The sequence below is a fragment of the Tuberibacillus sp. Marseille-P3662 genome, assembly GCF_900178005.1.
Classification (GTDB): domain Bacteria; phylum Bacillota; class Bacilli; order Bacillales; family Sporolactobacillaceae; genus Marseille-P3662.
Genome location: NZ_FXBS01000006.1, coordinates 1,843,441 through 1,901,111 on the forward strand (window position 1 = coordinate 1,843,441; position 57,671 = coordinate 1,901,111).

Consider the following 57,671-nt stretch of genomic DNA (forward strand, 5'->3'; position numbering starts at 1 on the left):
AAATCAGTCATCGTTTCCCTTGTTCATGTCCATTCATCTTACAACTTTAGTGTATTAGCTTTTTATTGAGCAGATATAATGATGAAGTAAAAATTCCGTTAAGATCCTCAAAATAAAAAACCTCGCTAAGCGAGGCTGGGTCCAATCTATCGTTATGAGGGGCCTATATAAGCAGCCATTTCATTAGTGCCCGCCGTAAAAATTAAAAAAAGGGACATGATTCATGCCCCGTATCACTTGACCCTCTATTATCTCTACTTATAATGGACGCATCACAAAGTCTAAGGAAGCTTCTTTATGATCGCCTTTGTCTTCAAGTTTTGTTAATAGTTCATCTCGAACACCTTCGGCGACGTCGGTTTCAAGCCATTCATCGCCTTCGAAGAAGACTTGCGTAATGAGGGTTTCGTGCCCCTCAGCTTGAAACATTATATGAAGATGAGCAGGACGCATCGAATGTTGATCCATGTATTCAAGAAATTCTCCCGTTGGTCCATCGGTTGGGATAGAATAGGGAATCGGTACAATGGTTTTAACCTCAAAATCACCGTTTTCATCCGTGTAGAAATGTCCTCTTAAATTAAAATCCGGAGCATCGGAATCAAAATTGGAGTATTTCGCCGAGTTGTCGTTATGCCACATTTCTACGTGAGTGTTGGCAAGCGGTTGGCCATCAATATTACTGACATTGCCTTTAAAATACAAGACTTCACCAGGTTCATCCGGTCGCTTGGGCAGCACCAACGGTTGACCCGGTTCACTTTCCACTAAAGGCGAACCTTCAACAAAATAAGGTCCTAAGAGGGAAGGCTGGGTTCCGGGCATTTTCGAATACATCGCTTGCAGGACATGCGTTTCTAAGAAAACGTCAGCATACAGGGGCAGTTCGCCTTTTTTACCCAAACGATCAGCCCAATCAACAAAATTGGTATACTCTTCGTGGTTCAATTTGGCTTCCTGTAAGAATGATTTCATGTGCTTGATGAACAAGTCAAAGACTTCTTCGACACGTTGATTTTTTTTCTTAGCTTGCTGTTGCTGCATGATATCTCGACCTCACTTTTAAATTTTTTATTCACCTACATCCGAGAGACGGCTGTTTTGACTGACGCATGATTCAAGTAATCTCGGCCCAGAAGTTGATTGACTTGCCCGCATTCCTCTTTCTTAAGCAAATTTCTAATCCTGGTGGACGATATAATTTCTCCATCTTCACAAGTGACAAGCGGTTGAACATTGACATGAAAGTGCTCAGCGAGTAATTTAACATCGCCCTCTTTCCCTTTACCAAAGGTGAAGTTAGGTCCTACCCATAACTCCTTGGGTCCAAGATGACGAAGTTCTTCTATAAATGCTGAAGCGGGGCGGGAGGCATACTGTTTGTTAAAATTCGCGATCACAAGATAATCAATGTCAAATGCCTTGATCAGGTCAACCTTTTCTTCCACCGTTGTTAATATGAGGTTATTTTGAAAAAAAGTGCGGGGAGGAGGATTAAATGTATAAACAACCGATGGCACATTGAATGCCCGCGCTCGATTGGCTGCTTTTTTTATCAATGTTTGATGTCCGCGATGCAGCCCATCAAACGCTCCAATCGAAACAATGGAAGATGATAAATCCAGTTCGCCGTTATGGTAGATGTGCACGATGATCCCCTCCTCTTAAAATAAGTACATCAGTTTTTGAAGTAATTCACATCATCTGGATTGATCCAAGTGTCGTTAACCCATCCATTAAGGTCATAATCACTCATGCACTGCTCAGCAAACTGTACATACTTATCTGCTTCACCCGAATCTTGAGCGGATGTTAAGTTCTCCAGTCGAATATTTTCATGGTTGCCGGAATAGTTGCGTTCATAAAGTTCATGTCTGCCTGCGTATTCCGTGCCGACGACATCCCAAAGCAACTTAATGAGTTTTATTTTTTCCAAAGCTTGAATATCATTGGAGCCTCGATAAATGCGATCAATCAGTGAACGCAGCTCTGGATTTTTAAAGTCTTCAGCACTGGATGGTTGAACAATGAGGTTGCCTGCGACGACGTTTTCAATAATCTCTTTAATTTTCGGCCAGCCTTCAGACATAAACACACGGTAGGAAAGCCCATAATTCAGGTTGGGCACCACTGTCCCATTTCTGCTCTTATCTGGATTCAATGCCATGGAATCACTAAGGGACCAGAACATATTTCTCCAAGCGAGAACTTCACCCACATTCGATTTGACCCCTCGGAACTGGTCCGTTCCACTTGTTTTAACCGCTTTAATCAGGAGTCCTGAGATAAAATCCAGTTTGACAGCAAGCCGTGTGACACCATGAAGCGTAAAGCGCTGTAAGAAGCCACTCTCTGGGAAAAAGCTGTTAGCCTTTTCGACATCTCTGTAAATAAAGACATTTTCCCACGGGATCAGTGCCTTCTCAAAAACAAGCACAGCGTCATTTTCATCAAAACGACTGCTTAATGGATAATCAAATGGACTGCCCATGACAGCCGCGTTCATTTCGTAAGACTGTCTGCAGATGAGCTTAACGCCGGGCGCATCCATTGGAGCGACGAACGCTAGAGCCATATGCTCAGATCCAACAGGAACAGCTCCGTAATGGGCAACAAAATTATAATTGGTTAACGCGGAGCCTGTCGCAACCATTTTTGCCCCGCTTACAATAATGCCTTCATCCGTTTCTTCTTCCGCTTTAATAAAGACATCTTCTACCGCTTCAGTTGGTTTATTACGATCTACTGGGGGATTAATGATCGCATGGTTGAAAAACCAATTCTTTTCTTGCGCTTCCTTATACCACCTTCGGGCATTGTCAGCAAAGGGGGCATAATACTCAGGGTCTGCACCTAAAGTCGCCATAAAAGACGCCTTGTAATCAGGGGATCGACCCATTTGTCCATACGACAGGCGGGCCCACTCGGCAATCGCATCTCTCGTTTCAAGCAGATCCTCCCTGCTATTATCAAATTGAAAGAATTTGTGAGTATATCCGCCATTGCCGGTATCTGTTGTCGTTGTTAAAATATCCTTTGTTTTATCATCATGGAGGGCGTCATACATTCTAGCAACAGACCGGGCCGCATTCCGAAAAGCGGGGTGAGTCGTTACATCGTCGACTTTCTCTCCATGAAACCAAACTTCACGCCCATCTCTTAAGCTCTCTAAATACTCTTCACCCGTTAGTGGTCGATTTGTTTTTGTTTGTGTAAGGGTCATTATTTCTCCTCCTTCGACTGTTTTACTCGAAAATATTTAAAAGACTGCGCTGTTTTCGAAGCGCTTTCAATACTGTAATTACAGTATAATCAATATTCAGAAAGGTTGTAACTGTAAAAAAATATAGTATATTGATGAACCATTTTATATATTTGTGGTTAATGATGATCACTTCAAGTAACTGTATGCGAACGATCATCGATCGTCTGCATCGCAAAATACATATTGATAGCCAATTGATATTTAAATCGTCCCGTCCCTGATTTTAAATCTTCTTTGCAGAAACGTTCGATTCTCTCAAGGCGATAGCGTAAGCCTGCTATCGATAAATAAAGGTCATTGGCTGTTTGCTGCAAATTACCATTATTATCTAGATAGAATTTCAAGGTTTTTAAAAGATGACTTTGGTTGTCCTTATCATACTGAATTAAATCACCAATCATATTTGTACAAAATTCCATTAAATCTTCTTGATCCGTTCCTTTTAGAAGCAAAATCACAGGTTCTAACTCTTCATAGTAAGAAATCCGACTGTTCTCCGGGTAAATGAGTCTCATAAAATCGCAAATCCGCGTCGCATCCTGAAAACTTTTGGCTAACTTTTTTAAGCTGTCAGCTGCGCGTCCAACCCCGATATAAGTTTTATTGTCCATAAATTGATGATCAATAGCCGATTGAAGACGGATTGTAAAGGTTTCTATATTTTCACTGTGGTTTTCCGGTAAAATCAATACAATATACGTATCCTTTAAAAAGATATCAAGCGATGGATAACAGGTGCTGAGATACTCTAAGATGGGCTGATTGTTGTCTGAAGGATCCACAGACAGAGTTAGAACGCGATTCCTATTGTGCGGCTGGAACTCAAATATATGGCTGCCAACTTGAAGGGTTGCTTCATCTTTTTCACCGCAGATAAGTTCGTCAAAGAAGTCTTCTTTCTTTTTCCATTGAGACTGTGTTAATTGAAATTGATGAAAGATTTTAATCGAACAAATCGTCAGCGCACGTTGAATCATTAGTGCTTCTTTTTCCTGACTTTCTTCCTCCCCAATTACAAACATCCGCCCCAGATCTTTACCCCCTGCATGAATCGGGTACGTTTCGACCATGGAATGATTCGCGATGACATCATGAGGATTCTCCAGCCATTTTTCGTAGATGGCAGCGTCTTTTTCTAGGAAAGCGCCTTCATTCTTTCCATACCAATAATCAATACTGACACTCTTCTGCAGGGAGGAAGCAATGACTTTGAGCATGCTGGATAAGCTCGCATCTTCTAATAGTAAATCAGTTAATTGTTTTTGAACATGATCAGATTCAATAATATTTTCGTTTAATTCTTTGATTCTTTTATAAGACCGGTCTAATTCAGTGAGTAACGAGTCGGCATGATAATACCGTAAATCCTCCTGCTGTCTGTCATCATGAGGCTTCACCGTTTGTGCGACAAAATAGCAATAAGGATCACCTTGTCCCCGGCATTTTTCTTCATGAACCAGAATTTCCTTACCAAAAACTTTTGTCAGGTACCCGCTCGCATACCCAACAAGGGTCCAGCATACTGGATCCTTGCTTTCTCCATAATGATGGATATGCTCTTCAACTTCATAGGAATGTCGCCAATACCCTGTAAAATATAGCGTGTCGTCATCATACTCAAGTTGATCCGGCTCTACTGTTACAATGCCTTCCAAGGTATGAAAAGCGGGACCAGCAAACATTAATTCTTCGGTCGAATCCCAGTTATAACGCTTTTCCAGATCTTCTGCAGCTTTCATTCCGCAGGCCCAACCGTACCGCATCAGAAATCCTTTAGCCCGTTCCATACTCAGAGTATCGACTAGATCTCTGCGTAAGATCCCTAATGCTTCGACCGACATAAGGGCCATCCGTTTGTTATTGATTTGGATAATGCCCGTGCGCGGGTTCACATCCATAAGCTGTTCCAATGACAAATGATGAGCTTTCATTTCATCACTCACTTTTTTTTGACATAAATTCATTTACGATTGTACAAGGGGACTTACATTGGAAAACTGTCCACAATAAAAAGCAAGAGGTTGACCCGGGTGATACTCAAATGCCTTGACTTCTCCAAGGAAGAGCACATGGTCTCCACCGTCATATTCCGCCCATGGGACACACTCAATGTGAGCAAGTGAGCCTTTAATGCGAGCCCCTAAGCCTGTTTCCTCCCATTCAAACGGCAACTGTTCTTTTGGCTTACCAGCAAAATGCATCGCGGTATCCCGTTGATTTTCATTCAGAACATTCGCAATAAAATTATTATGCTTCATCGCTTGAAGAGCTTTAGCATTCTTGTCTACAGAAACCAAAACAATTGGAGGATCTAATGATACCGAGGTAAAAGAATTGACGGTAAACCCATGAGTCACCCCTTCCGTTTCGGTTGTGACGACAGTGACACCTGTTGCAAAACGCCCCATGCAATTTCTGAATTCCTTTTTATCCATTATAACATCTCCTCTCCGTTTTTTAAGCGCTTTCAATATACCATTATCATAACAACTGAGGATCATGGCATGAACGGCAAAAATATATAGTATTTTTTTATTTTTCTATACAATTAAAATAATAATTGAACATGATATTATTCTGTGTATTTGAAAAATATGTGGATTTTATCCCAGATTAAGGTTATATTATAGATAAGAAGTCATTGTAGGGGGCCATTATCATAGAAACCTTTCGTGATCACTTATTTAAAGAATTTCAAGAAGCGTTAATTACGGACCTGACAGAGAAGGAAATATCATTTATTGAATGGTTGGCAAAAGAACATGCGACTCGAACAAAGAATTCGATGCTTAAGACTTGATTAAACGTGAATATCACCTGATGCCGCTTTGTCTACAATCGTATCTCATCTATTTCCTAAAAGATAAAAAAGTGTGTGGTCGGACATAGTGATGTCCTTACCATACATTTTTTTTTGAATCCTGGGGCAAGCTTCACAGTAATCATAGTGAATAAAATTCATCTGACTTAAACACATTAATAGTAATTGTATTCGAGCCAAAGTCATGTTACAGGGAGGAAATATGATGGACTCCACAGAACAGAATTCAGACAAAGATCGCCACTTAGAAACCCAAATTCATGAGCATCAGCAGCATTTAAATCTCAACGCATCAGAACTCGGTGATCTATGGGGTAATTACATGGGTGATACCATGTTCTCTTGTATATTTGAACATTTTTTAGAAACAGTCAAAGACGAGGAAGTTAAAGAGCTGATCTTATTTAGTCAAGGGATCTCTAAGCGGCATATAGATACGATTTCCGAACTCTTTGTTAAAGAAGGCATTCCTGTACCAGCAGGGTTCAGCTCCTCAGATGTCAATAAAGGGACGCCACGTCTGTTTGACGATACCTTTATGTTATTCTACATCCAGCAGATGACCATCGGCTCATTCGGACAATATACAAGGGCGCTATCAGGATCCATACGCCAGGACATTATGGACTTCTATCGACAATGCATTAGAGAATCAAATGAAATTTATGAACGAACAACGCATCTTTTGCTTGAAAAAGGAACAATAACCAAATCACCCAAAATTCCGTATCCAAAAAAGGTCGAGTTCGTCGAAAAAAAGTCATTTAACTCGCTCTTTACAGGAAAGAACCGGCCATTAGCATCCATTGAAATCAAATATTTGAATAATAATATTTCGTTCAATATTTTAGGAAAATCCATCATGATGGGTTTTAGTCAAACCGCTTCTTCAAAAAAATTACGGAAATTCTTTCAAGACGGCAGGGACCTTGCTGATAAACAAATCAAGCAATTCGGAGGGATATTAGCCAATGAAAATATCCCCTCTCCTATGATTATGGATCCCCATGTCTCCGATTCGAAAATCCCTCCGTTTAGTGATAAATTAATGGCCTATCATGTGAGTATTGCGAACCAGTTAGGATTAGAAAACATCGGCGTCGCGATGTCGAGAACCTTGAGACATGATATTCATGTCAAATACGGGAAGTTTATAACTGAAATAGGGGCCTATGCTAATCAAGGACAGCAAATGATGATTGAAAATGGTTGGTTAGAACAGCCACCGTTAGCCACCGACCGCGACCAAATTGTCCGAACACCTCATTAGATGATGCTTATCCTTCTTCATCCAGGCCAGATGATAAGGATAAGACGTTTCTTTGACCTTCAACTAAAACATCTGGATATTTGCTACATAGAGTAATATGTAAGCAAACTTTATTGGAGGTCAAATAACCATGTTGATTTATGTTGTCCAAAATGGGGACACCCTTTGGGACATTGCCCGCCGTTTTGGTGTTGGAACAAATGTATTAATCACAGTCAATGAGATTGAGAACCCAAATGTGCTGGTTGTCGGCCAAGCGCTTGTGATTCCTGCTCCGAACCGCTATCATGTCGTCCAACCGGGTGAGGTTCTCTGGCGGATTGCCCAAAGGTATGGCACAACAATAGATGCGATCGTAGAAAAAAATAATATTGCAGATCCCTCGCAGATTTATCCCGGGCTTGTGTTAACCATTCCAGCTCGTTTTCATACCGTTCAGTCAGGACAGACCTTATGGACTATTGCCCAGCGATACGATACATCCGTTCAAGCGATCGCTGCAATGAATGGGATTGCCAATCCAAATAGGATCATCCCGGGTCAGATATTAGAAATCCCAGAAGCTAAGGATCCTGTCATTGAAACCAACGCTTATATCACAACAACCGGGGAAGACGCCCAAAATCTCGTTAGGCAAGTTGCACCTCATTTAACCTATTTAAGTCCATTCAGCTACGGCATTAAGGCCGATGGATCCCTTCTGCCTCTCAATGATCAAACGCTTCTACAAACAGCCATCACAGAACAAATAGCACCATTATTAGTTTTAACGAATTTTAACGACGGTTCGTTCAGCTCTGATTTAGCGCAAACAATTCTCAATAATCAGGACATACAGGAAACGTTAATCACAAATATCCTAAATGCCATGGCAGAAAAAGGGTATCGCGGACTAAACATTGATTTTGAATATGTCTATCAGGATGATAGAGAACAGTACAATCAATTCCTCCGTCACGTTGTAAGTCGCTTACATGAGCATGGTTATCTCGTATCCACAGCTCTCGCCCCGAAAGAAAGCGCCGATCAAGAGGGGCTACTTTATGAAGCGCATGATTATGCTGCACATGGTGAGATCGTCGATTTTGTCGTATTAATGACGTACGAATGGGGTTGGGCCGGCGGGCGGCCTTGGGCGATTGCACCGGTGAATAAAGTCCGCCAAGTGTTGGATTATGCCGTCACCGTTATCCCGCCCGAGAAAATTTTAATGGGGATGCCGAATTATGGACGTGACTGGCAACTGCCTTATGTGTCTGGAGAAACCGTAGCTAAAACTATCAGTCCGCAAGAAGCGCTCAGCCTTGCCGCTCGCTATAACGCCAGCATCCAATATCATGCCGAATATCAAGCCCCTTATTTCCGCTATACTGATGACCAAAACAATGTCCATGAGGTTTGGTTTGAGGATGCCCGCAGCGCTCAAGCCAAATTTGATCTTGTCAAAGACTATCATTTAAGAGGGATCAGCTACTGGGTGCTTGGCCATTCATTCCCACAGAATTGGCTGCTGCTCGAGGATAACTTTGACATTAAACATATATAATGGCCTCTCTCTTTTATTTAGCCTTCAAGAAAAACAGGATGCACAATGCATCCTGTTCCATAATGTTATTCAAGATTGGCGTGTCTGCTGTACATACCACTGGAGTTGAGCCCGCGTTTTTCCATAATGCGAAGAATAATCGCATCAAAAGTGAGTAACAGTGTCTGTTCATACAATGAACCCATTGGCTGAATTGTGTCATACCCACCGTCCTGCTGGTCTTTCGGGGCTCCCGGTATTGTCAGTGTCAGATCAGCCATGCTTCCTAACGGAGAGTCAGGGAAGATGGTGGCGGCAGCTGTCGTGCCACCAGTCGCTTTGGCCTTTTCAGCCATAGCCAGGAGGCTTTTTGTACCTCCGGATCCAGAAGCAACAATTAACAAGTCATCCTGCTCCATTGCAGGTGTGACCGTTTCTCCCACGACGAAGGCATCCAGTCCCATGTGATATAACCGCATAGTGAACGCCTTGGCCATAAGACCGGATCGGCCGGCTCCAGCTGTAAAAATGTTTTTGGATTCAAGAATCGCCGTAACGAGTCGTTCAGTTGTTTCACTCTGGATCACAGCCTGTCCCTGTTCAAGTTCTCTCAGAATGGAAGTCACATAATCAGTTGTCCGCATGATGATCACACATTCTGAGTGATGAGTTTGTGCATATCTGCCGCAACTGCCGCTTTATCACTCTCACCCGTAATGCCGCCGCCAACGATCACATGGTCAGGATTTAATTTGACGACCTCGGCCAATGTATCCTTTTTAATCCCGCCAGCAATGGCTGTTTTCGCATTTTTAACAACACGTTTGATCGTTTCTAACTGACCGAAGGCATTTTCACCAACAGCTTGCCGATCATAGCCTGTGTGCACACAAATATAGTCGACACCAAGTTGATCAATTTCTTTGGCCCTTTGTTCAAAGTCCTTCACGTTAATCATATCAACGAGAAGTTGTTTCCCATTTTTCTTTGCTTCTTCCAAGGCTCCCTTAATGGTTTCATCGTCTGTAGCACCAAGAACAGTCACGATATCTGCACCAGCTTCTGCAGCTTTCATGACTTCATAGCCACCTGCATCCATGATTTTCAAGTCAGCGAGCACTTTCAGATTAGGAAAGGCTGTTTTCATTTTATTAACAGAGCTTAATCCCTCATTAATCACAACAGGGGTACCGATTTCGACGACATCAATATAGGGTTCGACTTCTTTTACCAATTCAATGGCTTCTTCAGTCGTGATTAGGTCAATAGCGAGTTGTAGTTCCATTTTCTTGACACTCCAATGGTTTGTTTAATTTTGTTAACGGTGCTAGTATATCACTTGAACCTATTTCTAATAAGTACGCACTTCAAGAACATATAGTATCCCAGAGGATACTGCCCGAAAACAGATAGGAGGCTAGAAAGATGAGTCGCCAAGAACATATGACGTTTAACTGTGATAAGGAATTAACACTGTCAGTCATCGGTGGCAAATGGAAAATGCTGATTATGTGGCATCTAGGGAACCAAGGGACGAAGAGATTCGGTGAATTACGTAAACTCATCCCGAATATCACGCATAAAATACTTGTTAAACAGCTGCGCGAACTTGAGGAAGATTGTATTGTCCATCGAGAAGTGTATCCTGTTGTACCACCCAAAGTAGAATATTCACTTACGGAACACGGGGAAAGTTTGATGCCCATTCTTGTATCAATGTATGACTGGGGCCGAAATTATCGGAAAAATGTCATTGAAAAGAACTCGGAACACGTGTCTCAGTAACTATACAATAACGTTCAAAAGCGCAGAACAGAACACTCCGTCCTGCGCTTTCTTTTGAACTAAAGGAGAGAACATCTGAACAAGGATCCTCTTTACTGAAAACTATTGTACAGGATGCTCCTTCATCACTAACCTTGATGTTGAATCCCCTTCTATTAATGTAGCTGATATTCTCTCGTTTCTAACTGTAAACGGTTCATGACGACACATGTCCATCAGCGTATTAACGGCTAACTTCCCGATCTCTTGTTCATTCTGTTTCAGGCGTGTGAAATTCCAACCAAGCACATTGTACTCTGGTCCATCAAAACAAAGAATCGACAGATCATTGGGCACGCGCAGGTCAAGTTGTTCGGCCGCTCGTTTGGCTAACACAGCAATATTATACTCAAAGGCAAATAAAGCAGAAATATGGGGGTTTTTTTGTATATGCTGCTTGATTACCTCAATATCTTCTTCTATATCTGCCTGAGGAATCGGAGCTGTGCTTCTGATATCGCTGCACCATAGATCCCTGTCGATTCTCACTTGCTTTTCGGCATAAGCCTCTATGATCCCATTAAACCGTGCCTCAATCGTTGTTGTTTCAATCATGTACGGGGAGAGAATGCCAATGTGATCGTGACCTAACTCAAACAAATAATTGATACCTAATTTGGCCGCCTCTTCATTTTTTGTGGATATCGACGTTGCTGCGACTGATTTAAAACACCGATCAATCAAAATAAATGGAAACTGATTTACAACCATTTTGAGAATTTCCGAACTATAATGTTCCGCTTGTGCCGGGAAAATAATTAAACCGTCCACGCCAAAGTCCAACAGCTCTTTAACAATCGTTTCTTCCCGCTTTGGATCTCCTAATGAGCGTTTCAATATAATAAAACATTGATTTGATGAAGCCTCTTCTATACTTGATATCAGGTGGCTCGTAAAACTGTCGTCAAAATTAGTGACGACAAGACCAAATAAAGGTTTCTTATTAGATGCTTTTGCCTGTCTGTTCATTTTTTTGTCCTCGGCAACAAACGTCCCCTTACCCCGTTGACGGTAAACAAATCCTTCAGCTGCTAATTTTTCGAGAGCCTTTTTACTCGTAATGCGACTTACCTGAAATGATTCTGATACCTCTTTTTCTGACGGTAGACGGTCACCTGCTTGATATTTATCAGAACCAATATCTTGCTTGAGTGATTGATATACTTGTTCATATAAAGATCTCATGGTTGTCACCTCAGATCGTTAACAAGCCCTTTGATATATTTAAATCAATCATACCAAAGGGCTAAAGAAAGAACCTAATTTTTGCTTAGTTCAACAATAAAAGTCTTAATTTCATAGGGTTTGATATCAAATTCAAATGGTTGATCGATTCGTTTATCTGTCTCTATGGCACGCTCTAGTAAGTCACATTCCTGCCATGACATGATATTTAAATCACTCGTCATGGCTACCGTACTCCTTGCACCAGCAAATTCATGAAGACGAACAATCACTTGATCAGTATCTTCCGCTTTTTTCACGGCATCAATCATGACATGATCACGATTGACAGCAAACATGGATAAATGGTCTGAACCACCCGCTTGATAGGTTAATGGACAATTTAATGCCCATGCGTGCTGCACTGTCTGCCCTTCATACCAATCTCCCTGGTGCGGCAATAAGGCATAAGTAAAAGTATGTGTCCCTTGGTCTTGTTCCACGTCGGGATGTGTAGCTGATTTTAAAAGAGTGAGTCTCATCACGTTATCCTTAATGTCATGCCCGTACTTACAATCATTTAATAGACTAACCCCATAGCCCGTCTCAGAGAGATCAGCCCATTGATGAGCGACCGACTCAAATCGGGCATAATCCCAGCTTGTATTCCAATGCGTTGGACGTTTGACATTGCCATACTGGATATCATAAGTCGCTTCTGTAGCCCGGATATCAACTGGAAAAGCCACCTTAAGCAGCTGGTGTCGTTCATGCCAATCAACCTGGGTTTCAAAGTCGATACGCGGGTGATTCGCATATAGAACCATATTCTGTGAGATGATTGAATGTCCAAATGTCCAAGTGAACCGGATAACTATTCGAAGCGGACCCTCTTCGATGACCTCAGAACGGGTAAAATTGGTCACTTCCTTCATCTTTTCTTGATAAAACAAATCAATGTCCCAGGCATCAAAATTCAACGGTTTATCTTCAAATATTTGCAACACATTCCCTCGGGCTTGTGGAGCTAGCACATTGCGGTTTCTTTTCCGGTCGACGAGTTTGGTTAACTGACCATGACGGTTCCAAGCCATCTCATAATAGGGAGATATCACTTCATGATCAGAGATATCAAAGGCTGATGGCCTTTCGTCCTGATCATAAGCCTTGTCATATTGAATCGTCGTTTTGCCTAGAGAAGGAATATTGTTGACATTGACGAGCCACTGCCCCTCCGCCGTTTGTTGTGCGTCTAACAGGTTACCCTCTCTATCTTTCCATACTCTATCTGACTCTGTGCAGTCAATTGTAATAAGGTCACTTCGCTCCGTAGAGGATGAGTTGAAAATGGTGAACCGCTGTGTATCATCGCCGGTGACTAATGTTCCTGCAGCATGTGACCATGACAACTGAGCAAGCTCATGAGCCTGGGCATAGTCTTGCTGACTATCTTCATAGACTTCACGAATCGACGATCCCGGAATAATATCATGGAACTGGTTCCGCAATACAATCTTCCAACTTTCTGTCAGTTCTTTGCTGAGATAACTCGACCAATCTTCTAACAGAACACTGTTCAGCGTATTCATCCATTCGGTTTCTCTTAAGAGGGACTCCATTTTTCGATTCATCCGCTTGTTCTCAGCCTGACTTGTGTAGGTGCCACGGTGATATTCTAAATACAATTCTCCATCCCATGTATGGACATATTGATTCGTTTGATCGATCGTATCATGAAGCCGGGTGAAATAGTCATCGGCTCTCCCGGTTTTCACCTTAGGTAGCCCGGGCATGTTATCTAACCGTCTTCTCATTTCTAGCATCTCACGGTTAACACCGCCGCCCCCATCTCCATGGCCATAAGATAGCAATAATTCTTGATTGATATCCTTATCACGATAAGCTTCCCATATCCCTTTCACTGTTTTCGCTGTAATTTTTCCATTATACGTATAGAATCTGCGATCATCTTCGGGTGTCGTAATGAAATGGGTCAAGATTTCCGTTCCGTCTATCCCGCGCCACATAAATGTATCATGCGGCATTTTATTATACTGGCTCCAACTAATTTTCGTCGTCATAAATGTTTTAATACCCGACTTCACTAGAATTTGCGGAAGGGCCCAGCTGTAGCCGAACACATCCGGCAGCCATAAGTACTCCGAATCTTTACCAAATTGTTGCCGGAAAAATTTTGTCCCTAATAATAATTGCCGGACAAGCGATTCACCAGAGGTTAAATTACAATCCGCTTCCAGCCACATTCCCCCCTCTGTTTCCCAGCGCCCTTCTTCGACTCTTTTTTCAATCTGTTGGAAGATTTCCGGGTAATCCTGTTTGATATATTCATATAATTGAGGTTGAGTCTGCAAAAATGTGTAATCTGGAAATTGCTCCATTAATCGGAGTACAGTGGAAAATGAGCGCGCGGCTTTCTCTCTCGTATGCTTGAGCCGCCATAACCAGGCCACGTCGATATGGGTATGCCCAATCGCCTGAACAGTAACTGGATGATTTTTGGGCATGTTGTCAATCGCCTCATTAAGAAAAGCTTGCGCCTGATAGATGGTTTCATAAAAATCATCAGAACCTGGATACGACCAATCAATATCATGGAAAGCTTGATTTAACGCATGCAGCAAGGTTTGTCGTTCGGGTTGGGACTCCTGTAAGGTTTTCACTGTTTCAATTGCTGCCGTTGCCGTAAAGTAGAGATCATCAACTTTTTCATCCAAACAAGCTAGATAAGCCGTCTTCAATTGATGCTCCTGTAGGGTCGGGACACCTCCTCCTTCAAGGCCCGACCAAAGGCGAAAACACAATTCAATCGTTGTGCCCGCGAAGCTACTGTCAAAAAAGACTTCTTGATGATTCATATCAACACCCTGATAGGGTTCACCGTTCAGATAGAGCAGGGATTCGAATCCGGAATTCGTCCCTCCGCCTGTCTTGCCAAAATCAAATACGCCAACGATCTTGCGCCCTTTCCAATCATCCGGAATAGATATATCTGTTTTTAACCACAAATATTTATCCCGGCCTTCCCATCTGTCTCCAACTTGCATCGTTTGCCATGAACCAGCTTCTGAAGGTCTTTCTCCAATAGCTCCCTCTTCATCCATGCTAGTAGCAAAAGTCGAAATCAATTGAGCATTCCGATAACGATAAACATTCAATTCTTTAATCCGTTGATCTAATTTTTCAACTGTCCAAAATATAAGAACCACTCCTTTAGTTAGTCTGGTTATCCTTTTGTCGCTCCCCCGAGGCTAAATCCTTGGGACATAAATCGTTGTGAAAAAATATAGAGAATAACGGCCGGCAATGTATAAATGAATGAGAAAGCAGCTAACTTTCCGTACTCAACCAGACCGTAATTCCCGAAAAATTGATAGATCGTAACGGAAGCCGGGAATTTTTCTGGTGTTTGAATCAAAATATAAGGAACAAAGAAATTCCCCCAACTCATGGAAAAGGTAAAAATCGCCACCGTACATATTCCTGGAATCATAAGGGGAGCGACCACCTTGCGCAGTCCTTTCCACACAGACGATCCATCAACCCATGCTGACTCCTCCAATTCCAACGGAACGGCATCCATAAAATTTTTCATCATCCATATCCCGTATGGCAGCCCTGAAGCTGTTAAAAATAACATCGTGCCAACGAGCGAATCCTGCAAATTCAAAAATAGAAACATCTGATAAACCGGAACCATCACCGCCGTAATCGGTAAGGCCGTCATAAATAAGATGGTATACATAAAAGGTTGTTTATACTTAAGAGTATAACGCGAAAGCGGATAAGCTGCCATTCCGGCAACGACCACAACGAGTGTCGCTTGACCTAAAGACAGAAACAATCCGATGATAAAGGCTCGAATATTAGCTGGGTCGACTAATATTGAGACAAAGTTATCAAACGTTAGCGCATCCGGTAAAGTGAGAGATTGCTGTGCATTGGGATCAAACGACGCAAACAACATCCATAACAACGGTAACAAAAAGAAACAACCTATTGCTGTGAGAATCACATATGGCATCACTTTTTCCCATTTTAAACGGTTCATTCGCTGACCTCCTTCTCTATAATTTCACTTTCATTGAGCGGATGTAGCTGAGACTAGCAATAATGCCAATAATCAATAGCACTAACGATATCGCTGTCCCATACCCTAATTGATAATTGACAAAAGCTTGATTATACATAAAGATAGGAAGCGTTTGGGTCGCTGTTCCGGGACCTCCCCCGGTCATGGTATAAATTAATGTGAACACACCTAATGTCTGCAGCGTGACTAAGATCATGTTAGTCACAATCGACCCTTTGACCATAGGCAAAATCACTCTTATTAACACTTGAAATCTTGAGGCACCATCAATAATAGCTGCTTCTTCGATCGTTTTCGGAACATCGTCTAAAGAGGCTTGAAACACCATCATTGAAAAAGCGGTCCCATGCCATATATTAGCTATACACACACTAATCATTGGAAAAGAGTATAACCAGGTGATGGAGTGTAACCCCATCGATTCCAATATCATATTCAATGTTCCGTTATCACTTAGAAACGCAACCCAGCAAAATGCCACAACAATTTCAGGGGTAACCCATCCCGCAATAACAATAATGCCAATGATCCGGCGAAACGATTTGTTTCTTTCCTTCATCAGAATCGCCAGAAGGAAGCCCAATACTTGTTGGCCAATGACCGCTGAGAGAAGTAAAAAGATAATCGTTTTAACCACGCTAATCCGAAAATCCGGATCATGAAACATGCTGACAAAGTTGTCAAACCCCGTAAATTCAGTGCTTTGAGCCCCCGCGCCAGTCAGAGCTAAATCAGTAAAAGAAAAGTAAAACGTTAAAACAATTGGCCCGACAAAGAAAATCAATAATAAGATCCATGAAGGAAATAAAAAGAGTATGGATCTAAGCAATGTTGCGTCTTTTTTCCGCTTTTGACGCTTCACATGAGATGTTGATCTAACTGGATCGGCATTCATATTAACACCTCTTCCCTATTCAAATCATAGCTTCCTTTCTGAAGTTATAGAAAGGAAGCCATAAGATACCCTTACTCTTCCATCACTTTATCTTGACCCACTATATCTGTAACATTTTTCTTATATTGTTTGGCTGCCTCTTGGGGGGTTAACTTATCGGTAACGACATCTTCTACAAGTGATTGAATGGTCGTTGATACATTGGGATATTTGGCTACAGCCGGACGAAAATGGGTCGTCTTCAGAAACTCTGTCGCCTTTTCAAACATCGGCATATCTTTGTAATCGGATTCTTTAGCAACATCCTTACGAGGAGTCAGGCTCCGTTCTTTCAGCAGCAGACTCAAGTTATGTTCTTGACTAGAAGCCATTTTGATAAATTCCCAGGCCAAATCCTTACTATTGGAATTTTTCGGAATAGATAAGGCCCAGCCTCCTGACATAGACGTGGTTCCAGGCTCTTGACCTTTTTCCGTTGGCATGGGAGCATAACCTAAGGCATCAAACGCTTCCGGCCATGGTGCCGGTCCATCTTCATGCCAGTTCCCTGTTTGCCAAATACCATCAAGCCCAATCGCAAGCTTACCTTGAGGCATTAATTGTTGGTAAGCCACAGTTCCCCCTTGCCCATTTAATACTTTAGAAAGACTTGGGCCAAGTCCGTTCTCATAGACCGTGTCAATAAACTTGAATGTATTTAAAATCCCGTCACTTTTCACAATCCATTTTTGGGATGCTTGATCGTATAAAGGATCACCTGTTCCGTACAATAACATCTCGAACGTTTGCATGGAGGTGGCTTCACCCGTGGCTTTCCCGGAGTTCATCCATAAAGGAACCACATCGTCTCCGAATGTTTCTTTAATGGTTGTTGCTGCCTGTAAAATATCATCCCAATTTTTAGGTTCCCACGGGACAGGAAGTCCTGCCTGTTCGAAAAGTTCCTTGTTGTACCAGAGTCCACGAGAATCGGTATTGTATGGCACACCATAAACCTTGCCATCCTGTGCAATGACGCCCTTTTTGATCTTTTCAATATATTTATCCCATTCACTCCAATTTTTCACACGATCATCTAGCGGCTCAAGGTAGCCTGCACTGGCATCGGAATTGATCATAAATGTGTCTTCCGTCACGATATCTGGAGCTGTGTTTTTAGATTTAAGCAGGAGGGCGATTTTAGCAAAATAGTCCCCTTCAGACACTTCAAGCGGAGCTAGGTTTACATTGACATCAGGGTGGGCTTTCTCAAACTCCGGTATGATTTCATGATTCAGCCAATCGATAAGACCTTTGTTCGTGCCCCCTCCAGAGCGAAATGTAATGCTAAGCTCCTTCTTGGAATCTCCTTCTTCATTGGTGCTTGATGTACCAGATGAACAGGCTGACATAACAACCAGACAAGCCAAGATCATTGAAGCAACGGCTAAGCCTTTCTTCTTGATCAACCACAAACTCATCATCTCCTTATATCATTTTTGTCAATGGAAACGATCAATCTCAGTTAGGTAAGCGTTTTCAAAAAAATATAAAAGTTATAGTGGTTCCTTTCATTTATTCCGACATTCTATCGCCCTCCATCTTTCATACTATTGATCCTCCTAAGAAACTGGATTGTTGGATAAATAACTTACTTGATATATATGTATATGCCAATATATTTATTAAGCTTTTTTTAATGTTTTTATATCGTTCATTCAAATGTTTCAGGACATGGCAACGACCAACCTGCATGCTCCTTGAGCCACCGAAGTCCACCCCTTACTCTAAGGCATATCCATTATTGTTTTTTTGAAATTGGTATAACTTTTGTAATCACTTTATGGATCCAGCCAACATAATTAATGGCCACCTGCTGTCAAAACAGGTGGCCACTTTCTCCTCATATTCATCTATTAGGCTTATTCATTTCACATTGGTTCCTCGTTTAAATCATTCATTGCCTCAGGGAAATCTATAAATGGATTACGATTTCCTTGAATGTCATAGATGGCTTGATTACGGTGTTTTTCGTAAAGATCAGGCGGATGGGACTGATGCCAATTGAGTAACAGTTCTGTGTCAATATCATCCTTATAGGTTGGTTCAATGTCATCAGGATACCTTAATAAAAAATATAACACAGCTCGAGCAACCGTTCCTTTAGCATATGCCGGTTCAAATAAGCCTTGATCGGCTTTGCCACACCCTTCTTCTACCTTCTTAATATTCACTTGACCCGGCTCGTAATCGGAAAAATCATGGTAAGGATAATTGCTTCTAATGGAGTTGCAAACAGGTTCACAGGTAAATAGGTGGTGAAGGTCACCGCGCATCGGCTCTTGTTCATTGAACCAAGATTGCGGCACGGTATGCTCACAATTATATTTGAGGTCGCTTGCGATGCGTACCAGTTGGGCCCTTGCCTTATCTTGATCCTCGTCCATCACCTTTTTGATCTCTTCTTTACGCTTTATGGAGGTTTCATAGTCCTCTCTTATAACCTCTTCTGCTTGACGCTTCTGCCCGGAGTAAATACTCGCGAGATGCCCATCCGGTCGTAAGTCAACCCAGGGATAAACATACTCACTTGGGTCGTACTGCACCTTGTTAGTATGCGTGTCTTGGAGAAGCCGTTTGAGTGACTGCATGATATCATCATTAGGACTGTCGAAATCAATGTTGCGATAATACTCCTCAATTGTTTGCTTATCTTGTTCTTCATCATAATAGGCTTTTTCGTCTTTATGGATGTTGGTTATCGTTTCTGTAAGGTGTGAGAGGATGGTACTGAGACGGTGGCGATCGGTTGATACCGAAAGAAGTCTTTCCTTTTGCTCGCGGCTTAAGGACATGTTCATTCCTCCTATATGGGAATCCTCGAGAAAAAAGCTCTTCTTCACTTCGACTAACGCCGGAAGACCATAACTCGATCAGCTTCTATCACCCGGCGAAAGGCGGGTGATAGGGCTGATGCAAAGGGGGTTCATGAGATCCGATACCTAGTTTGATTCCGTCGATGTCTGCTCGTACCGGGGATAGGTTTTGGCCATGTCGATCGCACTCTTTGCGTCAATATATCCCCATTGATCATCCAGTGTCGGTTGGGCCGCTGTCTGAAGAATGCTCTTCACATCGTTGGGGCTAAGATAGGGATTCGCTTCCAGCATCTGAGCAACGACACCGGCGCAAATCGGGGTTGCCATTGATGTACCAGATAACTGTAAATAATAGTCTCCAACGATCTGTTCAGGCAATTGGCTTTCCAAAGCGGAATCAGGGGCCAATAGGGAAATGATATCAGTTCCCGGTGAATAGATATCTGGTTTGACTAATGAATCGACAGTTGGTCCTTGACTCGAAAAGCGTGCGATCTGATCATCTGAACGCGGCAGGGTATTCTGATCATTTGTAGCTCCGACAGTGATGATAAACGGATCGATACCCGGTGTACTAATTGTCATTGGTTTAGGACCGCTGTTCCCAGCTGCGGCACAAACGACGATGCCTGCATGCCACGCTTCTTGTGCCGTTTGTGCCAAAGGATCATCTCTATAAGGTTCAACAGCTTCAGCTCCAAGAGAAAGGGAAATAACACGGATATTAAGTGATTCCTTATGACTGATACACCATTCAATCCCCTTTATAATGGTTGATAATCTTCCGCCTCCCTGTTGATTCAAGACCTTGACCCCGACCACTGACGCTTCAGGGGCAGGCCCAATGTAACTGCCATCTGATCGATACGCATTTCCGGCTACGTCACCAGCACAATGCGTCCCATGGCCATTATCATCATACGGTTCCTCTTGGTTATTCACAAAGTCTTTAAATGCGATTACCCGGTCCGTAGGTGTTGTTAAGTCATCATGAGGATAGACACCCGTATCAATGACAGCAACCGTTACGCCTTTACCAGTGAATCCCTGATCCTTTTGGATATCGACGGCCCCAATTTCCCTGCTTGCAACATTGAGAAAGGCAGATACATCTCGATCATAGAAAATACGGTCGACTGCTTCATGGTCCTTAATATACTTAATCATATCCGGTGTCATATTTCCGTGTACAGCATTTTTAAAGTAAAATTCGTCGCGAAGTAAATTATGCGAGTCGGCATGACAAGTCTTAAACATATCATCCTTTTTGTGCTGATCAATGTCCTTGGCTAAATAGACGATTACCGGCAGGGTGTCATAATGGCTTCTTGTTTCGTAGGGGTCTTCTTGTCGTTTGCGTCTCAGTTGATCGACCAAACCAGGATCTAGTAGACGGCCAGCTTCTTCAAACCAGACTCTTTTTCTTTCACTCATTTTTGTTGCCTCCTCGTTATTTTAGATTTCAAGTCCTACTTCCAAAAACAACGATGGCTTTGAACAAATGGGGTAATGAATGGCCATTCAATGCATGAACACCCTATAGGTCCATCTGTTAAACCAAAATCCTGTACATCTTTCAAAACGCCCAAGAACAAAAAAGACCTTAATCTAAAGAGAATCTATCTCTTATACTAAAAGCATAACTTTCGAAATGATCTCCATCAATGCAACTAAATGACTGTTTTTTCTGATAATACAACAGAAACTGATACCTTATATATAGCTCCTTAGGACCTGTTATTCTCCATTAACATCTATAGTGTTTATTATTTTTGAATGATTTCATCTAATATCGGCATCATGCTGGATATACATTATATTTTATCAGACCAAAGTCTATCCTATAGATAGATCGACAAAATATTGGAGTGTCATGTGTATGTTCCAGCCAAAGTTCGACTACTATATAGGGGATCTTGTAACCACACCTACCCATAGAGGCGTTTTCCAAATTAGCGGATACCAATTGGATTACAGCCAGCACCCTTTTAATCAAACTGAAGAGCCGACGTATATTTTATATAACTCGGTTGAAAAAGACTGTATTGAAGCCCCGCAAGAGGATATTGAACTGCTTTATAGGGGTTAGTTTGTCTAATTGGAGGATCGGGGCAAGTGCTACTTGGGGTAAACTTATGTCATAGCATAACAGATGGGACAACGCGATATAAATCAAACACAGCAATTGAAGCTGTTTTGATCATTTCAAATATAGGTATTGAATATGTCGACTATTTTTTATAAACGAAAGAATGTCGTCCATCTCTCGTAATCTTTTATCAAGGGACATTCGCTTAGATGCGCTCAGATCCTTTTCGTCTTCTTTCACATGCATATGGAAGGGTTCAGTTTCGGTTTGATAAGCCTTCCTTTCATGAGGTTCAGAATGAAATTTAATAATGATATTCCCAGAGGCATCATATAAGTCATATTGAAAAAACTCAATCTCATCTTGAATAATCATTTCGTTACAGTGCAATTTACTAAAGTCTCTAAAAACGATCACTCGACGATTTCTGTCATCAGGAACGGGGCGGATCTCCTCGATGATATCATCAAAATCTCTTGTAATCCTCGGCCAACTAGTTTTTCTCAGTCCGGTTCCCAAAGGTATCGTACTTTCTTATAAGATATTTCCAAGCAGAAGCATCAGTTTCTTCGTCTGCTGTCATATCTTTGGTCGCTTTCATGCCTAATGTTTGCTCGAATGGCCCCCCATATTTCTTTTCGTAGGCTATTAATTGATTAACAATGGTTACTTGGACACTGTTATTGTCATCAATATCATTTTCTGCTTCCCATTCATCAACGATATCTTGAACTTTGTGTAATTTACCTGTTCGCGAACGCCAAATTGTGGAACCAGAAATCCGGGCCTGTTTATTATTTTTATCTTTGGTATAGCCAATAAACCGACCTTCCTTAATCCAATTATTGATGGCCGTGATACTGACACCGAAATATTTGGCTAAATCACCTGTTGTATATAGTGTGAGATCTGATTGTTCCTTGGAAGCATATTCAGCCATTTGCTGAAACAATACATAATAATGTTCCTTTAAGATATTCGGGTCACTTAATACCTCTTCACTGAGTTGTTTATAAGCACTAGTATCAAGGGTTGTTTTATTTGCAAAATTAACTAGCATCTTAAAAAATAGTAAAGAGTCATTGGGTTGCTCAAAAATGCGTTGAGTTAATGCGTCAATCGACTGATCAACAAAAGCTTCTTTTTCATAGGCCGTAAACATTAATACCACCTCCACACCTCCATCATATACAAACTTAAAGCAAACTACAAGCCCAAAGTTTCTTAAACGATCCAACTGTTCTAAATTATTGCCATAATAACAGCATGCAAACCCTTTAATCTGAAAAGTAAAGTTGAAAATAACATTAACAGAATTTAAACGAAAAGTGTGTAGAAATTTTAGTGCGTTAGGGATGGGTATTGTCATATGAAATCAAATGATGTCTGTCAGGAAATAATTATAAACAGTTGAAATGAGTGAGGGATTCTAACCTTTACGGAATAAGGCAGCGATGCCAATGGCAAAGGGTTGCCATTAGCTTGAGTGTCTACAGTTCCTAAGCTTGTCAAGTTTGTCGATTTGTTTATCTAATTGAAGGATTCGATCAAGCGCTGTTTGGGGGTCAATGGTTTGATAATGATGATTCCCTCCGGGTTGTTCTTCAGCTTCATCAGCCAAAGCAACAACATGCTGAAGAGGGTTGCGTTCCAGTTGGCTTGACCCAGCTGGCAAATAAGAATCCGTGTGGAGTAAAATAGCCAGGGCAATTTCTTTCGCTGCTTGGCGATTTTCCCCGCTACGGATCAGTAGTTTATGAGCGCGATTGGCGCCCTTAATTGCATGAATGTCATTTTCTTTATATAAATCAAAATCCCATTCACCATTACGATACCAGTTATAATGGCCGATATCGTGAAGGAGACCCGCTTTAGCGGCTTGATCGGGATCAACATTGTTATTCTGTGCATAGGAAAAAGCGTGTTCAGCAACAGCAATCGCATGAGCGATGCCTGAGCGTTGTAGATACTTTTGGGCGATTGGATGGGAAAAAATTTGTTCTAACGTCACATTCCTCATTGCAAAAACTCCTCCAGTCTTGCCAGTCTTTAAGAAGCGTTTTAAGCAATAAATGACAATGGCAAAAAAATGATATTGCCAAACAATATAGCACGATTTTTATTGGAATGCAATCATTAAAGGTCCTATTTTCTTTCCCATTCATCCCTCTTCCGCATGTGGAACACTGAGTTATATTCCCTAACGCGAATTTAGTGTGCCCTTATTCTGTAATGGTTCCGCAGCCTTTCCTGCTTTGTTGTTCCTAACAAACATATAAAAAGACGCACCAAAGATGACACAATAACCAATGATACTTAGTAGATCCGGTGGCTGATGAAAGACGATCACACTAATTAATGCGGAATAGACAATCGTCGAGTAAAAAAAGATGGATATTTCCCTAGCCGGTGCAAATTTGTATGCAACGGTCAAACCAAACTGACCCAGAGTAGCAAACAAACCCGCTAAGAGCAGGTAGATCAACTGCTGCCATGACATCGGTTCATACGAAATGACCGCAAAAGGCACAAGCACAACTGTTGAGAAGAAGGAAAAATAAAAGACAACCGTATAATACTTCTCCTTATCTCCTAACACGCGCAACACTGTATAAGCTCCAGCAGCAAAGACAGCTGACGCAACACCTGCCATATATGGAAGCGCTTCGATCGAAAATGCCGGTTTAATAATCAATAGTGTTCCGATAAACGCGACGATAACCGAGACGATTTGATAGAACTTAGCCTTCTCCCGCAAAAATATCGCACAAAAAATGATTAATAAAAACGGGCTCATTTTGTTTAACATATCCGCATCTGATAAAACGAGATGATCAATCGCATAAAAGTAAAAGACAATGCCAAGCGTCCCTAAGGCTGATCTTAATAATAAAATCGGCTGATGTTCCTTTTTGCCAAAGATCCTTTCCTTATGGTGCCAAACAAATCCGAAGGAAATGACAGCCGTCACCAGATTTCTAAATAAGGTCTTTTGAAGCGTTGGCACATCTCCAGAAAGTTTCACGAAGGCCGACATCATCGCAAAACCAAAAGCAGATAGTAAGAGTAAGAGAATACCTTTATTTTTATCGCTCATATTGTCCTCCAGATACGTTTATTCTTCTCGCATATTTGCTAATCCTACAGTACATTAATCCAAAGGAAAGTCGCTGTCAATTAAATTGTTTGGCTATAACAAAAAAACCAATTCTTCGGTAAGCATCGAAGAACTGGCTTTAAAAATACACGGTTATGGATTACTCATTTGTAGATGTTGCTGCCCGATCATTTGAATGCCTATACAGTTCCTGTTGTTTCATTGTGCTCGACTCGTTCAAGGAAACGCTCGACCTCTTTTGGCGACGACAAAATCACCACTTTAGTCTCATCGGGTAATTGTGCCAGCTTATTCATGATTTCTGGCTTTTTAACTTTAGGGTAACTCCAAACCCATTTTAAAAATGGGAATGAAATTCTCTCATCGCACCCTTTTCCCATATCAGGCCTTGGCTTATTCCAATACTTAATCCTTCTTTTGATAATACGGCCGACACATATGACTCTCGATATATCTAGAAAAATAACCGTATCAGCGGCTTGAAGTCTGATGTCCATTGTACTGCCGTAATTGCCGTCAAAGATCCATGCATCTTTGTTCACCCGTTCATGTTGAACACGTCTTTGTTCTGCCTTGGGCGTCCCGACCCAATTCGGCTTCCAGAACATAGCATCCAAATGAAAAACCTCAATGTCTAGCTTATAACCCAATTGTCTAGCTAAAGTAGACTTTCCAGATCCACCTGAACCGATGATTGCAATTTTTTTCATAGACTCCCCAACCTCTGCGTCATATTTCTCCACCATTAATTTCGAGAACACGATCAATCCCCCCTTCATAACACTGGCACGAAAGCTAATCATTGGTCTGTGCTACAAAAATGATGTAAAATATTATGCATGTGGAATTTCCCCTCTCTATTGTCAGAGGAAAATTCTGCTTTTTTTAATGGAATAAGAACAACACGAAGGGGAACTGACGATGCCAACAGGATCAATGATTGATGCATTAGCAGTCATTATTGGCGGCTTTTTAGGAGCTTTTTTTAAAGATAAAATCCCTGAGAGATTAAGTACCGCTCTCCCACTAACATTTGGAGCGGCATCTATGGGCATGGGTATCGATTTAATCACAGACATGGATGCTTTACCACCTGTCATTCTCTCTCTACTAATTGGGAGCGCCCTAGGTGAGTTAATGAATCTGGAAAAAGGCATTGAATGGTGTGCGAGCAAAGTCCGCGGGCCCGTGGAACGTTTGTTTTCAGGCGGAAATACTGAGCTGAGCCAAGAAGCTTTTATGGAGAAATTTGTAGGTATTGTTGTGTTATTCTGCGCTAGCGGAACCGGAATCTTTGGTGCCTTGAACGAAGGTATGACAGGCAATACATCGATACTAATTTCAAAATCGTTTCTCGATCTCTTTACCGCAGCGATTTTTGCGACAGCGTTAGGTTATATGGTGATCACCGTCGCCGTTCCTCAATTCGTTATTCTCGTCGGTTTATTCATGAGTGCTGGGGTCATTCTACCGCTTACCGAACCCCATATGATTGCTGACTTTTCTGGTGTCGGCGGCATCATTATGTTAGTCACAGGTTTTCGGATTAGTGGCATTAAATCCTTTCCGATTGGCAATATGTTGCCGGCTCTCGTCCTGGCCATGCCGGTATCGGAATTATGGAAAATGTTTATGGGGTGATTGTTGTCACCCTATTAGCATACATCATTGTTTTCTAGACCGATCCTAAGGACTTAGCCCTTTGTACATTCCCATGCCACATGAACCAGCCAAAAAGAAACACCAATAAGATACATAATCATATGAATATGGTCGTTACAGGTTTTAATCCTATATTTCCTTAGACATTCCAAAATCCTTCTTAATGATAATCAAACGGCGGGCACCCCGAAAACAATGGGATAACCGCCGTTTGTATCTGCAGCTACGATTTTTCCTTGATTTACTGCTTCTTATCCCAACTTTTAGCTTTTTCGGCAGCTTGTTGGACGTCTTCTACCGTTCGCCCTAAGCCGGATTCAACCACTGCGACATAGGTCCCTTCGACAAGTGGAGCATCCGCGATGGTCACATGCTCCGCATCGTTATCAAGCATTTCTATCGCAAGTTCAGCATTCATCAAAGCACTGCCTATATCAAACATCACGACAACCCCCGCGCCTTCATCAACAGCTGTTATCGCCTTCGTTATTCGATCGACGCTTGTGCCGATCTCACCATCATCTGTACCGCCTGCTGCCGCAATGGGGACATTATTTTGATTCGTTTGCGAAACAAGTTCCTGCACCCCTTCAGCCAGCCTGCTACTGTGTGAAACAATCACGATTCCGACATGTGCCATAAATTATGCCTCGCCTTCTTTTAAAACGTCAGATAGAGCTTCAAACAAATAATAGGAAGTTACAGAACCTGGGTCTAGGTGCCCAACCGATCTTTCTCCTAGATAAGAAGCTCGTCCCTTCTTAGCTTCGAGATCTTTCGTCGCCTCCATCGCTGTTTCTGCTGTTTCCGCAAGACCTGCAGGAGAGATGTCCTGTTCCTTAAAATAGGTCAACATGGGGATCCAGACATCAAGCATGGTTTTATCGCCTTCATTGGCTTTGCCGCGAGATTTAATCCCGTTAACAGCTGCTTCTAAGGCGGGAACAATATTGGTATCATTGATCTCAGGTTCGTTCTTCAACTCAGAAGCCGCTTTTAAAAACGCTGTGCCAAAGAGGGGACCAGAAGCTCCACCTACTTTAGAAATTAAGGTCATGGCGGTGTCCTTTAACAAATCACCCGTAAATTCATAAGTGTTGGCGTCTATTTTTGTTTGCACTTCCTGAAAGCCCCTCGCCATATTGTGACCATGATCGCCATCACCAATGGCTTGATCGAGTTCAGAAAGCTTATCTTTATTCTCCTGCATTTTTTGATTCATTTGTCTTAACCATTGTGCCGTTTGTTCAACAGATAATTGCATGAATGTTGCCTCCCTACATTTCTTTACTTTAAAAGATCGTATAATGGACCATCTAATTTCAAGATGCTAATTGAACAACCCGCCATTTCTAGTGAAGTCATGTATTCTCCGACAAATGTTTTGACAACATTGACCTGTTTCTGTTTCAATAATTCGCTAACTTTACGATTAACAATATACAGTTCCATGAGAGGGGTCGCGCCTAGCCCGTTAATCATAACGGCAATATTGTCACCCGTGGAGAGAGCCACCTTATCCAATACTTTTGTCAAAAGTTCCGTCGTAAGTTCATCGGCCGGCATTATCTCCTTTCTTTCCATCCCTTGCTCCCCGTGGATGCCTGTACCGATCTCTATTTCATTATCGCCTAGTGTGAATCCGGGTTTGCCGGAAGCGGGAACAATACTCGGGGAAAGGGAGACACCCATGGATCGAACGTTATGGATGACGTGTTCGGCAATGTCTTTAACTTCCTCTAGATTTTTGCCAGCTGCCGCGGCAGCTCCTGCTATTTTATGAACAAATATTGTCCCGGCGATGCCTCGACGGTCTTCTTCTTTTTCAACAGCTATATCGTCATTCACAATGACTTGCTCGACATCAATGCCTTCTGCTTCAGCCATGTCAGCTGCCATGTCAAAATTCATGACGTCGCCGGAATAATTCTTAACAACAAGTAAAACACCCTTGCCGCTATTTACTGCCTTAATGGCCTCGAAAATTTGATCCGGTGTCGGAGAGGTGAAAACTTCTCCGGCAACAGCAGCATCTAATAAACCATCACCGATATAGCCGGCATGAGCGGGTTCATGACCGCTGCCCCCGCCGCTGACCAATCCAACTTTTCCATTTACAGGAGCATCTTTCCGGATAAGGACTGTCGAATCAGGTAAGCGTTTTAATTGATCGGGATGGGCCGCAACCATTCCATCTAACATTTCGTCAATGACATCATCGGGACGATTCACCAATTTTTTCATCATAGCATCTCCATTTTTTAGACATTTTCTGAACACGAATTGGCAGACTATTTTTTTGTACAATTATTTTAACATTTCAATATCAGTTTTTCATGGTTGAAAGGCTCTTTGAAAGTCCCTCAGAAAGTATGAACCATGCAAAATAATATGCAGGAATGGTATGATACTAAAAATTATGATCCCCAAATGGAACCCTTTCAGTATTTTAGCATCGAATAAACTATGTTAACGGGCCTTTATTAGATGTAAAGAATAAAGCCTGTATAAAACATGGGGTGAATACTATATGTCAGCAGATTGGCAAGTGGCCGTTGAAGCCTTATCCAACATTAAAGTGAGGACCAATCCTAACAACCAACCAGTAACGATCAGCGGACGTTCTGATGGCTTAGGCTGCATAGGTGTGGGAACAGACGCAGCTGTATTTCGCTCTATTGATGCCCCTGGATATGCGTTTAAAGTCTATGCCGATGAACAACTGTCTAAAAAAGACGCCGAAATAAAGGTCTACCAAAGCATAGGGGAATCCCGCTTTTTTTCAAACCTATGTGGTGCGGGTGATCGTTTTCTTGTTCTCAGCTTTGAACAAGGAACCACACTGTATGATTGCCTGCTGCAAGGGATTCACATACCAGAACAAGTCATCCAAGATGTCGAGAATGCCAGGACGTATATTCGTGAACAGGGTCTTAATCCTCGAGATATTCATTTGCGAAATATCCTATTACAAAATGGGAGAGCCAAGATTCTTGACGTTTCTGAGTACATCCAACCAGGAAATGATGGTCGCTGGGAGCATCTGAAACAAGGGTATGAAAATTATTATCACTTTATTGATGGCAAGCCCCTCCCCCTTTGGCTACTTGAAGCCATTAAAAAATGGTACTTGCAAACAAACGACCCAAACTTTTCCTTCGAGGATTTTATGAAAAAAATCGCAAAGTTGACATTGTTTTGGAAATAACTGTCCTACTCACACTATAAAGAAACGAGGCTGGACCAAAAGTATATGAGTCACAGAAAAATCCGAAGTTATTTATTACAGTTCGGAAGACTAGTTGAAAATAGCCATTCCTGTCATCGCTTCGTCAAAATCCTTCGCTTGCCGCGGGCACGGCCTCAGCTAACTTGGTAAAGGAACTCCCTTTACCAAGTGGATCTTCGGCTCGTGCACCTGCATCTTCAAGCCTTTTCAGGGAAGCAAGATGCTTCGTCGCAGTCCAAAGAAGCTTATGGCGTTCGTGCTGTTCCCGCAGGCGTCTACGGATTTTGACGACCCTTAGGATTTGCTTTCATATCTTATTGTTCGGCTTCCTAAGTATCCTGTTTTAGATTTGTCCCCGTCTCAATATTTATATCCTCTATGCGGCAGCTAACTCTGCTGCCTCAAGTCAACTGGCAATGCTTCGAGTCCGCGCATCATCATACCTGGCCGCCACTTCATTTCATCATCCGGCACTGAAAGCGATAAGTCACTAAATTCACTAAGCAGTGTTCGGAATGCCACTTTAGCTTCCAACCTCGCTAATGGCGCTCCTAGACAAAAGTGAATCCCTTTACCAAAGGCGAAGTGTTTAATGTTTTCCCGGGCAATGTCAAATTGATCAGGGTTATCGTAGACGTCTGGGTCACGATTCACCGCTGCTAGAGAAATAAAAATCGCGTCCCCTCGCTCCATTTGTTGTCCATGCCAGTCCATTGCTTCCGCTGCATAACGAATCGGAGCGATTTCAACCGGACCGTGGTAGCGAAGCATTTCCTCAATCGCATTCTCCATCAAGTCCGGATTTTGCCGCAATCGGATCATCTGTTCAGGATGCTGGAAGAGAGCATACAAACCATTGGCAATTAAATTGACCGTCGTCTCATGACCGGCGACGATTAATAAAAAGATCGTTGCGATCAGTTCTTGTTCCGATAATCGATCACCTTCGTCATGAGCATCAATCATAAGACTGATCAGGCGGTCGTCCGGATGCTGACGTTTCTCATCCACGAGATCACGAATATAGGTAATAAAGGCATTGATTGTATTTTGATTCTCGACGATGCGGCTTTGGTCATTGGCCGATTCCACAATAACTGCGGACCAGTCATGAAAAGCATCACGGTCTTTCTCCGGAATACCCAGCATATTACTGATGACAATAATAGGCAGCGGCAAGGCGAAGTCACTTATAGCATCCATGTGTCCCTTCTCTTTAACTGGAGCCAAAAGCCGATCAGTAACGGCCTGAATATCATCTTCCAGCTGGGCAATCATTTTTGGAGTAAAGGCTTTGGAGACCAGTTTACGCAATCGGGTATGATCAGGCGGATCACTGGACAACATGTTTTCCCCCAAATAAGCACCATTCTCAAGAAAATAGTCGCCTTCACCTTCGTTAACATTCTTAAAATCCTTAACAATCTTGGAACTCTTAAACATATTTAGAGCATCTTCATGTTTTGTCACAAGCCAAGCTTGCTTCCCTGTTGGTAATTTGAACGGAAAGACCGGTTGATCCTGACGCAACTTTTTATAAAGTTGATAAGACTGCTGCTTGAATTCAGGTGAAAATAAATCCACGTCATTAAGCGATAATGGCATCATCCAACATCCCTTCACTATAATTGTGATGCAATTGGTTCATGTATTTAACTATTTTTACACCAAGTTTATTATACCAGAAATCATCGAATCATTAGAGTGACTTTTGTCCCTTCTTATCAATCAATAATTCAAAGAACTGACCACCGTTACGATCAACCGCATGATCTCCCTAATCCGCAACTTTCCTTTGCTTCCACAAATAGTCGACAATCCCTTGTGCGCAGACTTGCATATCAAGTTCAAGCACTTGATAAACGCTATGATTATCCGCAACATTTAGCTGTCGCAAATGCGCCTTAATTCGTGATAGCAGTCGATTGGCAAGTGCATCAGGCCCCTCTTCGCGCACAGCACTTTGCTTGCCTTCTTCAACGAAGATAGGCAGCCATTCTTCTACCTGACAAAGCGCTTCTTCAACGTTAGCTGTCATGCCAAAATGACCAAAATATAGTCTGTCTAACGATCGTTTACGAATGCGTTCAATGGATCGATTCATGGCATCGGGATTAAAATGATTGGGTGATGTGGTCGGAAGGAAAAAATCAATGCCATCATCCGCCAATAACTTGTAATGAATCCCGACCGTATCCCCCGTAAACATGCCATGACTGATCGGGTCATAGATACTGAAATGATGTTTGGCATGTCCCGGTGTATCCAAGAATTCCAGTCTGCAATCAGGTCCAATCGTTAATGTGTCCCCATCCCCTTTAACTAATAAACGATCTTCCGGGATAGCGATGACAGGATCAAACAAAGGATCAAATTTTTCTTGATAAACCTGTCTAGCCCCAGCCACAAGACGGCTTGGATCCGCTAAATGACGCGCGCCTCGCGGATGTACAACCACTGTCGCATTGGGACATTCTTGTAATAATAGACCCGCACCTCCCGCATGATCCAAATGAACATGGGTAACAATCAGATAGTTCACCTGATCCAGTGAATAGCCAAGGCGCTTCAGTCCTTTTTTAATGTACGGGACGGAAGGACTCGGCCCCGTTTCAATTAACGTTAATTGCTCTTCTTCAATCACATATGTACCTGTCCGATTAGCCACTCCCAAATCAAACCCATCAATCAAATGAATGCGCTTTCTTAAATATTTAGGCTCTTTTGCCTGCATGAACGTCTCCTCCCTAAATCTTGAATCATCAGCTTCTATCCGCGGCTTCTTTTGTTGAACCATTCGACTAATTTCACATTTTTTGATATACGCATATTTTAACATTTTGCTATTAGATATTTCACTATTCATAACTTACATAAAATCCTATAAAAAAGGCTGTTTTCGAAACTTTGTTGCTATTTCAGAGGAGGGGTTGATTTCCGCTCCAGGATGCTCGCTTTCCGCGGGGCGGGCGGTGAGCCTCCTCGGCGCTCTGCGCCTGTGGGGTCTCACCTGTCCCGCTCCTCCCGCAGGACTCTAGTAAAGGCATCTTGAGTAAGCGGCGCTGAGGAACACACTAAGTTTAAGTGTTCCGAACCTCAACCACCTTCCGCTCCAATCAATAATTTTCGACATTTTAGCTGTCATAGGTCCTATTTAAAAAACAACACTCTTTTTAGAAAAGAGCCATAAAAAAAGAAATAGATCCCCTTGAGTTTCCGGCTCGAATGGGTCTATTTCTGATCCCGCGCCACCCCCCCTTGTAGGGGACTGGTATTGCGGACATGAACTCTAGATTAGAGAAAAACATTTCCAAGGCACTTGAACAACACAAAATCATTTGAAACATTTTTCGTTACCATTCGTAAAGATGATTAACATAGCAAACAGGAGTGGGTTCCATGTTTGACATCTGGCTGCTTTTCTTGATGGCTTTCGCAGGTGGCCTTATTGCCCTTATTAGTTTTATTACGATTTTAGGTCGAAAAATAGCAGAACCCAAGGATGAACTGCAAAAGAAAGTTCAGGGTCTTGAGGAAGAAGTGGAGCGTTTGAAGAATAATAGAGATTAGGTCATGATGTCTACGAAAGCTTCACAGTACCGGCTGCATAAAAAAGGCGGCACTTAATTGTATGCTTTCAGCCGCCCTTTTCCCACCGGTCCATAACTAATTGTCTTTGACTTCCTCATAACTCTTGCGTTTCATGGAATAGGTGCGACCAATGTCACCAAAAGTCGTCCCTGCCAAGCGGCCGACTGGACCAAGACCTTCCGTATCAATCCTGCCTTCTTCATACAATGCATCATCAATATCAAAATAGACAATTTCTCCGATAACAAAATCAGCACTGGGCGCCCCATTCGTCCCGCCCATCGGGATGATCTCGGACAACTTGCACTCCATGCGAATCTTGGCCTCTTGAACGCCAGGCACACCAATCATCCGACTATCCTTCAATGTCAAACCGGTCTCAGTCACTTCACTCATGTCAGCCGGATAATCAATGGAACAATCATTAACGGCCTTGACATTATCAGTGTCAACAACCTGGATGACAAATTCACCGCTTTCCTGAATGTTCAGGGCCGTATCCTTCATCACATTACCGGGTTTCCGTGCACAAGAAATTCCGATCATCGGTGGGTCTGTTGCCACAACGTTATAAAAACTAAACGGTGCAGCATTGATTGTACCCTCGGGCGTCCTAGAAGTGACAAAAGCAATTGGTCTCGGTAAAATACTGCCGATCAACAGCTTATAATTTTCTTTTTTCGTTTGATCTTTTGGATTAATATGCAAATCCTATCACCTCTTATTCATTGTAACTGAAGTCCATCTTTTTTGAAAATTATGTAGTTGGACCCCCTATTACACCCCTTACAATTTTGAAAATATTTCCGTAATAAAGCATTCTATAAGGTCAATATTATAAATGCCTAACCTGAATTTAATCGAGGAGGAACAGAGATGAAGAAAAGTATCATCACAGTTATGCTGGTCTTTATATTATCGGCCTGTAATACGCAAGATGGTCAACAAGACTCATCTGGCGTAGATGATCATCAGTACAACTCAGTCAATTATAATGATGATGGAAGGTTAAACGACAACCGTGATAATGAACGATTTAATCTTATGGAAGACGGACATCGTCATGACGATTTATCCAGAGGCGAAATACCAGGAGAGGATAGGGAACAAGATCCTATTGATCAAGATCATGAAAATCATGATAAGGCCAATCAAGGAAACCAAAAAAATAACCAAGATCAGTCCAAAAAGAATCCCACTAAGAACCCATCTTTAAGCGATTTCCAAAAGAAAGTCATTAAACTCACTAATCAAGAAAGGACCAAACGCGGGTTGTCAAAGATCAAAGCTGATCCGCAAGTCTCAAAAGTTGCTCAAAAAAAGGCAAAGGACATGAGTCAAAACCATTATTTTTCACACACATCACCTCAGTATGGTTCACCCTTTCAAATGATGAAGGACGCTGGCATTGACTACCAAGCAGCTGCCGAAAATATCGCCAAAGGTCAGGATGCACCAAAAGTCGTTATGGAAGGCTGGATGAATAGCGCCGGCCACCGGAAAAATATCCTTAAAAAAGGCATCACTCACATTGGTGTCGGATATGCTCAAGGTCAGGACGGCCCCTATTGGTCGCAAATGTTTATTGAAAAGTAATACCTAATTAAGTGATCAACTGTGTATCAATCACCTTGGTACACGGTTGATCTTGATAAAGGAAGCGTAACGGTGAACGAAGTCCCTATGCCTTCCTTAGTATCTACAATTAACGTTCCACCATGACTCTCAATAATTTTATAACAAATGGTTAAGCCCAGACCTGTCCCTTTTTCTTTTGTCGTGAAAAAAGGTTCACCTATTTTATCCAATATCTCTTTTGGCATCCCTTTCCCTTGGTCAATCACTTTAATTTCAACATAGTTGTTTTGTTTCCTTGCTTTGATGTGAATATCGCCGCCGTTATCCATCACTTCAATGGCGTTCTTAACCAAATTAATAAAGACTTGTTTGAGTTTGGTCGCATCACAGTCGATAACCAATTGAGGGTCTTGATAGTCAGAAATAATGCCAATGCCTTTGATCACGGCCTGAGCTTCGAGCAGTGTTTTAACATCTTCAAGTAAATCACTTATATTCCACTGATTGTGCCTTTCAGAGTGGGGTCTTGCCAACATTAATAGTTCACCTGAAATTTGCTCAATCCGATTCAATTCACCTTCAATAATTTGGTAATAGGTTGCCTTATCATAGTTATTTTGGATCATCTGAAAAAATCCTTTGACAGCGGTAAGCGGATTTCTGACTTCATGTGCGATACCAGCTGCTAATTGCCCTGCCACATTAAGCTTTTCGGAACGAATCATAAGTTTTTCTGCAGCCTTCTGCTCAGATAAGTCGATCAGGGAATATAGTCGCGCCTGCTCGCCATTGAATAACGTCGGCATGGCTTTAATCGTGAAATATTTCGTCTTCCCGGTATTTAGGACAAGGCTCTGTTCTGCTGCAAATTTCCCAAAATTTATGGGTATTAAATCATTCATGCTCCGCCCAATCAGTTCTGCTTTATTACTATACTCTAATTTATGAATCGCTTCATTATTCACATACACGATGTTATCATTTTGAGCAATCATAATTGAAATCGGTATTTCATTAATAAGGTTGTGGTAAAATTTCTCGCTTTGTTCTAATATTTCTTTCTTCATCTCCATCATCTTTTTTTCTGTATGCAATTGATTGTTTTGATCTTGAAGGCGCTTATTTTCAGCCTCGATCTTTTGCAACCTTTGCCATTCAGAAATCGATGGAAATCCTAGGTGTTTTTTCTTATATAAAGGTGAAAGACACATCTCATCATCGGTCATAAAGTAGATATGTGTTTTCAGTAATTCATTTTGTATGTACGAAGGGGTTGTAAGGCCATTGTAAGCACAGATACTGATCGTTTGATGATCATGTATGAACTGATCACACCCGTATTCATAAATCCTTAATTGCGGCAATAAGTGTTCATGTTCTCTCCAAGCGACATGTCCCCAAGACCGGATTGTTATTCCTTGATTGGTAACAGGATCAAAGATTTCTGATAGACTTTCTAAGGCATAAGTGGCATTAAAACCTTCATTTCTTATGTAAAAGCCGTTATGGTCCCAAAATATAATCGTATCTAAATCTTCTTGGGTATAACCGAGTGACAAAACACTATTCGATATTTTTTGGAACAATTCCGTTTCATCAACAAATATGATGGGCTGACTCTGATCAATCCCTTCAGCGATAAAGTTTGCCGCATTCTTGATGTACTTATCGACTTCATTATATGTATATAGAATGTGGGCACCGGATTCGATACTGTCCATGCTTAGAGATGCATTACTCATTTGCATCCTCGACCAACCTTTCGTTGCATTTCACTTGATGATGTTATTCGTTTTTAAAAAGAGTGAATGTAGCTTGAATTCATGTTAATCAGATAAACAATCATCCTAATATAAACGCGCTTCACTCCTACCCTATCATAAATTAAGCCAATAGACCTTCAATGCCCGGCATAAGACCTAAAAAAGACCCAATCGCATGTCGATTGGGTTAAGCAGTGAGCCCATTATATTGGTTTTAATCAATTCTCTCTACTCTGTTAATTCAATCGATTTAGAGACAGCTCCCCTATCAGATTGGTCGGCAGCGATTGGACTGTGGTCAACATTTGTAACGGACACAATGCCTGCTAGCATAAGCGTCGTTACAAGCCCGAAAACGAGTTTCTTTTTCATCTTAATCTCTCCCCTTCAAAAATATTTTGTCTAGCCTCAACTGACTTGTCATAGTAGGTACATGCTTTCCTATATTCTCCATTAGCTTTTAAAAATCCTGCCAATGTCGTAGAATATTCTTCCACCGCTTGCCACATTTCTCGTGCTTCAAAATATCTAATACCTTCTTCAAAATTTGATTCAAAACTTTTGTCGGGATTTAGATACATGGTATTGAGTAAATTTAATTTCATTTTTATCTCATCATTGTTAAGGTGTTCCGCCAATGAAAGGGCTTTCGTCATCCATTTTTTACCCTCGTCCACTCGATCCATCTTTAATAGGGCCTTGGATAACAAATACATGCACATCAGATTATCACTTTCAACATCATGCCCACCTATTAAAGGCACATTGTTCAAATAAGCCACAGCCGTTTTTAATAAATTTTGTCGGCTATACAAAAAACCTAAATTATGGTACAAACGTGCTTCCAGCCCTTTATGATCCAGCTTTTTTGCAATATCTAAACCTCGATGTAAGTGATCCTCGGCGTCAACATAATGTTTGAAGTCAATGAAATTCAATCCAAGTAGCATGAGTGTGTCTGCATGTCGCTTGCGACAGTTGCAATTAAGCTCATAGATTTCTAAAGCCTTATTGGCATGTTTCGTCGACAGCAAGTTATGATATTTCAGGTAGTAGGCAGCAGCAACTTTATAATGATATTCACCTGTTTCAATGTCATCGTGAGTAAGGGGCATCCTTTGACCCGCTTCAAGGTAGTTAGCGATAGCCTCATCGTACGCTTTGATATTGTAATAATAGATGCCTTTAAAAAAATAGTAATAATAGATGAGTCTGTCATCCATGTCTTCTTGCAAAGCATTGATTTGTTCAAGCTGCGTCTCAGCCTCTTCAAACTTTTCCAATAAAATTGTGTAGTGGAAGTCTAATAAGGTGTAATAGGTCAACATATATTGAGACAGTTCCCTATTTTTTATTTTGTCCTCAATTTCCTTTTTTAATAAAACGGCCTTATGAATACAATTATCGCGTATATGACTGTGCCACTGATTAAATAGGCTTGTTAGGTCATCAACGACCATTTGACTTGCCAAAAAATATCCCTCCGCACAATAAATATCCTGTTTTTTACTATTCTAACACTTGAACCATGATAATAATATTGGGAAAATTACCATTAAAAAAGGCAAATGAATCGGGGTTTTTAGCAAAAATTTTCCCAAATAAGTAGAGTGTGATAAAAGAATTAGGACTATTTTATCTATCTAACATTGCTTGTATCCTATATAGACTTTAAGAGAAAAACTCCCGGAAACATCCAGGAGCTTTTCTGTATTATTGATTTTTGCCCTTAGCTTTGCCTTTGCCTTTTCCTTTGTCTTTTTCGTACAATAGATATTCTTCTCTTACTTTCTTGAACCGCTTCAGCTTTGGCTGCCACTGGTTGACGATCGATTCAATCGAAGCGCCTTGTTCAATTTTTTCGCGAATCCAACCATTCCCTACTAACTTGTCAAAGTAGGACACACCATTGGCATTTTCAGCGCGGAACTGGAAATCTTCAGGGTACAAATCATGAATGGTTTTCACAATTGAAAGACCCGTCTTAACAGGTTCATAAGCATCACGATCGGTCACATGAATCTGGATACCGTTACACAATTCCCCGCTGTGCTTCGAATAAACAGGTGTAAATGATGCCGCACGGAAATTCACACCCGGCAATTCCAGGGTATTTAATGTGTCCGCCAATGCTTGACTGTTAATGAATGGTGCACCGATTAATTCAAACGGTCTTGTCGTCCCGCGCCCTTCTGATACATTCGTGCCCTCAATCCATGCGGCACCTGGATAAACAAGAGCCGTATCTAACGTCGGCATATTTGGAGATGGGAGCACCCAATCAAGAGGGGTATCATCGTAGTCCATTGAACGCTTCCAACCGTCCATTTTAACAACCGTTAGATCAGCACCAATATCAAATTCTTGGTTGAATAGTTTGGCCAGTTCGCCGACCGTCATACCATGACGAAGCGGAATCGGATATTTGCCAACAAACGAAGCGTATTCAGGGTTCAGCACGGGTCCCTCAACTTTTGTCCCGCCAATTGGGTTGGGGCGGTCAAGTACAACGAATTTGATATCATTCTCCGCTGCAGCCTCCATCGCAAGGGCCATCGTATAGATGTACGTATAGAAACGCGAACCTACATCTTGTATGTCGAACATGAGAACGTCAACACCCTCTAACATGTCCGGCGTCGGTTTCTTGGTGTCGCCATATAGACTGTAAACAGGTAGTCCTGTCACCGGGTCAGTGTAACTGTCAACGCTCCCCCCTGCCTGAGCACTCCCTCGGACCCCATGTTCAGGCCCATATAAGGATACAAGATTAACATCCGGATGATTATAAAGCCGGTCAACTACACTATTTAATTCTTGATCCACACCTGTTGGGTTTGTAATCAAACCAACGTTTTTTCCTTTTACAAGATCCATCCGGTCTTCGAGAAGGGTCTCAACACCCATTTGAAATGTTTTGGCATGTTTGTTGGCTCGTTCTTTCGCGCGGTCATTGGCATGTTCGTCAGGATTAGCTAATGCCACACCAGATAACGATGACAGCATCAATACAACGACCATCAGCACTATATAACTTTTTTTCATGTGTTATTCCCTCCTGTTTTAATAGTAATTGAAGGCCATAACAGGACCCTCAGCTCAGATTGCTTGATTTAATAGCTCATGCCAGAACCGAAATCATATAAATCGGGGATGGTCACCGGCAGTTTGCCGGTTGGATTGACTTCACCCGTTAAAACCCTTGCCAATGCTTCAATGGAGACATCACGATAGCCATATGTCGCTAAATAGGCATCAACTTTAGGAAACACCATGAGGTCATATGGATTTCTAATTGCTGCCACAATGACCGGTTTGCCTGTAGCACGAATAGCATTAACGAGTTGTTGTTGCGGGCGATTAGTGTTAGCTGTGTATGTCGTGACAATGACTTTATCCGCCTCTTGTGCTTTGGCGACAGCCTGATCGATTTGCGCTTTCGTAGGTGATGTATTCGTGGTGACCTTCTCAGCGTTCAAACCTTTTTTGTTTAAAAGATCAGAGACAAGCTCTGGCCCCGCACTAGATGGGCCTGTCACTAACAGTTCTTGATTGTCCTTTAGCGGCAACACGTTATTTTCATTCTTGACAAGGGTGATACTTTGATTAGCGATTTCATCAGCAACGGCTAAGTGCTCTTCTGTCCCGACATTTTCAATCGCTCCGGCGTTCGTTTCCGGCTGATGAAATAGACCCCTTTTCATTTTTGCTTTTAATATCCGATAGACCGACTGATTGAGACGCTTTCTACTAATATCGCCACTTTTAACAGCTTCCAACATCGCATTGTATGCCCGGCCTACATTCGGCGGATTTAATAGAATATCCGCACCTGCTTTAAATGCTTTGACAGGCACCTGCTCTGGTTCGACAACGTTGGCTCCTGACATGCCTAAGCTATCCGTAATAATCAACCCGTTGTATCCAAGTTCTTCACGCAGCACTCCAGTTAAGATCGGTTTCGACAATGTTGCGGGCAGACCGGAGTCATCAAGTGCGGGTACAACAATATGAGCGGTCATAATCGCATCAATCCCGGCATCGATCGCTGCTTTAAAAGGTTGCAAATCAACTTGATGCAACGTTTCAAGATCATGATTAATAATCGGCAGTCCGTAATGGGAGTCAACAGCTGTATCTCCATGTCCTGGGAAGTGTTTGGCAGTAGCAATAACATCCTTATTTTGATAAGCGTTAACTTGGGCAACGGTCATATCAGAAACAAGTGCTGGATCTTCGCCAAACGACCGCACGCCAATAACTGGATTAGCTGGATTCACATTGACATCAGCAACAGGAGCAAAGTTCATGTTAATACCTAGACTCTGTAGCTCTGTTCCCATAATAGCTGCCGACTTTGTGGCATTTTGAGTTGAGCGTGTCGCACCTAGTGCCATGTTACCTGGAAAAACCGTTGCTGGACTCGTCACTCTTTGGACAATCCCGCCCTCTTGGTCTGTTGAAATAAACATAGGGATCGGCATACGCTGGTCCATGGCAATCTCTTGCAACCCATTGGAGAGGCTGTTGACTTGTTCAGCGTCTAACGGTGTGCCAATGTTTTGGCTCCAATTAAAATAAATCACACCGCCAATATGATATTTTTCTATAATCTCTTTGAAATTTTTACCGCCACGATTGTGATTGACATTCATATCCTCAAAACTCGGATCCGTCGGTGTTTTCCCGTAGGCATGGACGATAAACAACTGCCCGATTTTTTCTTCAAGTGTCATGTGCTGAATTTTACTTTGGATCCATCCCCTTTTGACTTGACCTTCTTTCCATCCTGGCTTGACTGGGTCATCCCAGCCTGCCCATGCATAAGTTGGCAAGCATAAAGCGAATACCATCATCATCGCCAACATCCATATGAAGCGGCTTTTTTTCAAATGAGTCCCTCCTCAGGTTCCTATTATTGTTATCGACCACGTGTCAGCGTTACGTCAGCTGTGACTGGAAGATGGTCTGAAGCCATTGTTTGAATGACGTCAGTAGACTGTACGTCCATATCTGGTGTCGTTAAGATATAATCAATTTTCTTTGTAGGCGCATAAGCGGGGTAGGTCAATCCTTCATCTTGTTGGGTTATGTCCCACGTATCTTTGAATCTTTGAAAAAGAGGTTGTAATTCATCGGCCTTGGGGGTTGCATTCATATCCCCAACTAAAATTTTATTGTTATGGGCCTGCATGACATTCAACATATCCTCAACTTGCATTTGTCTTACAATTGGTTCAGAACGGTAATCTAGATGAGTCACATAAAACCAAAGTTTTGCGCCTTTTACATTAATCAGTGCTTCTGCAAATCCAGGAGAAGGTTTGGGTTCAGGATGAGGGTCTTGGGTGGATAGTCTGGTAATCTCGTGATTGTCTGCTTGCAGAATTGGATGCTTACTCAATATCGCGACACCGAATTTTCGTCTCGGGTCATCAGGCTGGATCGGATCACGATTATAAATCGGAGCAAAGAAATAATGCATGTCCAACTTTTCAGCAAGGCGTTTCAATTCATTCTGAAAGTTGCTTCTATCACTCCAGTTGACATCGACCTCTTGAAGTCCAATAATATCCGCCCCTGATTGTTGAATCGTGTTGGCTATACGGTCAATGTTATAGTCACCGTCCGTTCCAATACCTGTGTGAATGTTATACGTCATGACCTTCACGTTCACTTGTCGACCCGGCGCTGTTTTACCTTGTGCCAAAGCCTGTGAAAACGGGGTCAACAGCAAACTAAATAATAGAACCATAGTCACCATTAGCGACCATTTTTTGATACAAGTCACATGTATTCACCTCCTCTCAGGGGATAGATGAATAGATTTAATAGATTAATAGTTTCTCAGCGTCCAAGAATCACTCTTCAATTTCGGCTCAGAAATGGTGCCATCTGCATGAGACAGTTTAAGATGATGAACATACCAGCCTCTGCCATTCACTGAATGATCTGTCTCATATCGGAAACGGATCAACTTGGTGTTCGCGGGGAGCTGTACTTTTTTTGTCAGCCAGTCACCACTGTTCCCCGTAACACGCTCACCGAGGGTTGTCCACCGCTTGCCATCTTCAGATCCTTCTATAACCCCATAGTCATAAGAGTCTTCTGTCCGGTACCACGTCTCAAACGATAGCGTGGCTTGTTGTTCAATGTTAACTTTCGCTGTTAATGTCTTAACGGAATCGCTTCCATATCCGGAGAACCATGCTCTCTCCTTCCCCTTCCCAGGAATCGCAACAGGTATGGCATCCGCGGTGAGCCGCGCTACTTGTCGTCTGATGCCATTTGTTGATACCGTATCCCGCGTTGGGTGGACCCGGTTAGTTAGTAAAATAGCGATCGTATCGTTCTTAGGGCTTACGACAATTGACGTCCCGGTAAAACCGGTATGTCCCATTGTGTGCTTTCCCGATAATGCATCCATGTACCAGCCTTGATTCAATTCCCATCCCAGACCATGGTCATCTCCTGAGAATTGCGGGATTTGATTTTTAGCCAGTAAGTCAACGGTTTCAGGCTTAAGAATTCTCGTCCCTTTATATTGCCCGCCTTGCAGCATCATATGAGCGAATATCGCGAGGTCCTTTGCTGTTGAAAAGACACCCGCGTGTCCAGCAACCCCATCAAGCGACCACGCATTTTCATCATGCACCTGCCCCCAAACAAGCCCTCTGTTCGTTTGCGGTTGATATTCAGTTGCAGCTATTCGATGCTTTAAAGAGGCGGGGGGATTGTACATAGTATTTTTCATACCAAGCGGTTTCGTAATATGATCTTGAACAAATGCATCTAGACGCTGGCCTGACAATCGCTCGACCAAGGCACCAAGTGTTATCATGTTCAAGTCACTGTACGTATAATTTGTCCCTGGTTCATTTTGTAATGGCTCCGAAAAAACCATTTGCATTCTTTCTTTGCGGCTGTCTCCCATGGTATACAGCGGTATCCACGGCTTAAATCCAGATGTGTGGGTCATAATTTGGCGGATCGTCACCTCAGATTTGCCGTTCTGGGCAAACGCTGGAATGTACTTGGCAACGGGGTCATCTAATTCAAATTGACCTTGTTCATATAAAATCATCGCTGCGGTTGTCGTGAAGAGTTTACTAATTGAGGCAATATCAAATAGGGTATTCTTTTGCATTTTGACGGGCTCGTCCATTTTTGCGAATGTCCCATCTCGATAGCGTGCTGCATAACCATACGCTTCTTGTTTGGCAATGGTTCCTTTCCGGGCAATCAAGACGACGGCGCCTGGCATAACCTTGTCTTCAATCGCGTTTTGAATGGCGCGATCCATCTGCTCAAGGGGCTGCGACATCATACCAGCACCTCTTATTGATCCTTCATGCACAACAGCTGAGGATGGACCTGGATGTCCCCATGTAAATACAGGATGAGGAGGTCTTTTGTCGTGGTCCGTTTGAGCATGGTCCGAGTGAGTCTCTGTAGACTCGGCGTTAACCGTACCCGGAAGAATCGTTGATAGACTCAAGACAGACACAGCAACGGCGGTTAATCCTTTCTTTTTCATATCGTTCCCCCTTCTACAATCACTTTTACGACGTCCGACGCACAGGACGTCACGCCTTAAAAAATGATTAGAATACAAGTTAAGATTACCAACAGTTGTCTATAGCTGTCTATACAACTATAGACCTAATGTTTTGAATTTTTACTAAATTTACTGTGCTTAATGACCTATATCCATTAAGGAGCTTCTGTCATGCACGGGACTTCTGCTCAAAAAAAAGCTTACCAACTGGCAAGCTTCTTAGACGGCTTATCATTATGTTTGTTTAAGAAAATTAACGGCAATTCTTGCTTCATCCAGCCGTCTCACTGAATCCTCATATTGATTCGTGACCACACACATAAATAAAATATCAATCAAGTGGAGCTGCGCTAAGCGTGAAGATGTCGCTGCACTTCGAAACACGGCCTCCTGTGATGCAGAAATATAAAGATTGATGTCGGCGATTTTAGATACAGGCGTTGTTCCATAACTTGTTAGACTCATTGTTATGGCTCTTCGGTGTTTTGCTAATTCTAATATTTTCACGACTTCTTCCGTTTCTCCAGAAAATGAAATCCCGAACACAACATCACCTTGCTTAACATTGGCTATGTTCATAGCCACCATATGCATATCAGTAAGAGCAACCGCTGATTTGTTAATGCGCATCAATTTTTGCTGAGCATCTTGGGCGATAACGCCAGATGCTCCTACACCAAAAAGGTGAATGGTCCCTGCATTCTGGATGGCGGCAACCGCATCCCTTAAAACTTCATCATTCAAGATTTCGCTTGTTTCCTTAATTGCCTGCAAATTGTTACTTGTCATTTTTCTTACAATGGATTCATGTGACTCATTCGGTTCAATATCCCGACATCCAACGTCGGTCGATTTTTGCAAATCACTAGCTATTCTTAATTTGAGTTCCTGAAACCCACTTAAACCGAGTGATTTGCATAGACGAATCACGGCAGCACTACTTGTTTGACTCAACTTTCCCAACTCATTTGCCGTATAACGAATACTATCATTGGGATGGTCTAAAATGTACAAAGCCATTTTGCGTTCGGAGGGCGGTAACTTATCAAGGATTTCTTTTAACATAATGAGTCCACCCGATAACGATGAGGAGCGATAATGATGATCTTTCAATGGTTTCAAATCTCCTATCCTATCATATTATTAGCCTTTTACAGCACCTTCGATCATGCCCTTAACAATGCGTCGTTGGAAAATGGCGTAGACAATTAGAATTGGAACAATCGCAATCGAAAGGCCGGCAAACAATGCCCCCCATGCATTTGTGTACTGAGCTTCTTGATTCATCAGATCCATCGCTACGCCCAGCGTATACTTCTCCTCTGTCTGGAGGAAAATCAGTGCCATAAAATATTCATTCCAAAAGTTGATCGCATTCATAATCGAGACCGTAATAACACCTGTTGTCACGAGCGGCGTCACAATTTTAAACAGAATACCGTACGGGGACATGCCATCCATGGCCGCTGACTCCTCTAACTCCCTGGGGACCGTCCCCATAAAACTCGTCAAAATAAAAATACTAAATGGAATTTGGGTCACGGCATATACAAGGGATAGCGCCCACAAATTATCGAGCATGTTAAATTTCATTAGAACAAAAAATAAAGGAATCCACCCTAAAACCATAGGAATCATCATTGCTGATAGATAAATGTTGAATAAGACTTTACTGCCGCGGAAATTGATCCGTTCAATGGCATAAGATGTCGGCAGAGCGAAAATCAGACATAATATCGTGCCTAATACCGTCACTAGAATACTATTAAAAAAACTTGAACCAATATTAAATTCTGTCCATGCAGTTATGAAGTTATCAAAGCTAAATGACTGAGGCAGGGCCCAAGGGGAAGCAAAAATTTCCCCATTTGATTTAAACGCGCCGAGAAACATCCAAATAATCGGATAGATCACAATCAGCGCCCATATAATCAGAGGCACTCGGAGAATCGCTTTTATTAGGAACTGTCCTATGTTCCGGTTCTGATCTTTCTTCGACTTTATGGTAGTCATTTTAGGATCATTCGGTATCTTCCGGTTCACACTATCCCCCCTAGTATTCGACTTTTTCCCTCTTTAAAAAGAGCTGCAAAAGGAACACGGTAATAAGCGATAACACTAATATCATCACACCGATGGTTGCTCCGTAGCCGAAATGAAATTGGTCAAAGGCTTGCTGGTATAGATAAGAGCCCATCACTTCCGTTGAATTGTTTGGCCCCCCGCGCGTCATAACCTGGACGATAATGAATGATCCATTCAATGTTGTGATCACAATATATAGAATCGATGTTTTGATTTGCGGCCAAACAAGCGGCACTGTTATCCTCCAAAACTGCTGCCAGTTATTGGCCCCATCAATATCTGCTGCTTCATATAAATTCTTAGGTACATTCACGATGCCACCTATAAGCAGAAGCATGAACAAACCAATGCCTGCCCATATTGAGGGAAGAACAAGACTCGGCAGCGCCCAATCAACACTCCCTAACCACGGTCTCGTCCAGCTCTCCAATCCAATGGCTTCCAATCCAGAATTGATCATACCTATGTCAGGATTATAAATAAACTGCCATAAAATACCTATAATAACGACAGACATGATATTAGGAAAGAAGAAAACAATACGATAAAAGGGCGACTCTTTGATTTTAAGCTGAGTCAGTGCGACGGCAAAGAACGTGGCTAAAATCATAATGCCAACGACCTTAGTAGCAACCAAAAAATAATCGTGTAAAATGGTTTGCGGAATAACCGGATCACTTAATAGCTTCTTGTAATTGTCCAGACCAATGAAGGTTTGCTCCCCCCCCATACCTGACCATTCAAAAAACGATAAATATAGACCGTTTGCTAAAGGATAAACAGTGAAAATGGCAAATACAATTAACGTCGGAAGTAGGCAGAATAACAGGAATATATGCCTTTGTTTTTTGGACTGCAACATTCTGATCCCTCCTTAACTCATTTTTACTTCGCCGATGAATCATCTTTAAGAGGAATGCAAAGGCCCATCCGTCAAGCCTCTACACCCCTCTACCATTTTTACTACGTTACAACGCACACACAGGACAGACTAGCATCGTCGTTAATAACTTTATTTACTATTGCGATAGTCCTTTGCAGCAGACGCCATTCTTTTACAAAATTCTTCAGCGTCAATATCACCTAACATGAGTGCAACCAATGCATTACCAAGGGGTTCTTCTAAGTCAGCGCTCATTGGATGCGGCTTATGGTGAATCTCTACTTGATCTGAATTAATCATTTTATTGGCGTCTTTCAAGTAACTGGAAACATTCGAATTGCCCGATAAGTCAACACCTTGCATATTCATCATGGCGCCCGTTAATTCAGCAAATTTCGAAGCATATTTTTTCTGAAAAGCAAAGTTAACAAACGCTTTTGCAGCTTCAGGATTTTCAGCTTTCTTGGCAATCGCAAGCGGCCGCAAGTCAGGAACAACAACCATCGGATCCCCGGAATCATTCATTGGCGAAGGGACAAATCCATATTCAAAGTCTTCCGGCACATCTTTCGCCATTTCATTCGGCAGCCAAAAACCGACAGGAATATAAGCATTTTTATGAAGGATAAAATTCATTTGCGATTGTGTATGGCTTAATGCACCAAATCCGGAATCAATTAAACCAGCTTCTTGCATTTTTTGAACCTTCTTCATAACTTTTAACACCGCATCGCTGGTCCAAGCCCCTTTTTCACCATTAATGACGGAAGTCAGCAATTCATCGCCACCTTCCGAAGCAAAAGCCGGGTACAAGACCCCTCTTGAGAAGTAATAGGGATATTTTCCCGTTGTCACGAAAGGTGAGATATCCGATTTTTCCTTGATTTCTTTCATGGAAGTCATCCAGCTTTCAAAATCTTTCGGTACATCAAACCCTTCTTGCTTAAACCAAGTCTTATCATACCAAGTTCCCCATGTATCAAAAACGAGCGGTAAACTATAGATTTTTCCATCGAAATCACTCGGTGGTACTATAAAACTATCCATTAGTGGCGTCCCGTCTGGTAACTTGACAGATTTTACCCAATCCGTAAGATCCATCAGCTGGCCGTCTTCAACCATTTGAGTTTCACTGGACCCCGCACCATCAATGTACACGACATCCGGCGGATCACCCGAAATCCAGCGTGTTTTCATTTTCTTATTAATGTTCGGCCCTGCGTGTTCTTTAACCGTCACATCAGGATATTTTTCTTTAAATCCTTTGATAACTTCTTTCCACCATTCATCACCATAACCTCCGACAAAATATTGCACCTCAAGAGTACCTGAGATACTGCTTTCTGAGTTGCCTTTGTTGTTCTCTCCTTCATTCGTTTCGTTCGATGACCCACCCTCCGAGCTTGTGCCTGAAGAACAGCCGGAGATCATACCAATCACTAGTAGCACAGCCATCATGGACATGAGCCATCCCATTTTGCGACCCTTCATATGTTACACCCCTTTTTAAGATTTTAGCTGTTTAAGTAGATACTTTAGTGTTTTTTTAACTGGACTTTAGTGGAATAGGCTCGCTTTGCGGAGCCTCGCATGGCTTACGATTCCCGCAGAAGTCTCGCATATTTCCACTATCTACGAATTTGTTGTTATCAACTATCTTTAGAAAACAGCTTTTATATAAACCTTACGCCACCAGACTTCGAGGCTATAAGTGTTTATTCTACTTTTATCTCTTTTTCCTAGCGAACTTAATTGCCGAACGAACATTGCCGCCGCTTGATTGTATAGCCTTATCTGCTTCTTCAAATGAAACATCCGTAAGTATCATCACAATAGCCGGTTTGACCTTACCATCCGTTTTGATTAACACATCTTCAGCTTGACCATATGAGATGCCAGTCACCTCGATCACAATGTGTTTCGCTCTTTCCTTCAACTTATAATTACTTGCACGGACATCAACCATTAAATTTTCATAGACCTTCCCCATTTTCACCATAACTGATGTCGAAATCATATTAAGGATCATTTTATGGGCCGTTCCAGCCTTCATCCGCGTTGACCCCGTCAAAACCTCAGGTCCGACCACAGCTTCAATTGTGCAATCGGCGTACCGGCTAATAACAGAATTGAGGTTACAAGTCAGCGAAACGGTCGTACTGCCAAGTGTTTGTGCGTACTTAAGGGCTCCAATTGGATAAGGGGTTCTCCCGCTCGCTGTGATACCGATGACGACATCGTTTTGATTCACGTTTCTTTTTTGCAAATCAGCGGCACCTTGACTTTCTTCATCCTCAGAATCCTCCGCTGCTGTAGCAAAGGCCTGATCGCCACCTGCCATAACGGACTGAACCATATCCGGTGGTGCCATGAAGGTCGGCACGCATTCAGATGCATCAAGCGTGCCCAGTCGTCCGCTTGTCCCTGCACCTACGTAAAATAACCGTCCTCCTTGTTGAATGGCATGATAGATCTTATCAACGGCTGTCTCTATTTGGGGTAAGACAGATTCAACGGCTAAGGTAACTTTTTTGTCTTCATTGTTGATCGTTTGTAACATGTCACCTGTCGATTGTTGATCCAAATGAATGCTATTTGGATTTCGTTGTTCTGTCGTTAATCCTGATAATTGTAACGTCAATATGACCACCCGGCTTTCTTTGTTGGCTTAGTTATCAGATCGTGTGCAGCCAAGACCGCCCCAGTTGTTGGGTCGCTGTAGGCCTGTTGATAACGTCCAAGTTTTTTTGCCTTGAGATTGTTCATAAAACAATCCTTGAGAATCCGAGAATGCTCAAAAATTGAACCCGCTGTAGCTACCGGCGTTGCTTCATGAAAATCCCCGGATTGACGAAATAGGCTTTCAACATGCAGGGCCAATTCCCTACCCGATGCCTCCAAAATCGCAATTGCCGTTTCGTCATCTTGTTCCGAAGCCTCAATCACGTGCTCAGCAAATCCTGCAATCACTTTCTTTTCATGTGTCGAACCATAGATAAACGAAATAAGGTCTTCTTCACTCAAGTTGGTTGATAATCATGGCAGACAATAGGGTCGGTTGATCTCGCAAATCATACGCGCGGCAAATTTTATTAAGTGCCCGTAAGCCGATTTGATAGCCGCTGCCTTCATCTCCCAAAATATGTCCCCAGCCCCCGCTTCTATAAATCTCACCGTTGTTGGTCAGGCCGATAGCGTTTGAGCCGGTCCCCGAGATGACTAAAATGCCCGCTTCATCATTCGGCTTCAAAGATCCACGGAGGGCAACATAGACATCAGAAAAGGATGAAAAGATGATATTTTCGGATAATTTCAGCTCTAGAACAATGTCTCGCAGTTTTTCTTGAACTTTCTGATGATCTTCTTCATGACGAACACCCGCCAGACCAACGGACATGCCAATGACTTGTTCAGGGGGAATTGAGAATGTGTCCATACCCTTTTGTATTAACCGTTTCAACCGGCCTTTCATTTCTGCAAAGCCGATCAATTGAGGGTTAATAGCCTCTCCGACAACCCTTTGATTCAATGACTGATATCCCAAATCACTTTCACACCAACTGAATAAGGCTGTTGTCTTTGTTCCTCCGCCATCTATTCCAATGATATAAGCCATGACCATACCTCCATATCCTGTTGTTTTCATCATCAACATCGAAATAAAATGTCAATAAGAGTATGCATCATTTGTATTATTATTTTATATTATGTGATCCAAAAGGCGGATATTAATCTTAGACTAAAAAAATTCAAAAAAATCAAAAACGAGAGGTTAGATCACCAATGGTGTATCTAACCCCTCATCACATTCACTATTTGTCGTTATCCTTTTATGCCGATTTTTCTTCTGTATTGTAAAGTCTACTAACCATTTCTTTTTTGAACCCGAAGAAATAGGTTAAAATGAATCCGCCAATATAGGCAATCAATAATCCTATAATATAATACAGATAGTTACCGCCAGCGATAAGTGGAATTAATGCTAAACCTGATGGACCAACGGTAATCGCCCCAACATTTTGTAATGATAAGAAGGCTCCGCCAAATCCTGCTCCAAGACATGCTGTGATAAATGGGCGCCCAAGGGGTAATACCACACCATATATCAGTGGTTCACCGATGCCCAAAATACCAACAGGCAAGGCATTAAAAATGGTCTTGCGCAGACGTTGATCTTTTGTTTTAAAATAAATCGCAAAAGCTGCACCCACTTGTCCAGCACCTGCCATAGCTAAAATCGGTAATAGCGTTGTCGATCCTGTATTTTCTATTAAATCAAGGTGTACGGGGATAAGTCCTTGATGCAATCCAAGCGTAACCAGCGGTAAAAAGGTTGCTGCAAGCACATAACCACCGACAATACCTCCAAGTTTCAGCATCACATCAACCAAAAACCAAGTAAGACCGCTCATAATCCAACCTGCAATCGGTTGAATAACAACGAGTGTGATTAAAGATCCTATTAAAATTGTAATGAGTGGTGTTACAAGTAAATCAAGGCTATCAGGCATTCTTTTACGAACATAATGTTCTATTTTTACGAACATATAGGCTGCTATGATAACACCAAGAAGCCCTCCAATACCTGTACCGATCTGTAAATCAAATCCGAGTAAATTGAGTGTTTCAATATCACTGAGCACAGGAGCATATATTATAAGTCCGGCGATACCTCCAAGAACCAGAGTTCCTTTAAATTCACGCGCCGTATTAATGCCAACAAATATACCTAATGAACCAAATAGAAGACCACCAATAGATTTCAATAACTGATACCAATTTGAGTCTAAAATAGCGGGATCGAGGACACCAGCATCTGGATTAGCCAAGTTCATAATAATATTGGCAATTCCCAGAATTAACCCGGAGGCCACTAAGCCTGGAATCAGTGGAACAAAAATATTGCCAATGTGACGTAGCAATTGCTGAACTTTGGTCGTTTGTTTCGCTTTATAAGAGGCTTTCGTATCACTGGCAACATCAAATTCATCATCATCCTCAAGTGTGTCTCCTTCGATGCCCGTGATCTCTTGGAATTCATTAGCTACCTTTGTCACTTTCCCTGGACCCAATACAACTTGAATGGTTTCATCGTCAACAACACCCAATACACCATCAAGTTGTTTAATGCTATCGAGATTGATATTAGAACGGTCTTTAACCGTCACACGTAGACGAGTAATACAGTTGGTAAAACTTGCGATATTCTGTTTCCCTTGTAACTGATCTAATATGCTTTGCGCCAGTTCCCTATTATTCATTGAATCCACCTACCTTCAAATTTATTTAAAGTTCTATCGCTTGTCGGACAAAACCGTTGGCTGATGAAAGATTTTGTTCAGCTTCTTCAAACCGACACTGCTTTTTGATCATGACAATAGCGACTTTGGGTTTATAATGAGCGGCTTTCAAATAGCTTTCTGCCGTATGGCCATCGACTTGTGTTGCCAAAGCAATGATTTTTTTTGCGCGTTCGATCAGCTTTTTATTCGTTAACTGAACATCGACCATCAAATTTCCATAAACTTTGCCAATACCGATCATTGCACCTGTTGAAATCATATTGACGACTAACTTTTGAGCCGTTCCTGACTTCAATCGTGTGGACCCTGTTAATATTTCAGGTCCAACCATCACTTCAATTGCAACGTCGGCAACCCGGCCGATCTCGGCGTTCTTATTACAACTGACAGCCACTGTGTTCGCACCCATTTTTTGGCCATACTCTAACCCGCCGATAACATAGGGTGTTCTGCCACTCGCCGCTAAACCAACGACTGTGTCTCTTTCGCTCAATTGAATCGCTTGCAAATCTTTAACGGCAAAATTAGGATCGTCTTCAGCACCTTCTACGGCTTTAATTAACGCACCTTGACCCCCAGCAATTAACCCTTGCACCATTTCAAAATCTGTTCCAAAGGTGGGCGGACACTCAACAGCATCTAAAATACCAAGACGCCCGCTCGTTCCTGCGCCAATATAGATGAGTCGGCCGCCTTTTTCGAAAGAATCAACGACCTGTTTAACCGCCTTTTCGATTGATTCAATTTCTTTTTCCACGGCTTGCGGAACGGTTTTATCTTCTTCATTCATCACTTTCATGATGTCATACGTTGACATTTCATCAAGCTGCATCGTTTTTTCATTACGTGTTTCAGTGATAAGTTTCTCTAACAAAATCATTGGCCTCCCTTTTTACTCTGCCTGACCACTTGATGCGTACGATTTAAATGGGAAAGCGCACTGTCATACTCTTCATAAGCACAAGCTGTATATAACATATCGATAACGTTCAGCTGCGCGATTCTTGATGTCATTGCGGCACTCCTAAATTCATCTTCTTTTGCCGCTACAAATAATACAGCATCGGCCATTCCACTTATCGTGGTATCAGCATATTTGGTAATCGCAATAACTTTGGCACCGCGCGATTGAGCGACTTGAATGCAATCAATAATTTGCTGGGTTTCACCTGAATAGGAGATCGCCACGGCAACATCATGATCACTAAGATTCACTGCTGAGACTTTTTGCATATGAAAATCACTATACGCGGCACACATTTTATTAATCCTCATAAATTTTTGAACCGCATCAGACGCAATTAAGAAACTTGAACCCACACCATAAAAGTCAATTTTTCCTGCTTTAACAATATATTGATAGGCTTTCGTTAATTGTTCTTGATCAATTAATTGCATCGTATCGTATAACGATTGAATATTATTATTGGTCGTAACGGACATCATCGTTTCAATCGAATCACCGGGAACTAGATTCTCTCTTTCAAGATCATGGAGACTAATAACAGTAAGATCACCGGATAATTTTAATTTCAAATCCTTAAATCCCTCGTATCCAAGCGATTGACAATATCTCATCACAGCTGCTGCACTAGAGAAACTTTCCGCTGCCAGCTCCTGAACAGACATGGACACAACAGCTTCCGGATCTTTTAAAATATATTGGGCGACGGCTTTCTCCGCCGGTTTGACATAGACAAGTGACTCCCTTACTTTATATAAAACTCCATTCAAGATGTGACACCCCAATTGAGATGATAAATATAAGCGCTTACAAATATATTGTATGGGGTTTGAAACAAAAAATCAATAAATATAATAAACATGAAATAAAATTTCAAAACGTGGAATTTAGGCGATTGATCAAAAAATGAAGTCTTATCGCGGGATTGTATGTGGTCTACAAAGAGGGTAAGACAATGACGACACTACATACACTAAAAAAAACCCTTGATCCCGTAGACAGGATCAAGAGCTTTGCAAAATTTTAATCTTAGGCTTACTCACTTGTCTGCGCTCCTTCTTTCTGGTCACTCTTTGATTTCATGACCTGTTCAAGAATAATACAGAGCAGCACACCGACAACAAGGCCATTATTTAAAATCGACGTTAACGCTGTTGGAAACCCAGCCCAAGCTTCTTGGGGGACAAACATCGATCCGAATCCAGCCATCAGCGATACACTGATGATAAATACAGACTTCTCATCCCCTAGCTCGCGACGGTAATTTGAAAAACCGAGGCCAATCAAGCTGGAAATCGACAGGAATATGACCGCGTAGCCGACAGGCATTGGAATCGACGCGAAAAACGACATCACCGGCGGGAATAAGCTGATCAAAAGCATCGCAACACTCCCGATCAGAAATGGCAGGCGCTCAGCGATTCGGGTTGTGGATATAAACCCTGCCGCCGTCGCCATTGGGACACCGCCAACTGCCGCGAACAAACCCGTTAACGCTTGATTCACGCCCATCACAAATCCGGAACGGTTATAATTGAGTTCATCTTGTTTACCCGTGACACCCGCCACCACATTCATACTCGCCACCATGTTAGCCATAAGAATAAACGCAGTAAATATGGAAGTGAGCACGATGCCAATATCAAATGTTGGAACACCCCACGCTAATAGTTCGGGGAACGAGAACCATGATGACACATGAGACGTCATTGGCTTAGCAATTCCGACAATGGCAAACAACACCCACCCAAACACAAGGCTGATCAACACAGAATAACTACTTAAGAAACGATTTTGGCTGCGTGATAGTAATACAGCCAGAATCATCGTTACAATCGCACAGACAGCGACAACTAAATTCACACCATCTGATAAATAATCAACACCGAAAACACCTTTAATAAACGGGCCGCTGAGCTGGGTAACAAGTAAAATAAGATAAGTCCCCGTAACGATTGGCGTGAACATGTTTTCCACAATATTCATTTTGCGGAACACACTGACTAAAATAAACACGGCACCGCTGATAAGCAGTCCCAACTCAAGGCTCCGTAACACGACTTCTGGATCACCCGTCGATGAAACAAACCCGGCGTACATGAGAAAGACGCCCCACCATAATCCGGCCGGGCCATTTAGTATGGGCAGCTTATGTCCAAACACCCCTTGCAAGAGTGATGCGAGAGCCATGACGAAAAACGTCCGCTGCAAAACATCGGCAATCTCTGGCTGGGACATGCCAAAAGCATTCCCTACTGATAAAGGAGCCACAATGACACTGGTCATAATAAAAACCATCCATTGTGCTGAAGAAAACGCTAGTCTCATAGGTAACAGGACTCCTACTATAATCAATCATTTTTCTGTGCACGAGCGTGCAACATCGGCATGGCAACAAGACGTTGCCTTTAGCCGATAACCCCTTTCCATTCAGAGAAACAGGGTTATGATTTTCTTGTCATAAATTCTATCATATCATATGAAAACAGCGATCCAAAGAAAAGCGAACTGGGTACACAGCATAAAATCAACCGACCCCTAAGATGGCGTCGGTTTTCTGCCTTAGCTGGGCTAATCGGTGGCCCGAACAAGGATTTCGTTGATATTGACATGCCGAGGTAGACTGGACCGCATAAACAATAGCATTGGCTATATCTTCCGGATTCAGTGCTGTTAGTGAGATGTCTTCGTATCTAAAGGTTGCAGCTTAGCCTCAATCTGCTCTCTTTGGTCTTCAAGGAAAGGAGGCAGTGACAAGGCTTCCCCAAGGTGATCTAAATCTTCATCCGTGTCAAATCCTGGACCGTCAGTGGCTAATTCAAACAAAATGCCGTTGGGTTCCCGGAAATATAAAGAGCGGAAATAATGTCGATCAACAAAACCGGAGTGAGGGATTCTAGCCGATTGAATACGGTCAATCCACTCACGGAGTTCATCCTCGTCTTCCACGCGGAAAGCAACATGATGGACACCGCCGCGGCCAAGACGTTCCCGCGGCAAATCCGTCCGAACTTCTAAATGGACTTCAGCGCCGGTTCCGCCTTCCCCATTCGTATAAACAACAATATCGGGTTGTCCAGAGATATTACTTGGATAAGAATCGGCTTGTTCAAAACCTAATACATTGGTGAGCACGTTAACCGTCGGAGCAGCATCGGGGACCGTCAATGTGACCGGACCGAGCCCACGGATCCCGTATTCCTGCGGAACTGGACTCTTATCCCATGGTGTCCCGCCTTCGACGCCATGGTTATGTTCATCTGAAACCAAAATCATCCGGTGACCTTCATGATCCCTAAATGCCAACGTTTGACGGCCGGCGCGGTCGATGATGTCATCGTGGTCAACATGTTTGTCTTCAAAACGCTGCTTCCAATAAGATAAAGCCGCATCATTTTTCACACGCATGGACACCGCGGAAATACTGTTATTGCCGGCGTGGTTTCTCCCCGCCATCGGAATTTCAAAAAACGTCAAGTCTGTACCAGGGTTACCTCTTTCATCTGCATAGAACAGATGATATACGGAGGTATCATCTTGGTTGACCGATTTTTTAACAAGCCGAAGCCCTAGAATGTCGGTATAAAAGTCAAAGTTATCTGGCGCCTTGGCCGTGATGGAAGACACATGGTGTTGCCCTTTGATTTGCATAAATCCCCACTCCTTAGTGTTATTTCCGAATGCCAGTTCAACAACATGTTTTTATAGACATAATTTATCACGAATTCGAGATATTTTTCAACTCATAGACTTGTCTTATCATAACCCCATTTCACTTCAATAAATCATTAATGGTTGCGCGCCAGCGATTCACAACTTCCTCCGGATCTTGAAGGTTGATTTGGATGCCGGAAGTGATCTCAGCGTAATTGGACGTGTCCTCCTTCACGGAAGTCACTGTCGCTTCAAAGCGTTGCCTCGGGTACTTCGTTTCCTTTAATTCCGGTAGAGTATCCACATGAAGTTTCAAATAATAAGCCGCGCCATGATAAATGATTGTCAGGTTTGATTGGCCGTTCCGTAGTAAGTTAGCCGTTGTCGTTGAGCTTGGCCACAGTGCCAGCCGCAGGTGATTCGGACTGACGGCGACCACCTCACCAACACTAATCATGGCC

Annotated in this window: 53 protein-coding genes (1 of these 53 running past the window's edge); 8 read left to right on the plus strand and 45 right to left on the minus strand. The window is 42.3% G+C overall.

Going from position 1 to position 57,671, the window contains the following annotated elements:
* Window positions 1-258: 258 nt before the first annotated feature.
* From B9Y89_RS17740 to B9Y89_RS17760, 5 genes are all read right to left on the minus strand, one after another.
* Window positions 259-1,044, minus strand: coding sequence for a dioxygenase family protein (locus B9Y89_RS17740; RefSeq protein WP_085524510.1), 786 nt, complete (start codon window positions 1,042-1,044; stop codon window positions 259-261).
* Between the two features lie 35 nt (window positions 1,045-1,079).
* Window positions 1,080-1,649: an FAD synthetase gene (locus B9Y89_RS17745; protein ID WP_085524511.1), complete on the minus strand. Its 570-nt coding sequence runs from the start codon at window positions 1,647-1,649 to the stop codon at window positions 1,080-1,082.
* A 29-nt stretch (window positions 1,650-1,678) separates the two neighbouring features.
* A complete protein-coding gene (locus B9Y89_RS17750; protein ID WP_085524512.1) occupies window positions 1,679-3,223 on the minus strand; it encodes a 4-hydroxyphenylacetate 3-hydroxylase N-terminal domain-containing protein in 1,545 nt (514 codons plus the stop codon).
* 173 nt (window positions 3,224-3,396) lie between these two features.
* Window positions 3,397-5,196, minus strand: a complete 1,800-nt coding sequence (locus B9Y89_RS17755; protein WP_085524513.1) for a XylR N-terminal domain-containing protein — start codon at window positions 5,194-5,196, stop codon at window positions 3,397-3,399.
* Between the two features lie 33 nt (window positions 5,197-5,229).
* Window positions 5,230-5,700, minus strand: a complete 471-nt coding sequence (locus B9Y89_RS17760; protein WP_085524514.1) for a flavin reductase family protein — start codon at window positions 5,698-5,700, stop codon at window positions 5,230-5,232.
* A gap of 591 nt (window positions 5,701-6,291) precedes the next feature.
* On the opposite strand from B9Y89_RS17760, the gene B9Y89_RS17765 reads away from it, so the two are divergent.
* Window positions 6,292-7,356 carry a DUF3231 family protein gene (locus B9Y89_RS17765; protein ID WP_254901288.1) on the plus strand — a complete coding sequence of 355 codons (1,065 nt, stop codon included), beginning with the start codon at window positions 6,292-6,294 and terminating at the stop codon, window positions 7,354-7,356.
* Between the two features lie 130 nt (window positions 7,357-7,486).
* Window positions 7,487-8,902: a glycoside hydrolase family 18 protein gene (locus tag B9Y89_RS17770; RefSeq protein WP_085524516.1), complete on the plus strand. Its 1,416-nt coding sequence runs from the start codon at window positions 7,487-7,489 to the stop codon at window positions 8,900-8,902.
* Window positions 8,903-8,967: 65 nt separating this feature from the next.
* Here B9Y89_RS17770 and hxlB read toward each other — a convergent pair whose 3' ends face one another.
* Together hxlB and hxlA are read right to left on the minus strand one after the other, a co-directional pair.
* On the minus strand, window positions 8,968-9,525 hold the full coding sequence (gene hxlB, locus B9Y89_RS17775) for a 6-phospho-3-hexuloisomerase (RefSeq protein WP_085524517.1): 558 nt from the start codon (window positions 9,523-9,525) through the stop codon (window positions 8,968-8,970).
* A 5-nt stretch (window positions 9,526-9,530) separates the two neighbouring features.
* Window positions 9,531-10,166, minus strand: coding sequence for a 3-hexulose-6-phosphate synthase (gene hxlA, locus B9Y89_RS17780; protein WP_085524518.1), 636 nt, complete (start codon window positions 10,164-10,166; stop codon window positions 9,531-9,533).
* Between the two features lie 140 nt (window positions 10,167-10,306).
* Here hxlA and B9Y89_RS17785 point away from each other — a divergent pair, with 140 nt between their 5' ends.
* Complete coding sequence (locus B9Y89_RS17785; RefSeq protein ID WP_085524519.1) at window positions 10,307-10,666, plus strand: winged helix-turn-helix transcriptional regulator; 360 nt, start codon at window positions 10,307-10,309, stop codon at window positions 10,664-10,666.
* Between the two features lie 102 nt (window positions 10,667-10,768).
* On the opposite strand, the gene B9Y89_RS17790 is transcribed toward B9Y89_RS17785, so the two are convergent.
* The 7 genes from B9Y89_RS17790 to B9Y89_RS17820 form a co-directional block, all read right to left on the minus strand.
* Window positions 10,769-11,890 (minus strand): GntR family transcriptional regulator, encoded by a 1,122-nt coding sequence (locus tag B9Y89_RS17790; RefSeq protein WP_085524520.1) that lies wholly within the window; start codon window positions 11,888-11,890, stop codon window positions 10,769-10,771.
* A gap of 74 nt (window positions 11,891-11,964) precedes the next feature.
* Entirely contained in the window at window positions 11,965-15,087 is a 3,123-nt protein-coding gene (locus B9Y89_RS17795; RefSeq protein WP_085524796.1) for an alpha-mannosidase, read from the minus strand.
* Window positions 15,088-15,113: 26 nt separating this feature from the next.
* The gene (locus tag B9Y89_RS17800) at window positions 15,114-15,938 is read right to left on the minus strand and encodes a carbohydrate ABC transporter permease (RefSeq protein WP_085524521.1); all 825 of its coding nucleotides are present in this window, start codon (window positions 15,936-15,938) and stop codon (window positions 15,114-15,116) included.
* Between the two features lie 16 nt (window positions 15,939-15,954).
* On the minus strand, window positions 15,955-16,875 hold the full coding sequence (locus tag B9Y89_RS17805) for a carbohydrate ABC transporter permease (RefSeq protein WP_085524522.1): 921 nt from the start codon (window positions 16,873-16,875) through the stop codon (window positions 15,955-15,957).
* 71 nt (window positions 16,876-16,946) lie between these two features.
* Window positions 16,947-18,335, minus strand: a complete 1,389-nt coding sequence (locus tag B9Y89_RS17810; protein WP_369596739.1) for an ABC transporter substrate-binding protein — start codon at window positions 18,333-18,335, stop codon at window positions 16,947-16,949.
* Between the two features lie 450 nt (window positions 18,336-18,785).
* Window positions 18,786-19,709 carry an endonuclease I family protein gene (locus tag B9Y89_RS17815; RefSeq protein ID WP_085524524.1) on the minus strand — a complete coding sequence of 308 codons (924 nt, stop codon included), beginning with the start codon at window positions 19,707-19,709 and terminating at the stop codon, window positions 18,786-18,788.
* Window positions 19,710-19,856: 147 nt separating this feature from the next.
* Window positions 19,857-21,167: a S8 family peptidase gene (locus tag B9Y89_RS17820; RefSeq protein WP_085524525.1), complete on the minus strand. Its 1,311-nt coding sequence runs from the start codon at window positions 21,165-21,167 to the stop codon at window positions 19,857-19,859.
* A 445-nt stretch (window positions 21,168-21,612) separates the two neighbouring features.
* On the opposite strand from B9Y89_RS17820, the gene B9Y89_RS17825 reads away from it, so the two are divergent.
* Window positions 21,613-21,822: a hypothetical protein gene (locus tag B9Y89_RS17825; RefSeq protein WP_085524526.1), complete on the plus strand. Its 210-nt coding sequence runs from the start codon at window positions 21,613-21,615 to the stop codon at window positions 21,820-21,822.
* Between the two features lie 111 nt (window positions 21,823-21,933).
* Here the strand turns inward: B9Y89_RS17825 and B9Y89_RS17830 are convergent, their stop codons facing one another.
* The 5 genes from B9Y89_RS17830 to B9Y89_RS17850 all read right to left on the minus strand — a co-directional run bounded on the left by B9Y89_RS17830 (window position 21,934) and on the right by B9Y89_RS17850 (window position 25,650).
* Window positions 21,934-22,341, minus strand: coding sequence for a toxin-antitoxin system TumE family protein (locus B9Y89_RS17830; protein WP_139822832.1), 408 nt, complete (start codon window positions 22,339-22,341; stop codon window positions 21,934-21,936).
* The gene (locus B9Y89_RS17835; protein ID WP_176222279.1) at window positions 22,316-22,993 is read right to left on the minus strand and encodes a helix-turn-helix domain-containing protein; all 678 of its coding nucleotides are present in this window, start codon (window positions 22,991-22,993) and stop codon (window positions 22,316-22,318) included. Before B9Y89_RS17835 ends, B9Y89_RS17830 begins: the two co-directional genes overlap by 26 nt.
* Window positions 22,994-23,299: 306 nt before the next feature.
* Entirely contained in the window at window positions 23,300-23,842 is a 543-nt protein-coding gene (locus tag B9Y89_RS17840) for an HD domain-containing protein (protein ID WP_085524529.1), read from the minus strand.
* Between the two features lie 180 nt (window positions 23,843-24,022).
* Window positions 24,023-24,919, minus strand: a complete 897-nt coding sequence (locus B9Y89_RS17845; RefSeq protein WP_085524530.1) for a DMT family transporter — start codon at window positions 24,917-24,919, stop codon at window positions 24,023-24,025.
* Window positions 24,920-25,119: 200 nt separating this feature from the next.
* Window positions 25,120-25,650 (minus strand): DNA topology modulation protein, encoded by a 531-nt coding sequence (locus tag B9Y89_RS17850; RefSeq protein WP_085524797.1) that lies wholly within the window; start codon window positions 25,648-25,650, stop codon window positions 25,120-25,122.
* A gap of 211 nt (window positions 25,651-25,861) precedes the next feature.
* Between B9Y89_RS17850 and B9Y89_RS17855 the strand changes: the two genes are divergently transcribed.
* On the plus strand, window positions 25,862-26,581 hold the full coding sequence (locus B9Y89_RS17855) for a DUF554 domain-containing protein (protein WP_085524531.1): 720 nt from the start codon (window positions 25,862-25,864) through the stop codon (window positions 26,579-26,581).
* A gap of 262 nt (window positions 26,582-26,843) precedes the next feature.
* On the opposite strand, the gene dhaM is transcribed toward B9Y89_RS17855, so the two are convergent.
* From dhaM to dhaK, 3 genes are read right to left on the minus strand one after another with little or no spacing between them, the layout of a single operon-like run.
* Window positions 26,844-27,242 carry a dihydroxyacetone kinase phosphoryl donor subunit DhaM gene (gene dhaM / locus B9Y89_RS17860; RefSeq protein WP_085524532.1) on the minus strand — a complete coding sequence of 133 codons (399 nt, stop codon included), beginning with the start codon at window positions 27,240-27,242 and terminating at the stop codon, window positions 26,844-26,846.
* Window positions 27,243-27,245: 3 nt separating this feature from the next.
* On the minus strand, window positions 27,246-27,866 hold the full coding sequence (dhaL, locus tag B9Y89_RS17865) for a dihydroxyacetone kinase subunit DhaL (RefSeq protein WP_085524533.1): 621 nt from the start codon (window positions 27,864-27,866) through the stop codon (window positions 27,246-27,248).
* Between the two features lie 23 nt (window positions 27,867-27,889).
* Complete coding sequence (gene dhaK / locus B9Y89_RS17870) at window positions 27,890-28,846, minus strand: dihydroxyacetone kinase subunit DhaK (protein ID WP_085524534.1); 957 nt, start codon at window positions 28,844-28,846, stop codon at window positions 27,890-27,892.
* Window positions 28,847-29,132: 286 nt separating this feature from the next.
* Between dhaK and B9Y89_RS17875 the strand changes: the two genes are divergently transcribed.
* A complete protein-coding gene (locus B9Y89_RS17875) occupies window positions 29,133-29,810 on the plus strand; it encodes a protein kinase family protein (RefSeq protein ID WP_085524535.1) in 678 nt (225 codons plus the stop codon).
* A 408-nt stretch (window positions 29,811-30,218) separates the two neighbouring features.
* Here B9Y89_RS17875 and B9Y89_RS17880 read toward each other — a convergent pair whose 3' ends face one another.
* Both B9Y89_RS17880 and B9Y89_RS17885 read right to left on the minus strand, forming a co-directional pair.
* Window positions 30,219-31,436, minus strand: coding sequence for a cytochrome P450 family protein (locus tag B9Y89_RS17880; RefSeq protein WP_085524536.1), 1,218 nt, complete (start codon window positions 31,434-31,436; stop codon window positions 30,219-30,221).
* A 172-nt stretch (window positions 31,437-31,608) separates the two neighbouring features.
* Complete coding sequence (locus B9Y89_RS17885) at window positions 31,609-32,565, minus strand: MBL fold metallo-hydrolase (protein WP_085524537.1); 957 nt, start codon at window positions 32,563-32,565, stop codon at window positions 31,609-31,611.
* 665 nt (window positions 32,566-33,230) lie between these two features.
* On the opposite strand from B9Y89_RS17885, the gene B9Y89_RS19180 reads away from it, so the two are divergent.
* Window positions 33,231-33,401, plus strand: a complete 171-nt coding sequence (locus tag B9Y89_RS19180) for a hypothetical protein (RefSeq protein WP_176222280.1) — start codon at window positions 33,231-33,233, stop codon at window positions 33,399-33,401.
* A gap of 96 nt (window positions 33,402-33,497) precedes the next feature.
* Here B9Y89_RS19180 and B9Y89_RS17890 read toward each other — a convergent pair whose 3' ends face one another.
* Window positions 33,498-34,130, minus strand: a complete 633-nt coding sequence (locus B9Y89_RS17890; RefSeq protein ID WP_085524538.1) for a flavin reductase family protein — start codon at window positions 34,128-34,130, stop codon at window positions 33,498-33,500.
* 168 nt (window positions 34,131-34,298) lie between these two features.
* Between B9Y89_RS17890 and B9Y89_RS17895 the strand changes: the two genes are divergently transcribed.
* Complete coding sequence (locus B9Y89_RS17895) at window positions 34,299-35,018, plus strand: CAP domain-containing protein (protein ID WP_085524539.1); 720 nt, start codon at window positions 34,299-34,301, stop codon at window positions 35,016-35,018.
* Window positions 35,019-35,044: 26 nt separating this feature from the next.
* On the opposite strand, the gene B9Y89_RS17900 is transcribed toward B9Y89_RS17895, so the two are convergent.
* The 20 genes from B9Y89_RS17900 to B9Y89_RS17990 form a co-directional block, all read right to left on the minus strand.
* Entirely contained in the window at window positions 35,045-36,742 is a 1,698-nt protein-coding gene (locus tag B9Y89_RS17900) for an ATP-binding protein (protein WP_176222281.1), read from the minus strand.
* A gap of 249 nt (window positions 36,743-36,991) precedes the next feature.
* The gene (locus B9Y89_RS19185) at window positions 36,992-37,135 is read right to left on the minus strand and encodes a hypothetical protein (RefSeq protein ID WP_176222282.1); all 144 of its coding nucleotides are present in this window, start codon (window positions 37,133-37,135) and stop codon (window positions 36,992-36,994) included.
* A complete protein-coding gene (locus tag B9Y89_RS17905) occupies window positions 37,132-38,235 on the minus strand; it encodes a response regulator aspartate phosphatase (RefSeq protein ID WP_085524541.1) in 1,104 nt (367 codons plus the stop codon). Before B9Y89_RS17905 ends, B9Y89_RS19185 begins: the two co-directional genes overlap by 4 nt.
* A gap of 241 nt (window positions 38,236-38,476) precedes the next feature.
* Window positions 38,477-39,808 carry an exo-beta-N-acetylmuramidase NamZ family protein gene (locus B9Y89_RS17910; RefSeq protein WP_085524542.1) on the minus strand — a complete coding sequence of 444 codons (1,332 nt, stop codon included), beginning with the start codon at window positions 39,806-39,808 and terminating at the stop codon, window positions 38,477-38,479.
* Between the two features lie 68 nt (window positions 39,809-39,876).
* The gene (locus tag B9Y89_RS17915) at window positions 39,877-41,655 is read right to left on the minus strand and encodes a glycoside hydrolase family 3 protein (RefSeq protein WP_369596740.1); all 1,779 of its coding nucleotides are present in this window, start codon (window positions 41,653-41,655) and stop codon (window positions 39,877-39,879) included.
* A 29-nt stretch (window positions 41,656-41,684) separates the two neighbouring features.
* A complete protein-coding gene (locus B9Y89_RS17920) occupies window positions 41,685-42,554 on the minus strand; it encodes an endonuclease/exonuclease/phosphatase family protein (protein ID WP_254901289.1) in 870 nt (289 codons plus the stop codon).
* Between the two features lie 45 nt (window positions 42,555-42,599).
* Entirely contained in the window at window positions 42,600-44,300 is a 1,701-nt protein-coding gene (locus B9Y89_RS17925; RefSeq protein WP_085524543.1) for a serine hydrolase domain-containing protein, read from the minus strand.
* A gap of 255 nt (window positions 44,301-44,555) precedes the next feature.
* Entirely contained in the window at window positions 44,556-45,386 is an 831-nt protein-coding gene (locus tag B9Y89_RS17930; protein ID WP_085524800.1) for a MurR/RpiR family transcriptional regulator, read from the minus strand.
* A gap of 78 nt (window positions 45,387-45,464) precedes the next feature.
* Entirely contained in the window at window positions 45,465-46,334 is an 870-nt protein-coding gene (locus B9Y89_RS17935) for a carbohydrate ABC transporter permease (RefSeq protein WP_085524801.1), read from the minus strand.
* Between the two features lie 40 nt (window positions 46,335-46,374).
* Window positions 46,375-47,268, minus strand: coding sequence for a carbohydrate ABC transporter permease (locus B9Y89_RS17940; protein WP_085524544.1), 894 nt, complete (start codon window positions 47,266-47,268; stop codon window positions 46,375-46,377).
* A 150-nt stretch (window positions 47,269-47,418) separates the two neighbouring features.
* Window positions 47,419-48,780: an ABC transporter substrate-binding protein gene (locus B9Y89_RS17945; RefSeq protein ID WP_085524545.1), complete on the minus strand. Its 1,362-nt coding sequence runs from the start codon at window positions 48,778-48,780 to the stop codon at window positions 47,419-47,421.
* Between the two features lie 235 nt (window positions 48,781-49,015).
* The gene (murQ, locus tag B9Y89_RS17950) at window positions 49,016-49,930 is read right to left on the minus strand and encodes an N-acetylmuramic acid 6-phosphate etherase (RefSeq protein WP_085524546.1); all 915 of its coding nucleotides are present in this window, start codon (window positions 49,928-49,930) and stop codon (window positions 49,016-49,018) included.
* On the minus strand, window positions 49,927-50,313 hold the full coding sequence (locus B9Y89_RS17955) for a BadF/BadG/BcrA/BcrD ATPase family protein (protein WP_085524547.1): 387 nt from the start codon (window positions 50,311-50,313) through the stop codon (window positions 49,927-49,929). The genes murQ (B9Y89_RS17950) and B9Y89_RS17955 overlap by 4 nt, the downstream gene beginning before the upstream one ends.
* Window positions 50,306-50,905 (minus strand): N-acetylglucosamine kinase, encoded by a 600-nt coding sequence (locus B9Y89_RS17960; RefSeq protein ID WP_176222283.1) that lies wholly within the window; start codon window positions 50,903-50,905, stop codon window positions 50,306-50,308. The genes B9Y89_RS17955 and B9Y89_RS17960 overlap by 8 nt, the downstream gene beginning before the upstream one ends.
* A 214-nt stretch (window positions 50,906-51,119) precedes the next feature.
* The gene (locus tag B9Y89_RS17965; RefSeq protein ID WP_085524549.1) at window positions 51,120-52,550 is read right to left on the minus strand and encodes a PTS transporter subunit EIIC; all 1,431 of its coding nucleotides are present in this window, start codon (window positions 52,548-52,550) and stop codon (window positions 51,120-51,122) included.
* Between the two features lie 25 nt (window positions 52,551-52,575).
* Window positions 52,576-53,466 (minus strand): N-acetylmuramic acid 6-phosphate etherase, encoded by an 891-nt coding sequence (gene murQ / locus B9Y89_RS17970; protein ID WP_085524802.1) that lies wholly within the window; start codon window positions 53,464-53,466, stop codon window positions 52,576-52,578.
* 2 nt (window positions 53,467-53,468) lie between these two features.
* Window positions 53,469-54,326, minus strand: coding sequence for a MurR/RpiR family transcriptional regulator (locus B9Y89_RS17975; RefSeq protein ID WP_085524550.1), 858 nt, complete (start codon window positions 54,324-54,326; stop codon window positions 53,469-53,471).
* 265 nt (window positions 54,327-54,591) lie between these two features.
* Window positions 54,592-55,884 carry a purine/pyrimidine permease gene (locus B9Y89_RS17980; RefSeq protein ID WP_085524551.1) on the minus strand — a complete coding sequence of 431 codons (1,293 nt, stop codon included), beginning with the start codon at window positions 55,882-55,884 and terminating at the stop codon, window positions 54,592-54,594.
* A gap of 345 nt (window positions 55,885-56,229) precedes the next feature.
* Complete coding sequence (locus B9Y89_RS17985; protein ID WP_085524552.1) at window positions 56,230-57,207, minus strand: ring-cleaving dioxygenase; 978 nt, start codon at window positions 57,205-57,207, stop codon at window positions 56,230-56,232.
* Between the two features lie 121 nt (window positions 57,208-57,328).
* A protein-coding gene (locus B9Y89_RS17990; protein ID WP_085524553.1) for a pyridoxamine 5'-phosphate oxidase family protein crosses the window boundary here: on the minus strand, window positions 57,329-57,671 show its 3' portion. Its footprint extends 113 nt past the window's final position; 343 of the gene's 456 nt are visible here — the last part of the coding sequence; its start codon lies off the right edge, out of view; it ends in the stop codon at window positions 57,329-57,331.

What these genes read in the sequence shown, in the direction of transcription:
- B9Y89_RS17740 (WP_085524510.1), bottom strand. Translation starts at nt 1,044, where the DNA reads ATGCAGCAACAGCAAGCTAAGAAAAAAAATCAACGTGTCGAAGAAGTC.
- B9Y89_RS17750 (WP_085524512.1), bottom strand. Translation starts at nt 3,223, where the DNA reads ATGACCCTTACACAAACAAAAACAAATCGACCACTAACGGGTGAAGAG.
- B9Y89_RS17755 (WP_085524513.1), bottom strand. Translation starts at nt 5,196, where the DNA reads ATGAAAGCTCATCATTTGTCATTGGAACAGCTTATGGATGTGAACCCG.
- B9Y89_RS17760 (WP_085524514.1), bottom strand. Translation starts at nt 5,700, where the DNA reads ATGGATAAAAAGGAATTCAGAAATTGCATGGGGCGTTTTGCAACAGGT.
- B9Y89_RS17765 (WP_254901288.1), top strand. Translation starts at nt 6,292, where the DNA reads ATGGACTCCACAGAACAGAATTCAGACAAAGATCGCCACTTAGAAACC.
- B9Y89_RS17770 (WP_085524516.1), top strand. Translation starts at nt 7,487, where the DNA reads ATGTTGATTTATGTTGTCCAAAATGGGGACACCCTTTGGGACATTGCC.
- hxlB (WP_085524517.1), bottom strand. Translation starts at nt 9,525, where the DNA reads ATGCGGACAACTGATTATGTGACTTCCATTCTGAGAGAACTTGAACAG.
- hxlA (WP_085524518.1), bottom strand. Translation starts at nt 10,166, where the DNA reads ATGGAACTACAACTCGCTATTGACCTAATCACGACTGAAGAAGCCATT.
- B9Y89_RS17785 (WP_085524519.1), top strand. Translation starts at nt 10,307, where the DNA reads ATGAGTCGCCAAGAACATATGACGTTTAACTGTGATAAGGAATTAACA.
- B9Y89_RS17790 (WP_085524520.1), bottom strand. Translation starts at nt 11,890, where the DNA reads ATGAGATCTTTATATGAACAAGTATATCAATCACTCAAGCAAGATATT.
- B9Y89_RS17800 (WP_085524521.1), bottom strand. Translation starts at nt 15,938, where the DNA reads ATGAACCGTTTAAAATGGGAAAAAGTGATGCCATATGTGATTCTCACA.
- B9Y89_RS17805 (WP_085524522.1), bottom strand. Translation starts at nt 16,875, where the DNA reads ATGAATGCCGATCCAGTTAGATCAACATCTCATGTGAAGCGTCAAAAG.
- B9Y89_RS17810 (WP_369596739.1), bottom strand. Translation starts at nt 18,335, where the DNA reads ATGAGTTTGTGGTTGATCAAGAAGAAAGGCTTAGCCGTTGCTTCAATG.
- B9Y89_RS17815 (WP_085524524.1), bottom strand. Translation starts at nt 19,709, where the DNA reads ATGTCCTTAAGCCGCGAGCAAAAGGAAAGACTTCTTTCGGTATCAACC.
- B9Y89_RS17820 (WP_085524525.1), bottom strand. Translation starts at nt 21,167, where the DNA reads ATGAGTGAAAGAAAAAGAGTCTGGTTTGAAGAAGCTGGCCGTCTACTA.
- B9Y89_RS17825 (WP_085524526.1), top strand. Translation starts at nt 21,613, where the DNA reads ATGTTCCAGCCAAAGTTCGACTACTATATAGGGGATCTTGTAACCACA.
- B9Y89_RS17840 (WP_085524529.1), bottom strand. Translation starts at nt 23,842, where the DNA reads ATGAGGAATGTGACGTTAGAACAAATTTTTTCCCATCCAATCGCCCAA.
- B9Y89_RS17845 (WP_085524530.1), bottom strand. Translation starts at nt 24,919, where the DNA reads ATGAGCGATAAAAATAAAGGTATTCTCTTACTCTTACTATCTGCTTTT.
- B9Y89_RS17850 (WP_085524797.1), bottom strand. Translation starts at nt 25,650, where the DNA reads ATGAAAAAAATTGCAATCATCGGTTCAGGTGGATCTGGAAAGTCTACT.
- B9Y89_RS17855 (WP_085524531.1), top strand. Translation starts at nt 25,862, where the DNA reads ATGCCAACAGGATCAATGATTGATGCATTAGCAGTCATTATTGGCGGC.
- dhaM (WP_085524532.1), bottom strand. Translation starts at nt 27,242, where the DNA reads ATGGCACATGTCGGAATCGTGATTGTTTCACACAGTAGCAGGCTGGCT.
- dhaL (WP_085524533.1), bottom strand. Translation starts at nt 27,866, where the DNA reads ATGCAATTATCTGTTGAACAAACGGCACAATGGTTAAGACAAATGAAT.
- dhaK (WP_085524534.1), bottom strand. Translation starts at nt 28,846, where the DNA reads ATGAAAAAATTGGTGAATCGTCCCGATGATGTCATTGACGAAATGTTA.
- B9Y89_RS17875 (WP_085524535.1), top strand. Translation starts at nt 29,133, where the DNA reads ATGTCAGCAGATTGGCAAGTGGCCGTTGAAGCCTTATCCAACATTAAA.
- B9Y89_RS17880 (WP_085524536.1), bottom strand. Translation starts at nt 31,436, where the DNA reads ATGCCATTATCGCTTAATGACGTGGATTTATTTTCACCTGAATTCAAG.
- B9Y89_RS17885 (WP_085524537.1), bottom strand. Translation starts at nt 32,565, where the DNA reads ATGCAGGCAAAAGAGCCTAAATATTTAAGAAAGCGCATTCATTTGATT.
- B9Y89_RS19180 (WP_176222280.1), top strand. Translation starts at nt 33,231, where the DNA reads ATGTTTGACATCTGGCTGCTTTTCTTGATGGCTTTCGCAGGTGGCCTT.
- B9Y89_RS17895 (WP_085524539.1), top strand. Translation starts at nt 34,299, where the DNA reads ATGAAGAAAAGTATCATCACAGTTATGCTGGTCTTTATATTATCGGCC.
- B9Y89_RS17900 (WP_176222281.1), bottom strand. Translation starts at nt 36,742, where the DNA reads ATGAGTAATGCATCTCTAAGCATGGACAGTATCGAATCCGGTGCCCAC.
- B9Y89_RS19185 (WP_176222282.1), bottom strand. Translation starts at nt 37,135, where the DNA reads ATGAAAAAGAAACTCGTTTTCGGGCTTGTAACGACGCTTATGCTAGCA.
- B9Y89_RS17910 (WP_085524542.1), bottom strand. Translation starts at nt 39,808, where the DNA reads ATGAAAAAAAGTTATATAGTGCTGATGGTCGTTGTATTGATGCTGTCA.
- B9Y89_RS17925 (WP_085524543.1), bottom strand. Translation starts at nt 44,300, where the DNA reads ATGAAAAAGAAAGGATTAACCGCCGTTGCTGTGTCTGTCTTGAGTCTA.
- B9Y89_RS17930 (WP_085524800.1), bottom strand. Translation starts at nt 45,386, where the DNA reads ATGTTAAAAGAAATCCTTGATAAGTTACCGCCCTCCGAACGCAAAATG.
- B9Y89_RS17935 (WP_085524801.1), bottom strand. Translation starts at nt 46,334, where the DNA reads ATGACTACCATAAAGTCGAAGAAAGATCAGAACCGGAACATAGGACAG.
- B9Y89_RS17940 (WP_085524544.1), bottom strand. Translation starts at nt 47,268, where the DNA reads ATGTTGCAGTCCAAAAAACAAAGGCATATATTCCTGTTATTCTGCCTA.
- B9Y89_RS17945 (WP_085524545.1), bottom strand. Translation starts at nt 48,780, where the DNA reads ATGAAGGGTCGCAAAATGGGATGGCTCATGTCCATGATGGCTGTGCTA.
- B9Y89_RS17960 (WP_176222283.1), bottom strand. Translation starts at nt 50,905, where the DNA reads ATGGCTTATATCATTGGAATAGATGGCGGAGGAACAAAGACAACAGCC.
- B9Y89_RS17965 (WP_085524549.1), bottom strand. Translation starts at nt 52,550, where the DNA reads ATGAATAATAGGGAACTGGCGCAAAGCATATTAGATCAGTTACAAGGG.
- B9Y89_RS17980 (WP_085524551.1), bottom strand. Translation starts at nt 55,884, where the DNA reads ATGAGACTAGCGTTTTCTTCAGCACAATGGATGGTTTTTATTATGACC.
- B9Y89_RS17985 (WP_085524552.1), bottom strand. Translation starts at nt 57,207, where the DNA reads ATGCAAATCAAAGGGCAACACCATGTGTCTTCCATCACGGCCAAGGCG.